This is a genomic window from Micromonospora sp. NPDC049171 (genome assembly GCF_040648275.1).
Lineage (GTDB): Bacteria > Actinomycetota > Actinomycetes > Mycobacteriales > Micromonosporaceae > Micromonospora.
This window is the reverse complement of record NZ_JBEZDJ010000010.1, coordinates 119,460-164,920: the sequence shown is the minus strand read 5'-3', so window position 1 is coordinate 164,920 and position 45,461 is coordinate 119,460. Positions and strand designations below refer to the sequence as shown.

Annotated in this window: 38 protein-coding genes and 1 pseudogene (1 of these 39 only partly in view); 18 read left to right on the top strand and 21 right to left on the bottom strand. The window is 72.5% G+C overall.

Features of this window, described 5'->3' with window-relative positions; translation table 11 throughout:
• Positions 1–701 (top strand): hypothetical protein (locus AB0B14_RS15160; RefSeq protein WP_357522774.1); only part of this gene is annotated, 701 nt, incomplete at its 5' end.
• A gap of 91 nt (positions 702–792) precedes the next feature.
• Complete coding sequence (locus AB0B14_RS15155; protein WP_357073581.1) at positions 793–945, top strand: hypothetical protein; 153 nt, start codon at positions 793–795, stop codon at positions 943–945.
• Positions 946–2,453: 1,508 nt separating this feature from the next.
• On the opposite strand, the gene AB0B14_RS15150 is transcribed toward AB0B14_RS15155, so the two are convergent.
• A complete protein-coding gene (locus tag AB0B14_RS15150) occupies positions 2,454–2,645 on the bottom strand; it encodes a DUF397 domain-containing protein (RefSeq protein WP_357522773.1) in 192 nt (63 codons plus the stop codon).
• Positions 2,636–3,403 (bottom strand): DUF5753 domain-containing protein, encoded by a 768-nt coding sequence (locus tag AB0B14_RS15145; protein ID WP_357522772.1) that lies wholly within the window; start codon positions 3,401–3,403, stop codon positions 2,636–2,638. Before AB0B14_RS15145 ends, AB0B14_RS15150 begins: the two co-directional genes overlap by 10 nt.
• Positions 3,404–3,765: 362 nt before the next feature.
• Here AB0B14_RS15145 and AB0B14_RS15140 point away from each other — a divergent pair, with 362 nt between their 5' ends.
• The gene (locus AB0B14_RS15140; RefSeq protein ID WP_357522771.1) at positions 3,766–4,050 is read left to right on the top strand and encodes a hypothetical protein; all 285 of its coding nucleotides are present in this window, start codon (positions 3,766–3,768) and stop codon (positions 4,048–4,050) included.
• Between the two features lie 307 nt (positions 4,051–4,357).
• Here the strand turns inward: AB0B14_RS15140 and AB0B14_RS15135 are convergent, their stop codons facing one another.
• Genes AB0B14_RS15135 through AB0B14_RS15125 form a run of 3 tightly spaced genes read right to left on the bottom strand, consistent with a single transcriptional unit; the run spans position 4,358 to position 6,086 of the window.
• The gene (locus AB0B14_RS15135; RefSeq protein WP_357522770.1) at positions 4,358–4,618 is read right to left on the bottom strand and encodes a hypothetical protein; all 261 of its coding nucleotides are present in this window, start codon (positions 4,616–4,618) and stop codon (positions 4,358–4,360) included.
• Between the two features lie 5 nt (positions 4,619–4,623).
• Positions 4,624–5,718: a hypothetical protein gene (locus AB0B14_RS15130; RefSeq protein WP_357522769.1), complete on the bottom strand. Its 1,095-nt coding sequence runs from the start codon at positions 5,716–5,718 to the stop codon at positions 4,624–4,626.
• A gap of 8 nt (positions 5,719–5,726) precedes the next feature.
• Positions 5,727–6,086 carry a hypothetical protein gene (locus AB0B14_RS15125; RefSeq protein WP_357522768.1) on the bottom strand — a complete coding sequence of 120 codons (360 nt, stop codon included), beginning with the start codon at positions 6,084–6,086 and terminating at the stop codon, positions 5,727–5,729.
• Between the two features lie 141 nt (positions 6,087–6,227).
• Between AB0B14_RS15125 and AB0B14_RS15120 the strand changes: the two genes are divergently transcribed.
• Positions 6,228–8,978: a CHAT domain-containing protein gene (locus AB0B14_RS15120; RefSeq protein WP_357522767.1), complete on the top strand. Its 2,751-nt coding sequence runs from the start codon at positions 6,228–6,230 to the stop codon at positions 8,976–8,978.
• Between the two features lie 28 nt (positions 8,979–9,006).
• A complete protein-coding gene (locus tag AB0B14_RS15115) occupies positions 9,007–11,085 on the top strand; it encodes a hypothetical protein (RefSeq protein WP_357522766.1) in 2,079 nt (692 codons plus the stop codon).
• Positions 11,086–11,094: 9 nt separating this feature from the next.
• Here the strand turns inward: AB0B14_RS15115 and AB0B14_RS15110 are convergent, their stop codons facing one another.
• From AB0B14_RS15110 to AB0B14_RS15100, 3 genes are read right to left on the bottom strand one after another with little or no spacing between them, the layout of a single operon-like run.
• Positions 11,095–13,074: a caspase family protein gene (locus tag AB0B14_RS15110; RefSeq protein ID WP_357522765.1), complete on the bottom strand. Its 1,980-nt coding sequence runs from the start codon at positions 13,072–13,074 to the stop codon at positions 11,095–11,097.
• Positions 13,071–14,402, bottom strand: a complete 1,332-nt coding sequence (locus tag AB0B14_RS15105) for a hypothetical protein (protein ID WP_357522764.1) — start codon at positions 14,400–14,402, stop codon at positions 13,071–13,073. The genes AB0B14_RS15110 and AB0B14_RS15105 overlap by 4 nt, the downstream gene beginning before the upstream one ends.
• On the bottom strand, positions 14,399–15,934 hold the full coding sequence (locus tag AB0B14_RS15100; protein WP_357522763.1) for a vWA domain-containing protein: 1,536 nt from the start codon (positions 15,932–15,934) through the stop codon (positions 14,399–14,401). Before AB0B14_RS15100 ends, AB0B14_RS15105 begins: the two co-directional genes overlap by 4 nt.
• 120 nt (positions 15,935–16,054) lie before the next feature.
• On the opposite strand from AB0B14_RS15100, the gene grpE reads away from it, so the two are divergent.
• Genes grpE through AB0B14_RS15065 form a run of 7 tightly spaced genes read left to right on the top strand, consistent with a single transcriptional unit; the run spans position 16,055 to position 26,631 of the window.
• Entirely contained in the window at positions 16,055–16,837 is a 783-nt protein-coding gene (gene grpE, locus AB0B14_RS15095) for a nucleotide exchange factor GrpE (protein ID WP_357522762.1), read from the top strand.
• 29 nt (positions 16,838–16,866) lie between these two features.
• Positions 16,867–18,537 (top strand): Hsp70 family protein, encoded by a 1,671-nt coding sequence (locus AB0B14_RS15090; RefSeq protein WP_357522761.1) that lies wholly within the window; start codon positions 16,867–16,869, stop codon positions 18,535–18,537.
• A 5-nt stretch (positions 18,538–18,542) separates the two neighbouring features.
• Positions 18,543–21,203, top strand: a complete 2,661-nt coding sequence (locus AB0B14_RS15085) for a hypothetical protein (RefSeq protein WP_357522760.1) — start codon at positions 18,543–18,545, stop codon at positions 21,201–21,203.
• A gap of 1 nt (position 21,204) precedes the next feature.
• Positions 21,205–22,398 carry a hypothetical protein gene (locus AB0B14_RS15080; RefSeq protein ID WP_357073536.1) on the top strand — a complete coding sequence of 398 codons (1,194 nt, stop codon included), beginning with the start codon at positions 21,205–21,207 and terminating at the stop codon, positions 22,396–22,398.
• The gene (locus AB0B14_RS15075; protein WP_357522759.1) at positions 22,395–24,797 is read left to right on the top strand and encodes a GTPase-associated protein 1-related protein; all 2,403 of its coding nucleotides are present in this window, start codon (positions 22,395–22,397) and stop codon (positions 24,795–24,797) included. The genes AB0B14_RS15080 and AB0B14_RS15075 overlap by 4 nt, the downstream gene beginning before the upstream one ends.
• A 3-nt stretch (positions 24,798–24,800) precedes the next feature.
• Positions 24,801–26,360 carry a hypothetical protein gene (locus AB0B14_RS15070; protein ID WP_357522758.1) on the top strand — a complete coding sequence of 520 codons (1,560 nt, stop codon included), beginning with the start codon at positions 24,801–24,803 and terminating at the stop codon, positions 26,358–26,360.
• Positions 26,353–26,631: a hypothetical protein gene (locus AB0B14_RS15065; protein ID WP_357073527.1), complete on the top strand. Its 279-nt coding sequence runs from the start codon at positions 26,353–26,355 to the stop codon at positions 26,629–26,631. Before AB0B14_RS15070 ends, AB0B14_RS15065 begins: the two co-directional genes overlap by 8 nt.
• A 260-nt stretch (positions 26,632–26,891) precedes the next feature.
• On the opposite strand, the pseudogene AB0B14_RS15060 reads toward AB0B14_RS15065, so the two are convergent.
• The 8 genes and pseudogenes from AB0B14_RS15060 to AB0B14_RS15025 form a co-directional block, all read right to left on the bottom strand.
• A pseudogene (locus tag AB0B14_RS15060) lies at positions 26,892–27,485 on the bottom strand (AAA family ATPase); the annotation flags it as partial.
• 1,022 nt (positions 27,486–28,507) lie between these two features.
• Positions 28,508–29,731, bottom strand: a complete 1,224-nt coding sequence (locus AB0B14_RS15055; protein ID WP_357522757.1) for a hypothetical protein — start codon at positions 29,729–29,731, stop codon at positions 28,508–28,510.
• Positions 29,731–30,387 (bottom strand): 4Fe-4S single cluster domain-containing protein, encoded by a 657-nt coding sequence (locus AB0B14_RS15050; protein WP_357522756.1) that lies wholly within the window; start codon positions 30,385–30,387, stop codon positions 29,731–29,733. Before AB0B14_RS15050 ends, AB0B14_RS15055 begins: the two co-directional genes overlap by 1 nt.
• Positions 30,384–31,430, bottom strand: a complete 1,047-nt coding sequence (locus AB0B14_RS15045; protein WP_357522755.1) for a hypothetical protein — start codon at positions 31,428–31,430, stop codon at positions 30,384–30,386. Before AB0B14_RS15045 ends, AB0B14_RS15050 begins: the two co-directional genes overlap by 4 nt.
• Positions 31,427–32,206 (bottom strand): protein phosphatase 2C domain-containing protein, encoded by a 780-nt coding sequence (locus tag AB0B14_RS15040; protein WP_357522754.1) that lies wholly within the window; start codon positions 32,204–32,206, stop codon positions 31,427–31,429. The genes AB0B14_RS15045 and AB0B14_RS15040 overlap by 4 nt, the downstream gene beginning before the upstream one ends.
• A complete protein-coding gene (locus AB0B14_RS15035) occupies positions 32,203–32,958 on the bottom strand; it encodes a hypothetical protein (RefSeq protein WP_357073512.1) in 756 nt (251 codons plus the stop codon). Before AB0B14_RS15035 ends, AB0B14_RS15040 begins: the two co-directional genes overlap by 4 nt.
• Entirely contained in the window at positions 32,955–33,212 is a 258-nt protein-coding gene (locus AB0B14_RS15030) for a hypothetical protein (protein WP_357522753.1), read from the bottom strand. Before AB0B14_RS15030 ends, AB0B14_RS15035 begins: the two co-directional genes overlap by 4 nt.
• 64 nt (positions 33,213–33,276) lie before the next feature.
• Positions 33,277–34,092 (bottom strand): hypothetical protein, encoded by an 816-nt coding sequence (locus tag AB0B14_RS15025; RefSeq protein WP_357522752.1) that lies wholly within the window; start codon positions 34,090–34,092, stop codon positions 33,277–33,279.
• 679 nt (positions 34,093–34,771) lie between these two features.
• Between AB0B14_RS15025 and AB0B14_RS15020 the strand changes: the two genes are divergently transcribed.
• Positions 34,772–35,830, top strand: a complete 1,059-nt coding sequence (locus tag AB0B14_RS15020) for a hypothetical protein (protein ID WP_357522751.1) — start codon at positions 34,772–34,774, stop codon at positions 35,828–35,830.
• Here the strand turns inward: AB0B14_RS15020 and AB0B14_RS15015 are convergent.
• Entirely contained in the window at positions 35,750–36,007 is a 258-nt protein-coding gene (locus AB0B14_RS15015; protein WP_357522750.1) for a hypothetical protein, read from the bottom strand. The genes AB0B14_RS15020 and AB0B14_RS15015 overlap by 81 nt on opposite strands.
• 326 nt (positions 36,008–36,333) lie before the next feature.
• Between AB0B14_RS15015 and AB0B14_RS15010 the strand changes: the two genes are divergently transcribed.
• Positions 36,334–37,041, top strand: a complete 708-nt coding sequence (locus tag AB0B14_RS15010) for a Crp/Fnr family transcriptional regulator (protein WP_357073497.1) — start codon at positions 36,334–36,336, stop codon at positions 37,039–37,041.
• A gap of 178 nt (positions 37,042–37,219) precedes the next feature.
• On the opposite strand, the gene AB0B14_RS15005 is transcribed toward AB0B14_RS15010, so the two are convergent.
• Positions 37,220–37,792 carry a methyltransferase domain-containing protein gene (locus AB0B14_RS15005; protein ID WP_357073494.1) on the bottom strand — a complete coding sequence of 191 codons (573 nt, stop codon included), beginning with the start codon at positions 37,790–37,792 and terminating at the stop codon, positions 37,220–37,222.
• Positions 37,793–37,794: 2 nt separating this feature from the next.
• Positions 37,795–38,031, bottom strand: coding sequence for a 2TM domain-containing protein (locus AB0B14_RS15000; protein WP_357522749.1), 237 nt, complete (start codon positions 38,029–38,031; stop codon positions 37,795–37,797).
• A gap of 142 nt (positions 38,032–38,173) precedes the next feature.
• Between AB0B14_RS15000 and AB0B14_RS14995 the strand changes: the two genes are divergently transcribed.
• Complete coding sequence (locus AB0B14_RS14995) at positions 38,174–38,971, top strand: alpha/beta hydrolase (protein WP_357522748.1); 798 nt, start codon at positions 38,174–38,176, stop codon at positions 38,969–38,971.
• Positions 38,972–38,990: 19 nt separating this feature from the next.
• Complete coding sequence (locus AB0B14_RS14990; protein ID WP_357522747.1) at positions 38,991–40,289, top strand: MFS transporter; 1,299 nt, start codon at positions 38,991–38,993, stop codon at positions 40,287–40,289.
• A 70-nt stretch (positions 40,290–40,359) separates the two neighbouring features.
• Here the strand turns inward: AB0B14_RS14990 and AB0B14_RS14985 are convergent, their stop codons facing one another.
• On the bottom strand, positions 40,360–41,082 hold the full coding sequence (locus AB0B14_RS14985; protein WP_357073482.1) for an alpha/beta hydrolase: 723 nt from the start codon (positions 41,080–41,082) through the stop codon (positions 40,360–40,362).
• A gap of 239 nt (positions 41,083–41,321) precedes the next feature.
• On the opposite strand from AB0B14_RS14985, the gene AB0B14_RS14980 reads away from it, so the two are divergent.
• Both AB0B14_RS14980 and AB0B14_RS14975 read left to right on the top strand, forming a co-directional pair.
• Positions 41,322–44,525 carry a BTAD domain-containing putative transcriptional regulator gene (locus AB0B14_RS14980; RefSeq protein WP_357522746.1) on the top strand — a complete coding sequence of 1,068 codons (3,204 nt, stop codon included), beginning with the start codon at positions 41,322–41,324 and terminating at the stop codon, positions 44,523–44,525.
• Between the two features lie 124 nt (positions 44,526–44,649).
• Complete coding sequence (locus AB0B14_RS14975) at positions 44,650–45,171, top strand: DUF4188 domain-containing protein (protein WP_357073476.1); 522 nt, start codon at positions 44,650–44,652, stop codon at positions 45,169–45,171.
• Between the two features lies 1 nt (position 45,172).
• On the opposite strand, the gene AB0B14_RS14970 is transcribed toward AB0B14_RS14975, so the two are convergent.
• On the bottom strand, positions 45,173–45,461 hold the final stretch of the coding sequence (locus tag AB0B14_RS14970) for a discoidin domain-containing protein (protein WP_357522745.1). It continues 815 nt past the right edge of the window; only the last 289 of its 1,104 coding nucleotides appear in the window; its start codon lies off the right edge, out of view; its stop codon occupies positions 45,173–45,175.

Below are 45,461 nucleotides of genomic sequence, written 5' to 3'. Positions count from 1 at the left end.
CGGCGAGTTGGCCCCGAAACGACTGGCGATGCAGCGGGCCCCGCCCCGCGTTGATCATGGAGTTATTGCTGCGACACGCCGGCGCGCAGGGCAATAACCTCATGATCGACGAGGCCCGGGGGCACCGAGCGGCGCTTCGCCGGGGTCGGCGCCGTCGATCATGGCCGACCGTCATGATCATGCGGCTGATCGACGGATGGCCCGCGTTGACCTGCTCCGTAGCATCAGCGGCGATCACGGCCCAGACGGAGGACACCATGAACCAGAAGCTTCAGACCCGCGCGTTCGAGCGGGTCGCGCCGATCCTGCGGCCGGGGGAACGGCCGATCACCGCGACCCGAGCGCTGGTCGGGAAATTCTCGGCCAGTCGGCTGGGCACGGTCGTCGCCCAGGGGCTGATCCAGGCGGGGGCCGGAGCGACGGGTGCCGCGCTGGCGCGTACCAAGAAGCAGTTCCTCGTCGTCACCGACCAGCGGCTGATCTTCCTGCCGCAGACCTTCTTCGGCGGGCCCGGCACCGGCGTTCTCGGCGAGGTGCCCCGGGAACACGTCGCGCTCGCCGAGGCGAAGATCGGCATTGTGAGCCTGTTGCGCGTCGCCTTCGGCGGTGCGGGCGACGGCATCACCCTGACCTTTCCCCGGGTGGACAAGAAGAACGCCGAGGCTCTCGCGGCAGCCTTGTCGCCGGTGCCGACGGCCTGATCAGGCCCGGCCCACGTGGGCTCGACCGGGAACCATCGTCCCGGTCGGGCCGCCCTCGCTTCCGCCGACCGAGCGCCGAGTCCTCGGCGACATGCTGACGTCGCGACTGGTGGCGAGCAAATCCACCAGCACGACCTACGGCACCGAGTTGGCAGCGCACTTCCAGAACTTCTGGAACGCCTACCAGAAGATGACCCCGGAAGAGCGCGCCAATCTCGCGTCCCACGCCCGACAACAAGAATGACGTCTCGCTGACAAGCTCTCTGCAGCGCGTCCGTCCGCGTCCGGAATGTTCGTCGCCTCGGAGTAGGGACCTGCGCTGTCCTCGCCTGCCCATCCTTGTCCAGCGCGGTTGCTGTTCGACAGGTCATCACCCAGGGCCCCGGCAAAGTCGGGCCACTAGACTCCGCGCATGCAGCAATGCCGACCTTCCTCCGCCAAACGCACAGCGATCGGGGCGTTACTGCTGGTCTTGGCCGTAGCCGGCTGCAACTCCAAGGCGGAATCGTCCTCCGATGCCACGTGGTCGAGCCCTGACACCGCCGCTACCGCGACAGCCTCCCGCGCTGCTTCTCCTCCCCCAAGTCCCCGTGACGCCGAACCTTCCGCATCTTCCTCCCCCACCGCGGACGAGTCACGGGAGGCCGAAGCTGCACAGAAGCCCAGAGCGGCACAGAAGACGGAGGCGCCGAGCGGGGGCGGCACCAAGTACACGGAGTGTGCCGACGGCGACTGCAAAGTGTCCTTCTCCGGTTCGGTCAAATTCCCACTCGGCAGATGGACGGTGTCGTCCTCCGTGGAGAATGGCGGTGTCCGGGTGCGACTGACCGACGCCAATGGCAGGGGCGGCGGTGGCGGCTTCATGGCGCGCCCCGGGTGCACTGTGGCGATACACGCCGACGGCGGCGGGCAAGTCGGATGCGACCAACCCGGAGCCGAGCCGAAACCGGGCGGGTGGGTCGTACACCTGCTGGAACTGGGCGGGAAAACCGCGGTCATCCGAGCGATCCTGGGCTGACTGTGAGGATCACTGTCGCAGCCTGATTACGCTGGGGTGACCGCTTCCTGTTAGCGGTGGCAGTTACCGAGGCTGAGCAGGGACATGCCTTCGCCTCGCGTGATGCCGGTGACAGAAGACCTCCCGTGCCTGGCCGTAGAGGTCCATAGCCTGGTCCATCTGCCCGAGTTCCTCGTGAATGAGGCCGCCGAGTCCGAGATGCATCGGCGTGTGAGTCGGCACGACGTGCACCTGAACGTGCGGCAGCGTGGCATACGCGGGTACGGCTCACACCGAGTCGCGCTTGCAGCTCCGGTGGCCTGGATGGTCTATTCCAAGGGGCTCGGTGAGCAAAGTTGCTGGTGCGCCTGATGGTCGAAGACAGTGCCGGCGACGGCGTCCGGGGCGCGGGAGGCAGTTGGCAGGGTGAATCTTGGACACTTTCCGTTAGCCGCTAACGGAAAGTGTCCAAGATTGCCAGCGAGCGCGGGTGAAGCGGCCCGAGGTCGTGCCCGCACGGGAGCATCTGGTCCCTGCCGTCCGCGGAGGTTCAACTCGCCGCGACACGTGACCGACCGACGGGCGTTCGGCGGTTAGACCCCCTGGAATAGGTCATCTAGGTAGACGACGGCGAGGCACCGCGGGCCGAGCGTAGGTTGATCGCTGCCTGCCCGAGGTGGCAGTGCCCAGGCGGCAGTGCCCCAGGCACGCAAAAGGCCCCCGACCTGCGCCGAGGGCCTTCGCGGTGTCCTCGGTCAGCCGGCGTCCCGCGCCATCGCGACGAAACCCCGCCACGCGGCGGGGCTGAATGCCAGCGTCCCGCCGTCGCGATCCTTCGTGTCGCGGACAAGGACCACGCCCGGCACGTTGTCGGCAACCTCAACACAGTTGCCGCCGTTGCTGCCGCTCTTCGTGCTCTTGCGCCACTGCGCGCCGGTCATGTCCATGATGCTGCCGCTTTCCTGATGAGGTCGAGTGAGAGCGCCCGAGGTAGGGCTTCGCCAACTATGCGCGCCCACCGCCGCCCCAGGGTAGCAATTTCCGCTGCATCGTCGATGATCTGCGCCCTGACTTGCCCGTCAACATGCGCCAACTGACCGCCGTCGGGCATCTCGGCCATGGTGAACGGGCCGCCGAGGCCGAGATACATCGGCGTGCCAGTCGGCACGACGTGCACCTGAACGTGCGGCAGCGCGGCGCACGCCGCAAGGTGCTCGCACTGCTCGCGCATGACCGTGCCGTCGGCCCCGACCCGGCGCCGAAGTACCGCCTCGTCGAGCACCGCCACCACCAACGGCGGGCGGGCGCGGTGAAGGATCGCTTGCCGCTGCAACCGCGCGTCCACGCGTTCGTCGATCTCGTCCGGCGTCAGCGATTCCATGGCGAGCGTCGCCCGCGCGTATGCCTCGGTTTGTAGGAGCCCCGGCACCCACGCGAGTTCGAACCACCGCAACGCGACCGCCTCACGCTCGATTTCAACCCACCGTCGGAACCACACGGGCGCCCGCCGCTTAAGGACGTCCGGCCATAGATCTTCCACACTCCGCCCGAGAATTTCCGACGCCTCGGCGCGCTGGCGGGGCCTCGGCGTACGTCCGGGGCTGACCCACCGCTGAACGGTCTTCGGATCTACCCCCACCTGCCCCGCAAGGCTCTCGGCGGTCTCTCCCGCCTCACTCATTGCGGCAATTAAGAGGTGGTTCACTACGCCTCCATTACGGACGTCCCGAACATCCCGTCAGCATACGCGCACGGCGTGTGATCGTCCCAGCACAAGGCGGCAGGGTGTCGGGTGAGCGGCACCGCTGGTGGAGGCGCAGCCCGGCGGCGGTGTCAGCCCGGGGCCGCCCCTTGGGCGACCACTCACGGGGCGGCCCCCCAAGCCCACCAAAGGGGAGACATGCCGGACAGCCCGAAGCCTGAGCCGAAGACCGAACCGAAGCCCAGCCCGCCGCCGGTCCCGTGGCCACCGGGGACCATCGTCCCGGTCGGGCCGCCCTCGGTTCCGCCGATCGAGCGCCGAAACGGCGTACCGGAATCCCGCTGGCGCTCGTCGGGGGTGGTCGCATGACGGGGCCGCGCTTGCGCGGAGGCGACCTGGTCCGCCTGACGACCACCGCGAGCGTGCAATTCTTCCGCCCGATCACCGTTCGGGTTATCCGGGAGTTGGCGCACATCACGTACGACGGTTGGCTCTGGCTCGACGGGTACGAGTTGGACGCGAAGGGTGCCGCGGTCGCGCGGCGCGAGCTGTATGTCCGGCGCGAGGGCGTGCAACTGGTGAAGGCCGCCCCGACCGCCGCCCCCGGCATCCGCCAGTCGGTCCGCCGCGCCCCGGTGCGCGTCAGGTGACCCCCCGCCCGCGCTCGCGTGCGCGTCGGACACACCCCCGGCCGCACCACCCCGGATGCCCGCACTGGCGCTGCACGGCATGCGGTGCCCGGTGGCCGTGCTCGCCTGCGCGGCTGTCGCTGTTGCGGGAGTGGGAACGTGACTTCGACGGCCTGGGGCAATTGATGCAACTGCTCGCGGTAGAGGCACTGACGGATGCCTTCAGGCTGGGTCTGGATCCCAAGCCCGCGGCGTACGCCGAACGGTTTCTTGGCTGGGTGCTCGACCGCGCCCGGAAAGACGCCGAGACGTCGATTGTGGGGAGAGGTCAGTAGCGCGCGGCGAGGTCGTCGCGCTCTTGGGTTGTCATGCCCTGGTAGGCCTTCCAGAAGGTCCGGAAGGGCTGTGTCAGCTCGTCGCCGTACGTTGAGATACTTGCTGCCTGCCGGAGAGTGAGTTGTCCGTCCTGGACGGCAGCGGCCATCTCTCGAAGGAGCGGGTTGTTGCTCTTACCGAGCTGCCCGAGGGCGTCTCGTAGAGCGTCGGCTCGTCGTGGGTCTCCGTCGACAATATCGTCCAGGTCGTCCATGGTTGCTATGCCCTTGCTCCGGCGAGAGGGTGGTCGTAGCGGCCCCCGTCGGGCAGCGCGGGTAGGGCCGAGGTGTCGAGGTCGTTGAGTATCCGGACGAGGGCGGTGCGGAAGACGAGGACTGCTGCGGCGATGTGCTGGCACAGTTTGGTCGCTTCGCCCCAGAGGCGGAACATGTTGGCGACCTCGGCGGCGGCGAGACCGTAGCCCACCACGGCGCCAATCCCCGTTGCACTGGTCGCGGTGCCAGCGACGGCGCCGACACCAGCGATGATGGCGGCGTCGATGATGCTCTTCACCACGCCGCCGAGCGATTCACCTGCTGACCAGACAGCGTCTGCCAACGCAAGGTAGGCCTTGCTGATCTCGCCCAGAGGTCCACGAAGGTCAGCAACGGCATTGGCGGTGGTGGTGAAGTATCGGAAGGCCCCGTCGCCGGCGACGCCCTGCCAAAGTGGATGCAGGGTGGTGACGCCGGACTGCACGTTGTAGGCCAGCTCGTACGAGGCTCGTCCGATGTTGTCGACGACCGGCGCCATCTTGGCCAGGGCTTCCCAGTCGCCGGAGACCCGGTTCTGGATCTCGCCGATCGGGTCGAAGCCGAAGACGTCAGCGAGGATCTGGTTGATCCAAGACGATGGGCTGAGGTAGTCCATCCAACCCAGCGCATTCGACGGGTTGTCCGCCTCCCCCGGGGCGTCGAGTTGGCCTCGGACGTCACGGGAGTCGACGAAGTTCGCCGGGGTGCAGGGGTTGCTCGCCAACTCCAGCTCAAGCGGGGTGATGCAACGGTCGAATGTGCCGGGCAGGGTGCGGTCGAGACCGTCTGCGGCGGCGAGGTCGGTGCTGCGGTAGTAGTCGGCGCTGACCCGCAGTTCGGGGGCGGAGTTTTCCAGGAGGCAAGCGAGCCGGATAAGGGTGGCGTTGATGACCTCGACCGCGTGCTCATGTGCCGCCTTGGCGATGTGCAGCGCCTCACCTCCGGTAGCGACCTCGGCGTGCCGGTTGAGGTAGCTGCGGATCTCCCAGACGTCGGCAGCGGCGCGGTCGACCTGACGTGCGAAACCAACCAGCGCATCGGGCTGAACGAACAGCGTCATCTCGCCGCCTACTCCACGAGGAGGACGCCGACCAGGCCGGCGACGGTAAAAGCGACGGCAGCGACGAGCACGTAGAGGCGCGCACGAGCCTCCCGCACGGCGTAGGTGCTCAGTCCGAGTGCCCCGCCCACGATGGAGGCGGCGTACCAGGGCAGACGCGCACCTGTGACGTCACCGATGACGATCATCAGCGCGACCAGGACAGCCCAGATTATCGTCCCGAAGGCGATCGACTGTCGGAGGTTTCGATAGGCCGTCGCCTGCAACCGCGCAACCGAGTCGCGGTAGGCCTCCGCTGCCTCGGCATGTTCCTCCTCCGGGACCTTCCGCCAAACGCTTCGGCTGCCCGGCCTTCGCCCACGACTCATGCCGGCGAAGATATCAACCACAGTCACACCGCCGCCGCCCTGCGTAACATCCAGCGCCGGCAGAGCGGTCGTCGGCACGCCCGCGTCGATCCGCAGTCCGTCAGGTGAGGTAGTCAGCAGACGACAACGGGAGGAACGCGGTTGGACGGGGCAGCAGACATCACCGAACGGTGCGTGGCGATCAGTCGCGCGGCCTTCGGCCGGGGTGACCTGGACGCGGCGGTCGAGGACCTGCACCGGCTGCCGGCCGACCTGACCATCCGGGGTGTCCTGGCGGCCGACCTGCTCGGTGCCCTGGTCCGCGGCGGTCCGACGGCGGATCTCCACCGGCTGCGGCAACTCGACAGCCTTCTCGAGATCGCCGAGAGAAATCCACCCGACACCCCGGAGTGGCCGATGGTGCGCGTCGCGACCCGGGTGACGGCCCTGCTACGCGCCGGGATGGAGGGTGAGGACGCCGACCCTCGGGCCACGCTCGCCGAGGCGGAGTCCCTGCTCGCCCTGGCGCCGAGTGTCGGCGACGACCCGACCGTGGCGCCACTGTGGGAGGTGATGAGGACCATGATCGGTCTCCTGCGGGCAATGGAGGACGGTGACGAGGCCGCGATGGGCCGGCTGCCCGAGGAGGCCCGTCGGGTCCGCGAGACGTTGGCCGGGAACCCGGCGCTGACGACATTCGGTGACGCCTTCGCCAGTCTGACCGACATGGTGACGGTGCACCACAGCGGTGGCGACTTTCGGCCGGCCTTCGGCCTGCTCCGCGAGACGGTGCAGCGGTTGCCGGCCGAGGATCCGCTGCGGGCCTCGGTGCTGTCGCTGGAGCCGATGCTGATGCCGCTGGCCGCGGTCTTCCGCGAGGACGTCGACGAGACGGGGTCGGCCGTCGTCGCCACTGACGAACAGCTCGCCGCCATGACCGCCATGGCGCAACGGCCTGACCTCTCCCCCGGCGACCGTGCGATGCACTACGCCGGGATCGCCGGCACGATGCTCGGCCTCGGCGAGGAGACCGATCAGGCCCGTGTCAAACAGGCCGTCGCGCACTTCCGCACGGCGGTGGACATCGCCCCACCCGAGGACCCCCGCCTCACCTCCCATCTCGTCGGCCTGGCGCTCGGGCTGGTGACCCAGGGCGAGGTGACCGGCAGAATGTCGGACGCGGTCGAGGCCGACGAGGTGCTGGGGCGGGCGAAGCGCCTGGCCGGCGGACCGGCGCACCCCCTGTGGTCGGTCATCAACGAACTGCTGGCACAGGTACGGCGGCGGCACGCCGGGGTGGCGGAACCACACGCGGTCGCCCTGGAGGGCCTGCGCGAACACTCCTGGCGGGTGCTGCTCCAGACCGACCTGCGGGCGGCCAACTCGGCCGCCCGCCGGGCCGCACAGGAGGCCGTCGACGTCGCCCGCCAGTGCCTGGTGTTCCACGATCCGGCCAGCGCGATCCGGGCACTCGACGCGGGCCGGGGCCTGGCCCTCTACGCGGCGACCGAGAACCGGCAGATCCCCGGTCGGCTTGAGGACGCGGGCCGACCCGACCTCGCGTCGCGCTGGCGGACGACCACGGCGACCGGCGCGGCGGAGGAGGCCCCGATCGACCTGCGTCGCGAGGTGCTCACCGTGCTCACCGAACAGAGCAGCACGGGAGCACTGCTCGACGCGCCGACGCTCGGCGAGATCCGGGCCGCGCTGCACACCGTGGACGCGGACATGCTCGTCTACCTGGTGCCGAGCACGGCACCCATACCCGGCTACGCGGTCATCGCGCCGGCGCAGGGCCCACCCGCCTACCTGCCCCTGCCCAACCTGCATCTCTTCGACGACCTGGACGTGGAGCGCTACCTGACGGCCCTGGTCCGACGCGACGCGGTCATCGCCGACCCGGAGCGGGACCTGACCGCGCTCGACGACCCCGACGACCCCGACGACTTCGCCGGCAGCCTCGACGCCATGTGCGACTGGGCGTGGCGGGCGGCGATCGGCCCACTCGTGCAGCAGTATCTGCCGACCCTCCCCCGCCCGAGCACCGGGCGACCGCCCCGGATGATCCTGGTGCCGATGGGCGAACTGGCCCGGATCCCGTGGCAGGCGGCCCGCCGGCCGGACGGCACGTACGCGGTGCGGCTGGTCGCCATCTCGCAGGCCGCCTCGGCCCGGATGCTCTGCCACTCGGCGGCGCTCCCGCCGATCGCGCCGACGCCTGTCGGCCTGGTCGTCGGGGATCCGGACCCGGGCGGTGAGGCACCGGACCTGGCCGCGGCCCGGGCGGAGGCGTACGCCATCCACAGGTCCTTCTATCCCGGCGGCCGGTACGTGGGCCGGCGGCCCGACGGGTCGACGAGCCGGTCCGGTCCCGGCAGCGTCGAGGAGGTGCGAGCCTGGCTGACCGGTGCGCACCCCGGGGCCGGCGGGATGCTGCACCTCGCCTGTCACGGCGTCATCAACACCGATCCGGCGGCGGCCACCTCCTACCTGCTGCTGGCCGGCGGTGGACGGCTGACCGCGGAGGAGTTGGTCGAGCTGACCTCGCGCTCCCCGGAGCGCGCCATCGGGCTGATCGTGCTCGCCGCCTGCCGGACGGGTCAGGCGATCAGCGGCTACGACGAGGCGTACAGCCTGGGCACGGCCTTTCTCGCCGGCGGCGTCCGGTCGGTGCTCTCGACCCAGTGGGCCATCCCCGACCGGGCCACCTCGGTGCTGATGTACATGTTCCACCACCACCTGATCACGAAGGGGTTGCCCGCGTGGGAAGCGCTGCGGCAGGCACAGAGCTGGATGCTCGGCCCGGACTGGCCCATTCCGGAAGGTATGCCGGAGCCGTTGCGCCGGCACCTGGACCAGGACGGGCTCTCCCATGTCACGGCCTGGGCCGGGTTTGTCCACTGGGGGCAGTGATGCGACCACGCGAGGACGAGAGGGGCCGATGGTGAACGACGACAAGGAGAAGCGTCTGCGGGATCAGCTGGCCCGGCTGACCGGGCCCGCCCGCGTCCGCCCCCTGATGGAGCTCTCCCAGATCCTGGCCGACCGCTACTGGCGCATCGGCCCCGGCCAGGCGAGCGGCCGGCCGGCGCTCGACGACGCGATCGCCTGCCTGGTGGAGGCGCACGGCATGTTCGACCCGGGTGACCCGCTGCGCGCGCAGATCGCCGCCCAGTCGGGCTGGCTGCTGAGCGCACGGCACGTTGCCCACGGCAGCCCGAACGAGGACCGGGAGCAGGCCATCAAGCTGCTGGAGGAGGCCGTGGCGGCGGTCGGTCTGCCACCCGTCTTCCCAGTCATCGCCCGCTTCGCCCTCGGTCAGCTCTACGTCACCGGGCTGGCGCGCAGCCTCGCCAGCGGGAACCTGGCGGGACGGCTGAGTGGCGCCCCGGCGGACCCCGCCACGCTGGCCGAGGCCGAGCGGGCGGTGGAGTGCTTCCGCGAGGTGACAAACGCCGAGCAGTTGGGCGCCGAGGTGGCCGAGGCCACGAAGGTCATGCTGGAGTTGGCCGAGGCGATGCGGGACTTCTACGGTGCGCCCAAACGCGGCGCCGCCCCGTTCGATCTCGGGCCGATGATGCGGTTGATGACCAAGATCCAGGAGATGCAGCAGCGGATGCAGGGCGGGGTCGGGCTCCAGATGCCCTCCCTGTTCGACCTGTCCGCCCAGGCCACCGGTGACCCACTGGACCGCCCTCTCGCCGTGGTGACCGTGCCGGACCGCGTCGAGGAGACCTTCGTACCCACGCCCCGGCCGGCCGCGGCACCGCCCGACCCGGCGACGCTGCGCCGCGCGCTCCGGGAACGACTCGGCGGCGGTGAGCTCGACACCGCCCTCGCGGCTCTGCTGCGCCCCGGCGCTGCTGCCCCGCAGGTCGGGCTGGTGGACGACCTGGTGGGGCTGGCCAGCTCGGTCGCCCACGCGGCGGGAGTCGCGGCCACCGCGCAGGACCGGATCACCCTGGCGGTGGCGTTGTACCTGCGCGGCCGGGACGACGCCGACGACGGCTGGGGCGACACCGACGACGATGTCCGGTCGGCCGCCGCGCACCTGCTGGCCGCCACGGACGCCCTGCCCGCCGAGCCGTTCGGCGTCGTCCCACTCGCCGTGGACCTGGCCAGGCTGCTCGACGAGCGCCACCCCGCCGGACGGCTGGGCGAGACCCTGCGCGCCAGCTTCGCCCCGGTGGCCGCGGCGCTGCACGGCGTCCGGGTCGCGGCGCTGGGCTGGCCCGGGGCGGACGGGATGCTGCTGCTGCACACCGAGACCGGCCGATTCGACCGCGTCGGGCCCGGTCGGGCCCTACCCGACCGGCTCGCTGTCGTCGGCGGCCCGTTGCCGGACGACGACCAGGTGGTGGTCTCCGCGGTCACCTCGGCCCACCAGGCGACCGAGTTGGCCCGCCGGGTGCCGATGCGGGTCACCGAGGCACCGGTGCTCGTCAGCGATCCGCGCGGCGACCGCGGCCCGGCCGAGGTGGAACGGCTTCGCCGGCTCTACCCACGGTCGGTCGTCCTCGGCCGGGTCGGCCCGGGCGCCGACGGCGCCGGCACCCCGGACGACGTCCTTACCCACCTCGACGCGTCGATGCTGCACCTCGACTGCGACGTCGACGCTGACGGTGCGCTGGCCCTGGCCGGGCCGGCCACGCTGACACCCGCCGCCATCACCGGGCAGGCGGGCCGGGCCGGAGCCGAGGGCGGGTTGGCCGTCCTGCCACCCGTCGGCACGCGATCCGCACCGCTGGCCGAGGCGTTGCTCACCGCCGGATTCACCGCCGTGGTCGACTGGGTCCGGCCGGTACCCCGCCCGGTTGCCACGCTGATGTTGACCCTCCTGCACACCGAGCTGGTGCGCGGTGGGTTACGCCCCGCCGCGGCCGTCCGGGCGGTGGGCCGACGGCTTCGGGACCCGGGACGAATCGCGCCCGCCCTGCTCCCGGCGACCCTCGCCGGCCGCACCGACCTGGACCTCACCGACCCGGCCTATCGGAGCGCCATGGTGCTGCGAGGGCTCTGACCCGACCGCTCAGCTCCGGGGCACCTCCACCTCGAAGGGAACTGTCACCGTCGTCCAGTCGTACGCGCCGTCCTCGGCGGAGGCCACCAGGTCGCGGTGCTGCACGGCGCGCCCGATCCGGTCGAGGAACCCCCGGACGGCCAGCGGCCCACGGTCGACACCGCGCGGCGCGCCGAGCGCCGGCAGCTCGAAGGGTGCCGGGCTGAACTGTTCCTCGGCCACCACCAGCTTGAGCCAGTCCCGCACCCGGGCACCCGGCTCGACTGCCTCCCCCGGTGGTAGGGCTGCCACGACTCGGCGCCCCCGCAGGGCCGCCGCCCGGGCGCCGGGGGCGACGAAGCCCCCCGGGAAGAGCTCGGCATGCGCCCGGAACCGCTCGGTCAGATCCAGCAGAACGCAGAACAGCATGCGGTCACTGCGGTTGTGCAGGCGGACGAAGATGGTCGGCGGCGTCCAACCGCCCGGCCCCCGCTTGTAGCGCAGGCGCAGCACACCGTCGGCGTCGGCGGCGACGGGCGGCCGGTCGAACGGCGCGATGCGCTCGCCCGGTCGTGCCGCGACCACCTCCACCGTGACCGCGCCGGCCAGGCCGGTCACCGGATTGTTCAGCTCCCGGATCTGTCGCCACCGGGCGATGTGCTCCAGGACGTGGACGGTCTGCCGCGCCCCGTCCCGGTCGATGTCGGTCACCTCCTCGGCGAGCGGTGTGCCGCGGCGGTCCAGCACGATGGCCAGCCCGCGCCGCGGCACCCGCACCATCAGCTCCGGCGAGGTGTCCACGTCCGACGGATCGACCGGGCGCAGGTGCGGGGACGGCCCGCCTCCGGGGCCGGCGGAGCCCAGCGCGGCAAGCACCGTAGCGGCGGTGACCGGATCCTGGCCCGGCCCGCCCACCCGGACGGTGGTGGCCGGCAGCGGCACCCGGCTGAGCACCATCCGGTACTGCCGGTCCCGATCGGGCTGCCAGCCGACCGGCTCGACCAGGCTCCGTTCGGCGAGCACCTGGACCGTACGGACCTCCCGGACCGGGAGCTCGCCCACCACGGCCAGCCGGATCTCCTCAGTGGTGCTGGCGACCAGGCCGTGACAACTGCCGGCGTCGACCTGCCAGCCCTGTCGCACGTAGCGCAGCAGCAGGCCGGAAGCGGGTGGGGCCAACGGGCCGCCGAGGAAGGGCTGGTCGGCGACCCCCAGGTGGGCCGGCGCCAGCTGCGGCACCTGCCGGTAGGCGTTCTGCTCCACCTCGGTCTGAGCCGCGGCCAGCAGATCCCGGTACGTCGCCGCCGGGCCCAACCGGCCGAGGGCGTTGAGCAAGGCCCAGCTGAACAGGCCCCGCCGCCGGCCGCCCAACCTCATCTCCTGAGCCAGCTCGTCGGGCCGGCAGGCGGCCAACGCGACATGCTCCGGAGCGGACGTCTGGCCGGGCACCGCGACCAGCAGTTCCGGAATCAGCAACTCGCGGACCGGCGCGGCGGCCATCGGCACCGCCATCCGGGCGTGGGTGCCCGGCAGCTCGCGGTTGCCCGGCAGCTCCCGGGTGGCGCCCGCCGAGTGGCAGCAGTCGAGGACCGCCGCCACGTGACCGGCCCGCAGGGCGACCTCGTCGAGCAGGATCGACAGCTCCTTGTCCAGCAGGTCGGGCACCTCGCCGTCCCTGCTGTCCGCGCAGACGAGGGTCTGCAGCATGCCCGTCGACTCCTCGAACCACCACTGCGGGGCGGGCGCCTCGGCCCCGTGACCGCTGAACCAGAACAGGACGGAATCCGCCGGGCCGGCCTGACCCAGGTGGGACCGGATCGCCTCGATCACCGCCGCCCGGGTCGCCTGGCCGTCGTACAGCGACAGCGGTGCGAGGGCAACGCCGGGTGCCAGCCGGGTCTCCAGGAAGGCCCGCGCCTCCACCACGTCGGTGCGGCAACCCTCCAGGTCGGCCACCGTCGGCGCACGGTACGAGTCGATGCCGACCAACAGGGCGTAGAGCGTGCTCACACTGACTCCTCGGGTCCGATGTGCAGCCAGCCGTGCTCGACGAACCCCTTCGCCGGCAACTCCACGGTGACCGGGGTGAAGTCCGCCGGCAGTGGCGGCTCGGTGGCCTGCCGGATGACGTCCTGGAACAGCACGTCCGGAACGCCCAGGACGAAGTCGACGGCCGGACGGGCGGTCATCGCGTCGCGCAGGGGCGAACTGTCGAGGATCCGGTGCACCGCGATCGCCGCCACCCCGACCCACCCGTTCGACCCGGGCTTCACCAGGCCCCGGTGCAGTGCCACCCGCATCCGCAGCCGCTCCGCCACCGACCGGCCGGCGTTGAGCGCACGCAACTGCCGACCCAGGCCGGCGACCAGGCGGGAGATCACCACCGATTCGTCGATCCCGGCCGGCAGCACGGTGAACTGGCCGTCGCCCTGCGGCTGGGGCCGGACGGACGACTCCGCCACGCCAGCGCCCTGCCGGACCCGGGACAGCAGCTCGACGAGATCGCGCTGAACCTGCTCGGTGCCGGCGGTGCTGCGCCGGCTGTAACCGGTGACGTCGACGGCCATGCAGAGCCGGACCGCCGCGCCCTCGGCCGCCCCGCCCGCCTCAAGCGCCTCGTCGAAGGTCACCGACTCGCGCAGCCCCGCGCCGTACGGGTCGCGCCCACCCGTCACCCGCACCCGCACGTCGAGCGCCCCGGCGACCCGGGTCACGCCGGGCGGCAGCTCCAACAGAGCGTGCATGCCGTGCGCGCGGGGCACCAGCAGGTCCCCCCGGGGATCCTCGTACACCCAGCCGAACTCGTGGCGGTGGATGCCGAAGACGTGGGCGCGGGGCGACTGCGCCCGACTCGCCAGTCGGGCCAGCCAGCCGGGCCGAGCCCGGGCCGCCGCCACCGCGTGCACCGCCGTCGCCGAGGTCGGCTCGGCGTGCGCTTCCGGCCAGCTCAGGCCGAGCGTCCCGCCGTCGCCGTCGAGGCGTACCGCGAGGGCCGCCGGGTCGGTCAGGATCACCTCGAACCGGGCGGCCGAGTACCGCTGCCGCCGCGGCAGGGTGTCGAGGTCGAAGGCGAACAACGCCCCCACGTACCGCCGGCCGGTGGCCTCGGCGCGGCGGCGCAGGTGCACGGGCAGATCCTCGCCGGGCACCGGATACAGCAACGGCCGCCCGCACCGGACGCGGATCGGCTCGATCGGCCGGTCGTCCCCCTGGCCCCGGCCATCGGCCGGCACCAACTCGCCGAGGGCGAGGAGGTCGCCGTCGCCGAGCGGAACCGCCGCGCCCGGGCCCGGAGCGGATGCTGCCGGGACGCCCTCCTCGGCCGGGCCGCCGATCACCGCGACGGCCCGGTCAGGCCGCGTCTCGCGGCGGCGGCCACCGGTGCCGTGCTGCGCCAGGTGAAGCCGACACCGCCCAGTTCGACTGTCTCGTCCGGGCCGCAGGTGCCGACCTCCCGGGCGGCGGCCGAGCCGTCCCGGGAGTAGCCGATCACCAACCGGACCTCGGACGCCCGGACGGACGGCCGGCGCGCGGTCACCTCGCCGTACCCGGGCAGCCCTGTCGAGTCGGCGGTGATGGCGGTGCGGTGGCCGCTGAGCACCAGGTCACGTTCGGCGCCGGAGGCGTCGCGCAGACGCAGTGTGCCGGCGAGAGCCGGTCGCCGCCGCCTCCCGCGACCCCACCACCCGGCGACTGCCATCGCGGTCAGCAGCGCCGCGCCCAGGGACCACCACCCGATGCTGCCGCGTTGGGCCGAGAGGGTGCCCCGGGTGGGGCCGCCGTCCAGCCGTGGGGCGAAGTCCACGCCCAACTCCTCGGTGAGAACCCCGGCCCACGCGGAGTCGACCTCGCCGTCGAGCGTCAACGCCGCGTCCGCCGTGACCCGGGCCAGCGGCGCCACCCGCCGGGGGCCGGCGTCCCACTCGACCGTCACCGGAACGACAGCGGTGCCGCCCGCCGGCAGTTCCACCGGCCCGTCCGGCACGGACAACCGCACGTCGGGCCGGTCACTGCGGACGACGAGGTGGTCGACGACAAGCGGAACTCTGGTGCTCGTCGACCGAAGCTGGACCTCCAGCCGGGTCCGGCCGGCCCCCAGCCGCCCCGCGTCGGCCGGCCAGACGACCTGGACACCGCGGGACGCGTCGTCACCGAGGACGCTGCGTGCCTTCGCCGCGCGGGCCGACGCCTTCGGCTGTTCGAGTTGGTCGCCCAGCCGGTCGATCGCCGTGGGCGCGAGCAGCCTGGTGCCGGGGTAGACCCGGGCGAGCAGCGGCGCACCCGTCGAGCCGGTCAGCGGCACGGCGTACGCCGTCAGGGAGGTCTTCGTCAGCGACCGGCCGGCACGGGTCAGCTCGTTCCAGGCGTAGCCCTGCTCGAACGGGTACGCGCTGCCGACTGGTGGATCGTGCCGCCCGTCGGTGAGCAGGACGACTGTGGCGATCTGCGGCGCGTCCCCGCGCGCCAGCAGCCGGAGACTGGTCTCGACGGCCGCGCCGATGTCCGTGTACCGCCCGTCCGCGCTTCTGGGCAGCTTCGCCACCAGCTGGTCGGGGGCACGGCCGGCCGGCCCGTCGTGGACCACCCGCGCCGAATCGGCGAAGGTGACGAGCGCGACCCGGTCGTCCGGCGCGAGCGCGGCCAGGAAGGACCGCAGCGCCCGCCGCACCTGCTCGTACCGGCCGCCGTCGCGCATCGACCGGGACACGTCGACCAGCACCACGTAGTCGGCCGCCACCTGGTTGACGCCGAGCGCCGCGTACACCTCGTCACTGTTCGCCGGCGCCCCCGCCGCCGAAGCGGCCGGCAGGCAGACCATCGCCGCCGCCGTCAGTGCCGCCGCGGCGGATGCCGCCGTACGCCGAATCATGCTGATCGCCCTCCGCGTCTGCCGATCGTCGTGTGTCCCTGACGGACGACGCAGCTGTCCGTCAGAGACACACGACGAGACGCCCACCGTGGCGGCGGACGGATCAGGGGAGGAACACCGGTGCACGAGGAAGCGCACGGTCCCGCGCAGGAGGCCACCGAGCCGGTGGCCGAGCCGCCGTCGGAGCCGGTGGCAGCGGCACTCGGGGAGCCGCCGAGCGAAGCTCCCGCAGTGCCGGCGGCCGACGCCCTCGCGGAGCCGACGAGCGAGACCCGCGCGGAGCCGGCGAGCGACGCGCCGGACCGGCTGGACCGGCTGACCGAGCGGCTGGGGGACGAGCTGGCCGGGCTGGCGGATCGGGTCACCGGCGAGTTGGCCGGGCTACGGGCCGAACTCGCCCGCACGCAGGACCGGGCGGCGGCCCGCGAGCAGGTCATCGACCGACTGCACGAGGAGAACCAACGACTACGGGCCGGTGAGCGGCGGCTCCTGCTGCGCCCGCTCCTGACCGACCTCCAGCGGCTACGCCACGACCTGCTGCGCACCGCCACCGGGCTGCCCCCGACGTTCGACGCCACGGCCGCCGCGGAGATGCTGCGCAGCTATGCCGCCAACCTCGAACTGACACTGGAACGGGGCGGCATCAGCGTGCTGGCACCCGCGGTCGGCGCCGTCTTCGACCCGTCGACGCAGCGGGCCACCGCGACCGAGCCGGCGAGCGACCCCGCACAGCACGGCACCGTCGCCGCCGTGGTCCTGGACGGCTACCACGACGTCGAGGCGGGACGCACCGCCGTGCCCGCCGCGGTCCGCGTGCACCGCTGGACCTCCGACCCGGAACCTCCGGCGGGCGAGCCCCATCCGGAGCCGGGGCACGGCAACCAACACGCGCCCACACCGTGACAGCCGATCGATCGGCGGACAGGAGCAGGATGTCGGACGAGGACCTGACCTTCTACGGAATCGACCTGGGTACCACGTACTCGGTCGTGTCGTATGTCGACGAGACCGGACGGCCCGCTGTCGTCCGCAACGTCATCACCAACAACGAGACCACGCCCTCGGCCGTCTACTTCGAGCAGGACACCGGTGAGGTGGTGGTCGGCGAGGCCGCCAAGAACGTGTCCCGGCTCTACCCGTCCCGGGTGGTCGAGCGGGTCAAGCGGAGCATGGGCAAGGAGGCGCAGTGGGAGTTCGACGGGACGACGTACACCCCTGAGTCGATCTCCGCGCTGATCCTCAAGCAGCTGGCCCAGGACGCCGAGTACTACACCAACCGCCCGGTCCGCAAGGTCGTGATCACCGTTCCCGCGTATTTCGGTCTGTTGGAGCGCGACGCCACCCGCAACGCCGGTCGGATCGCCGGCCTGGATGTCGTCGAGGTGGTGCCGGAGCCGGTCGCCGCCGCCCTCCAGTACGACCTCGGTGCCGACACGACCCGGACGGTGCTCGTCTACGACCTCGGTGGCGGCACCTTCGACACCACTGTCATCCGCATCGCGGCGGACGCGGTCGAGGTGCTGTGCACCGACGGTGACCAGCAGCTCGGCGGCACCGACTGGGACGCCCGCCTGGTCCAGTACCTGGTGGACGAGTTCGTCACCCGCGCGCAGCCGCCCGAGGACCCGACGCTGGACGAGGAGTTCATGCAGGATCTCGCGCTGACCGCCGAGGAGGTCAAGCGACAGCTGTCGACGGTGACGTCACGCAAGGTGCCGATGCGGTACGCGGGTGCGTCCGCCTCGGTGGAGGTCAGCCGGGAGACGTTCGAGGAGATCACCGGCGACCTGCTCAACCGGACGCTGGTGTACACCGAACGGACACTGCGCACCCTCGGCGAAAAGCTGGGGGTCGACGACCCGGCCGCCGCCATCGACGACGTGCTGCTCGTCGGCGGTTCCAGCAAGATGCCCGCCGTGGCGCGGCAGCTGACCGAGAAGTGGGGTTGGACGCCACGTCTGCACGACCCGGACCTCGCGGTGGCGAAGGGCGCGGCCCGCTACGCGCTGAGCCGCGCCGTGTGGGCGTGGGACGGCGAGGGTGCCGCACCCACCGCCGAGGAGAAGCGTGAGCGGGTCCAGGCGCTGTCGCTGGCGACCGGGGTGGACGAAGAGGCGCTGTCCGCCAGCGCCAACAAGCGGATCGTCACGGTGCTACCGAAGTCGTTCGGGGTCAGGCTCCAGGACACCACGGCGGCCGACTGGGCGGCCCAGCCGGACCGGCACTACGTCGAGCACCTGGTGCACGCGAACGAGTCGTTGCCGATCAAGCAGCGGGAGCTGCGTGCGAGCACGGTGGTCGAGGGCCAGACCGCGATCGAGATCGAGCTGCACGAGCAGGCCGGCGCCGAGGAGAGCCCCGAGCTGTCGGCGAACAAGCCGGTGGACAACGGTGCACGCCAGATCAGCGGGCTCCCCCCGCTGCCCCGGCACTCGCCGATCAGCATCACCATGGATGTCAGCGAGGGCGGTCAGCTCACGTTGCGCGCCGTCGAGCCGACCAGCGGCAAGGAGCTTCTGATCGAGGTGCAGGTCAGCGTGCTCACCGAGGAGGAAGTGCAGAAGGCTCGGAACATCGTCGCGGGGATCACGGTGCGGGGCTGACCACGATGGCGTTCGACCAGCGCGCATACCTGCGCGAGGTGATCGGTCCGCTGCGGGACCGCCCGGGCGGCCTGTCGCCCACCGACCTCGCCCGGCACTACGGGGTCAACCCGGAGATGTCCGCGGCCGAGCTGCGGGAGCAGCTGATCGCGGTCCGGCGACTGTGGAACCAGCGCTCCAGCGGCGTCGACTCCGCCGCCCGGGTCTGCGCGCAGCTGCACAGCCGGGACGAGCAGCTGCGCAACGAGCACGGCACTGCCATGTTCGAGCCGTCGTGGTGGCGGGATCGGATCGAGGAACACGGTCGCGGAACACGGGCGGAGTCCGAGCGGTTCGCCCGGGACCTGGCCCAGTCGTACGGCGCGCTCGGCCGGATCACCCAGGCGCAACTCACGGAGATCGCCGAGCACTGGCCGGGCCTGGACGCCGAGCAGATCGACACGTCGGTCCGGCGCGCCGGCCTGGCCGTGGTCGACCCGGTGGAACTGCCGACCGGGCCGGGCATGGAGCGCACCGCCTACCGCTCCCTACTCCGGCTACAGGACCTGCTCGGCGCGCCCACAGTGGTCCAGGTGGTGCATCCCGGCGCCGCGCCGTTCCGGCTGCTCGGCGCGGAGGCGGTGCCACTCGACGCCGCCACCGTGCGAGCCCGGACGCAGGAGGCGAACCGGCTCGCCGACGCCGCCGCGGTGCGCAACCGCAAGGAGGCTCTCGGCCTGCTGGAGCGGGCCGCCGCCGACGGTGTGGACCTGCGCCTGTTGGCGCTGTTCCAGGTGGTCGACCGGCTCCGGTCGGGGCGGGCCAGAGGGCTCGCCGACGGGTTGCTGGTGCGGATCGCCACCGACACCGGGCTGGAGCAGTCCGACGCCCGGTCGGTGGTGGCCAACCTGCCGCTCGACGCCGGCCAGGACGCCGGTCCGGCGGGCCGGATCCGTGACCTGGTCGCCGACGGGCAGCTGCTCGCGGCCCGGCAGGCCGTCGCGGTGCTGCCCGTGGACGACCCGCACCGGGATGAGCTGCGCGGCCAGGTCGACACCCTGCTGGGCGAGGTCGAGTCGCTGCGGCGGGCCGCCGAGGAGGCCACCCGGTCGGAGCGCGAGGAGGAGGCCACCCGGCTGCTCCGCTCGGCGCTCCGGATCGCCGCGGACGACGACGACCTCGCCGAACGGCTCGCCGCGCTCGCGCCTGCGCCCCCACGCGGCCTGGCGGCACGGGCGACGGAGACCGGCGTACGGCTGACCTGGACGGCCCCGCCCGGGCAGGTCGCCGAGGTGCGCTACCGGGTCGTCCGGTCCGACCGGCCACCCCGCTCGGCCGCCGAGGGCGAGACGGTCAGCGAGAGCGCGCTGGCCGAGGCGACGGACCCGGCCGCGCCGCCCGCCCGGTCCCTGCACTACGGCGTCTTCGCCAGCGTCGGTGGGGACTGGTCGCGCCCGGCCACCGTGGCGACGCGCATCGTCCCGCCGGTCACGGCCGTGCGGGTGTCGGTCCGCCCCGACGAGCTGTCCTGCTCCTGGCGGACGCACCCGGCCGCGGAGGGCGTCCGGGTGCGTCGCACCCTCGGTCGGCCGCCGTCCTCCGCCCAGGACGGGGAGCCGGTGCCCGCGAGCCGTGCCGGGCTGTCGGACGACACCGGGAACGGCGTCACCGACCGCTACTACGGCATCGTCGCGGTCTACCGCGACGAGCGCGGCGCCGAGGTCGAGGGGCCGTTGGTGGTGGCGCGCGCGGTCCTGCGGGACGCGGCGCCGTCGCACGTGGAGCGGCTGCGCGCCCACGTCACGGCACTCGACGCCCAGACCGCGACGGCGCACTTCGCCTGGCTCACACCGGTCGGCGGGACGGTGTCGATCCGCCGGTCAGAGCTGCGCCCCACCTGGGCGCCGGGCACGCGGATCCGGCGCGAGGAGATGCAGGGGTACGGCGAGGCGCTGGTCAGCGACCGGATCGTGCAGGAGGCGGAGACGCTGCTGGAGGTGACCGTCCCGAGCGGACGCTTCGTGTACGTTCCGTTCACCCTGGACCGGGCGACGGACACCGCCGTGGTGGGCGAACCGCTCGCGCTTGGCGTGACCGAGCCGGTCCGGCAGCTCATCGCCCGCCGCACGGGTGACGAGGTGAACGTGGCCTGGGTGTGGCCGCCCTCGGTCAACCTGGCCGAGGTCACCTTCACCCCACCGCACGGCGTGCCGACGGTCCAGCGACTGACCCGGGGCCAGGTCACCGAGTCGGGCTGTCGCCTGCGGGTGGGTTCCGGCGGTGGCCGGGTCTCGGTCCGGACGGTGGAGCGCGGCCCCGGCGGTGAGGCGTACTCCGCCGCCGAGTCGGTGCCGGTGGACGGGGTCCCCGTCGCGTTCCGCTACCGGATCCGGCGAGACGGCGGCCTGTTCAGCCGCAAGCGGCTGCTGAGCGTCGACGTCGACCAGCCCTGCGAGGGCGTGGAACTGCTCCTGGTGGCCGCGTCCGGGGTGGCGATGCCGGCCCGACCGGAGCGGGGCACGGTGCTGAGCCGGGTGACCGGGCTCTCGCTGCACCCGGACGCGCCGTGGCAGCTGCCCTTCACGCTGCCCACCGGGCTGACCAAGCCGTACTGGCTGCGGTGTTTCGTGATCCGCCCGCCCAACGCGCGAGTCACCGATCCCATCGACGAAATGAAGGTGTCCTGAGATGACGACCCTCTCCTGCCCGTACTGCTACGGGAAGATCGACCCTCGCGGGCCGTGGTTCCGGTGCACCGGGCGGCGGTCGCCGGGCAAGGAACCCTGCAAGCCGCAGTGGGACGAGGCGCGGGAGCAAGGGCTCGGCATCAGGGAGCTGGTGCTGCCGTCGTTCGCCGGGCCCCGGCGCGCCCTGCGCCCGGTGGTCGCCGCCCCCTGTCCGGACTGTGGTAGCGAGTCCGCGGTCAAGGTCTGCCCGCACTGTCACAGCCGACTGCCCGCGGCGTTCGGCGAGGGACGCAGCCCGCTGATCGCCATGGCCGGTGCCCGGCACACCGGCAAGAGCGTCTACCTCAAGGTGCTGTCGCACCAGCTGCGCCGGGGCATGGGGCAGCGGTTCGGCGCCGACGTGCGGCTCGCCGGCGACGGTCAGTTCCGGGCCGAGACTGGTGGCGGCATCGACTTCCTCGATCCGGCCGGTGAGCTGTTCCCGGACGGGACGCTTCTACAGCGCACCAACCAGGCCACGCACGGCCGACGCGCACCGATCGTGTTCGCCTGGCGGCAGAACCGCCGCATCACCGGCTACGACACGACCTACCTGTCCTTCTTCGACACCGCGGGCGAGGATCTGCTCGACCAGGAGACGGTCGACAACCTCGGTTACCTCGGTGCGGCCGACGCGCTCATCCTGCTGCTCGACCCGTTCATGATTCCCCAGGCACGAGACCGGATCCGGCTGCCGGCCTCCGCCGTCGACACCCACGCCAGCACCATCGACGTGGTCAACCGGGTGACCGAGAACCTCCGGATCAGCCATCGCCTCGGTGGTCGCCGCAACATCCCCATTCCGGTGGCTGTCGCCTTCGCGAAGATCGACGCGTTCTTCGACGTGCTCGGCGCCGACCATCCCCTGGTGCGCCGCCCGGAGCCCGGGCCCTACTACGACGAGCAGGCCGGGCGGGAGACCCACGAACACGTCCGCGCGCTGCTGCACGACTGGGGCGCGGACGACATCGACACCCACCTGACCCTCAACTATCGGAACTTCCGCTATTTCACGGTCTCCGCGTTGGGCACCGAGCCCGACTACGACGCCAACAAGGTCGACGCACGCGGGGTCCAGCCGTTCCGGGTGGACGAGCCACTGCTCTGGCTGCTCAGCGAGTTCAACGTGGTGCCGCGCCGCCAGGCGGCCCGATGAGCGGTCGCTTCGAGACGTTGGTCTACACCGACTGCCGGCCGGGGCAGGGGCTCAACGGCAACGCGGGCCTACAGTTCCAGGCCCGGTCGGCGGACTCCGCCGCGGCGGCGGAGACCCTCGTCCGGGACCATCTGCTCTACGAGCCGCCGTCCCGGTGGATGGCCGACCGGCGACCGGTCGAGCAGTACCCACCGTCGTTCGCGCACATCAGCTCCGATGGCATCCTGGCCACGGCGAGCGGGCTCTACCTCGGCCGGGAGGCCAACGGCACCCGGGAGGGCAACCAGCTGACCCACGCCGTCGTCACCACTGACCCGGCCAGTTACGCCGACCTGCGTCCGGCCCAGTTGTTCCAGGCCGGGTTCTGGTCGGGCGTGCCGGCACCGACCACCCGCTCGGACCCGGTGCGGCTCGGCGACGCGGTGGGGACCGACCATTCTCCGACGCACGCCCAGGCCTTCGTGCTCGGCCAACCGCACGGCCGGGAGACGTTGCTGGCGCTGGTGTCCGCGCTCGCCGACGCCGGTCGGCCCGGACGGTCGCGGGTGCTCTTCGTCGGTGACGACATCGCCACGGTCGTGGGGTGGCTCGTCGCCGGCACCCTCCTGCTGCCCCGCGGGCGGGCGCTGGAGCTGGGCTTCAAGATCTTCTCGACCGACCCAGCACGCTCGGCCCTACCGGTCGTCGCGGTCCTGCCGGAGTTCGCGGGCCCGGCCGGCCGGATCGACAACCCGCTCGGCTACGCCGTGTTCGACCTGCTCCGGCACCAGCACACACCGATCGAACCGACCCCGTCGGCCAGCCGATGGGTCGATCTCTTCCTGACCGAGGACCCGCGGGACGTCGTGGACGCCCTGGGTGTCGCGACGGCGTCCGGGCTGGCCGGCGACGACGGTCGCGAGGAGGCCGCCGCCGCGCTCGGGTTGGCCGCCATCCTGCACCGCCGTCCCGATCCCCGGCACGCCGAGGCCATCGTGGGGTGGTTGCGCACCGGGCCGGAGGGGATGCGCCACGCGTACGGCCCGGACGTGGCGGACCTCTTCGCCGAGACACCCGAGCGTTGGCCGCAGCGGGTGCTGGTGCTGCTCGACGAGGTCGGCTGTGACGGCCTGGTGCCCGGCCGGGCGGCCGATGTCCGGCTCGCCCTGATCATCAGCGAGTTGGAGGACGCCCGCGTCCGCGGCGCGGTGACCGACCGTCGGCTGCCCCCGCTGCCGGCCGGCGAGTGGCACCCCGACCACAGCGACCACGTACGGCAGCTCCTCACCGAGGCCCTCACCTCGGGCGTGCCGCCGCAGCGGTTCGAGGCGCTACTGCGGGTGGCGACCCGGTTCGAGGTGGACGTGCGGTGGCCCGACATCGCCGGGGCCGCCGAGAGTTTCGTCAGGTACTGGGCGGACCATCCCCGGGATGTGCGGCCCGCCGGGCTCGCCTGCCACGACCGGTTGGAGGAGCAGCTGCTGTCGGTGTTGGAGGACCGCGCCCGGCTCGGTTCGAAGGAGCAGGCGGAGGTCGGTGACGGTTGGTGGCAGTCGCTGCTGCCCCGGCTCGAGACGCTGAACTCCCCGTTGGCGGAGGCGGTGCTCGGCGCGGCGGTGCGGCACCGCGACGAACGGGACACCGTGGTCGAGCGGCACCTGACCGCCCACCGGCACGATCCCGGTGGCTTCTCCTGGGTGGCGGGGGCGCTGTGGAGCCAGTCCGCGCCGACGACGGCGGAGCTGGAGCTGCTGCTCGACATCGCTCCGAAGGGCGCCCGCCTGACCCGCCAGGTCTTCTGGAAGGTCACCGACGAGGTGACCCGCGCGGCGGTGGCGGACCTGCGTCTCTTCGACCTCTGTCGCCGGCTGGTCGCCTCCGGCCTGATGACACCCACCACTCGGGTCGCCGCCACGCTGGCCGAGGACGAGGAGCTGACCGACATCCTCACCGAGCTGCGGCACCGCCCCGACGGGGGTCGCAGTTCGGTGCTGCTGCGCCGGCTGCGCGACTGCCCCGCACGGTTGCTCCAGATGCGGCAGGCCGAGGTGGTCACGGCGCTGAGCCGGGTGGTGGCCCTGCTCAGTCTCGACGGTGTCCTCGACCAGCATCCGGCCCTGCTGGACCCCTTGGTCGACCGGCTCGTCGACGCGTTGACGACGGAGGACGGGGAGGCACCCGCGGTGCTCGCCTACTACCTGACCGCCGGCTCCGGCGCGCCACCCGCGCCGCAGGTCAAGCGCCTCGACCAGGCGCTCGGGCGGTGGCTGACCCGGGTCCCGGACGTTCAGCTCGAACGGGCCGCCCAGCACTTCGCCCGGCACAGCAGTGACTGGCGCAAGGGTTGGCAGCGGCTCGCCGACACCTACAGCGGTCGGCGCCGCAGGTACCGTCTCGCCCACCCGTTCCGGGACCGGTGAACCGTGCGATTCCTCGGGCGTCTCCTGCACTTCGCCGTCAGCGTCACTCTGCTGTTCGTCGTCGCCCTGCCGTTGGCCAACCTCGCCGCCCTCGCTGGCCTGGCCGCCGGGGCCGCCGTGGTGCTCGGCGTCGCCGGTGTCGTCCTGCTCGGACGCGCCTCCTGGGTTCGGGTACGCACACCCGACGACGTGCACGGCGGCGCGCTGGCGGGGCGGGTGGCACCGGCGTTCGTCCGGCGGGACCGGGCCTGGCCGCAGTACTTCGCCGCCCAGGTGCTGCTCGACGCCCGGGCGCTCGTGGAACGCGTACGGCTGATCACCCGTGCGGTCTGGGTCCGGCCCCACCGGTGGGCCCGCACCCACCGGTGGCGGTTGTGGTGGCCGTTCTACGTGCCGGTCCTCGCCGTACAGGCCGGCCTGACGGTGGGCGTGGTGGCCGGGGTGCTGGGCGCCGGGCTGGTCACCGCCGGCGTCTCGGCGGCCGCCTGGCTGGTCGGCGTACCCGTGGTTCTGCTGCTCCGGGGGTTGGACGCGGGCTGGCAGGCGGTGTTCGGCGCGCGGGCGAGCTGCCGGCACTGCCACCAGCTCGCGGCGGTCCCGGCGTACCGCTGCCGTGGACCGCATCCCCCCGGCCACCGGCTGACCGGCGCGGACCTGCACCGGGATCTGCGTCCCGGGCGCCTCGGCGTGCTGTGGCGGCGCTGCGGCTGCGGCGACCTGCTGCCCACGACCGTGCTGCGCGCGGCGTTCAGCCGCCGGCTGGAGGCCTGCTGCCCCAGCTGCACCGAAGCGCTGCTGCCGGGCGCCGGGGTGGTCACCGACGTACGGATGCCGGTGTTCGGGGCCGCGTCGGCGGGCAAGACCCAGCTGATCATGTCGGCCCTGGCGGGCCTGGAGCAGGCCGCGAAGCGGGTCGGCGTGACGGTGGCCCTGCCCGACGAGCACAGCCGGCAACAACACGAGGTGTACGCGCGGCTGATGCGCGAAAAGGCGTCGCCGGCCAAGACCGAGGCGTCCGGCCCGCCGGTGGCCGTCACCCTCCGGTTGGCCCGGGGGCCACGGGTGGCGCTTGTGCACCTCTTCGACGCGGCCGGCGAGAATCTGGTGGACCGCGAGCAGAATGCCCGCCTCGCGTACCTCGACCACGCGCGTTCCCTGATCTACGTACTCGACCCGTTCTCGGTCCGTCGGGTACGCGACGAGTTCGCCGCCGGGGCGCCGGAGGTCTTCGCCGCGGCGAACCCGGCGAGCTACGACCCGGAGGACGCCTACAACGCGACGGTGCAGCGGTTGCAGGAGTTCGGCGTCCCCACCGGCCGTCGGCGGCTCGCCTTCGTGGTGTCCAAGGCGGACCTGCTCGCGAAGATGTCCGCCGGTCCCGACGGTTCCGCCGGGGTGCGGACCTGGTTGCGGGAGAACGGGCTGGGCAACCTCGTGCTGGCGGTCGAACGTGACTTCCGGGAGGTGCGTTTCTTCTTGGTGTCCGGGCGCAAAGCCGGCCGGGACGGCGGGTTCGGGCCGGCGAACTGGATCCTCACCAGAGAGTGGAGCGGTCTTGACTGAGCAGGGGCAGGGAGGGTTGCCGCCCGGTCACCGGGCAGCACGGCTGGTGCTCCTCGGCGCGCTGGTGGCCGCGTTGGCCGCCGGTGTCGTGTCGCCGGCGGCGGACGGGTTCACCAGGGGCGCCTGGGACCAGGTCGGGCAGGTCGTCGCGTACTTCCTGGCGCCGCTGCGGGACCGGGCCACACCGCCGCCCACGCCCACGCCGTCGCCGTCGCCCACCCCCGTCAAACCGAAACCGAAGCCCAAGCCGACCAAGAGCCCGGCCGGCTGAACTCAGCCGGCGCGGATCACCGTGCCGTGCGGCTGCACCGACAGCCGCAGCGCCGCCTGCCCGGGACTGGCGAAAACGTGCTCGACCAGGGGCTCTCGTACCAGGCGGTCCAGGACGTCCCGGATGCTGCGCACCCCCAGCCGCAGCGCCTCTGGCCGGCGCATCACCTCCTGCACCCGGGTGACGACGCTCTGCTCGTCGAGGGTCAGTCGGATCCCCTGCCGGTGGGCGCTGGCCACCAGTTGCGCGAGCAACTTGCCGACGATCTGATCGACGAACTCCGGTCGCAGGATGTCGAAGACGGTGATGCCGCCGCCGAGGCGGCCGAGCAGCTCCGGCCGGCCGAGGGTGGTGGTGAAGTGGTCGCGCACGGCGCGTTCGAAATGGGCGGTGACCTTCTCGTAGTCGGGCAGTTCACCGCCGTCGAGCCAGCCGTACGTCTCGGCGGCCCCCAGGTTCGAGGTGAAGATGATGACGGTCTCGGAGAAGTACGCGGTGTTGCCGAGCGCGTCGGTGAGCCGACCATCGTCGAGCACCTGGAGGAACTTGTCGAACACCGACGCGTGCGCCTTCTCGATCTCGTCGAAGAGCAGCACGCTGAACGGGCGCTGGCTCACCCGGTTGGTCAGTTCACCACCGCGTTCGTGGCCGACGTACCCGGGCGGCGCACCGGTGAGCCGCTCCGCGGAATGCGCCTCGGCGAAGGTGGACATGTCGAAGCGGGCCAGCGCGGTCTCGTCGTCGAAGACGAACTCGCTGAGCGTCCGGGCCAGCTCCGTCTTGCCCACCCCGGTCGGCCCCACGAAGAAGAAGATCCCCTTGGGCCGGGACTCCGCGTTGTGCGGGTCGGCGACGAAGTCGATGCCGACGGTGGCCGAGGTCAGCGCCCGGCGGACCCGGTCGACCGCGACGGGCTGGCCGATGACCCGTTCACCGGCCATCGGCCCGAACCGGGCGAGCCGGTCACGCACGCGGCGCCACGGGTCCTGGCGCGGGCCGAACAGGGTGCGCTTCATCAGCGTCCGAGGTTCGTCGAGCGGGATCTCCTGGAGGTTGCTCATCCGCCACAGCCCGTCCAACTCGCTGATCGCCATACCCTCGCTCAGGTTGGCCAGCACCCGCAGATCCTCCGGTGCCTTCTTGGCGGTGGCCGCCTGGTGGAAGTGGCGGGCCTGCTGGTGCAGGTAGACGTGCCGCTCGTCGAAGGTCGGCAGGGCCGCCTCGACCACCTGGACGTACGGGCGGTCCCGGTAGAGCCAGGCCGGCAGGGCGGCGAGGTCGTCCGCGACCAGCACGAGGAGGTTGCGCAGCTTGCCGGTCTGGGCCGCCTCGGTCATCGCCTTGGCCATCGTGCCGAGCAGCCGTCGCTCGGCGTCGCCGCCCCGCTCGGGTGGGGAGAGCATGAGGTCGGCCTGGTCGATGAGGAACGCCGACGACGTGCCGGTCTGCCGCAGCACCCGCCGGATCGCCGCCACCGAGTCGTACGGGTTGGTCAGGGTCGGCGCGGGCGCGTCCCGCAACGCGGTGGAGAACCGGCTGCGCGTCGTCGCGGCCCGGTCGTTGGCGGCGGACGGCTCGGCCGCGGCGGGCCGGCCGACGTCCGGTACGACGAGCAGCCGGTGGAACTCCCGCTGGTCGTCCGGATTGCCGAAGCTGAGCCCGTCGATCGGATCGAAGTAGCCGGTCAGCTGGTAGCCGAAGATCGACAGTAGGCCGGAGACGGCGGTACGCAGCGGGTGGAACGAGCGGTCCCAGCGGACCAGGTCACGCACGTTGCCGTGGATGACGACGTGCCGGCCACGGGCGATCTCCGCGGTGACCCGTTCCAGCCAGGCCGCCGCCGGTGGCGCGGTGGGCCGGCCCGGCTGCGCGGTGGTCACGACCGGCTCTGGTCGTCGTGCGCCGGCCGGCGCAGCGCCTCCACGGCCGGTGGCCGGGGCTGGCCGGGCTTGCCCTCCCAGTGCAGGCCGTCGGCCGCCACCCCCTGGTCGGCGAGCTCGGCGTGGAAGCGCTCGAGCAGGTCCTCGGTCAGGTCACAGCGGGAGACCACCCCGTCGACGGCGTTCTCCACGACGATGTCGGAGCCGGCCGTCCGGTACTCCAGCCGGGTGCCGTCGGTGTCGCCCGCGTAGACGGTCATCTCGACGGGTGAACCGTCGGCGCGTTCGGCGACGAAGACCACGGCGTCGGCGCGCTCCGCCAGGCTGCTCGGTACGACCCGCAGGCCGGCCGCCGGCAGCGCCGCGCTGGCCGCCTCCACGATCAGGGCCATCCGGTCGAGCTGGTCGAGTCGCTCGTCGGTCGCCGCGGTCACCGCCTCGACCCGGTCACGCAGGCCGGCGACGTGCTGCTCCCACCTGTCGACGTTGCCGCTGGCCGCCTCGTGGCGCAGACCGGTCAGCTCGGCGCGCAGCGCGGATTCCTCGGTCACCTGGACGCCCGCAGCCGCGGCGTCGGCCAGCGCGTCGACCAGGTGGGAGGAGAGCTCGTCGGTCTCCGTGGCGAGGCGCCGCAGCTGCGCCTGCCGGTCGCGGACCGTCTCCAGGTGCGCGCCGACCGCCTCGCCGAGCCGCCGGTGCAGGTCGGCGAAGCCACGCGCATCCCCCGCGCGCCGCCTGGTCTCGTCCACCAGCGCCGCGATGCCCCGGTGGCCCACCGGGTCGAACTGTTGCCCGTCGGCCAGCCCGCGCAGCGGCGCCACGGCCAGGTCCACCGCCCGGCTCTGCTCCTGCCGGGTCAGCTCCCGGGACACCGCGACGGTGAGCTCGTCGACGCGCCGTTCGGCGCCCCGCAACTCCCGGCCGAGCCGGCTCAGCCCGGCCTCGTCGGTGGGCCGGCGCAGGCCGACGACCTGGTTGTTCGCCGCGGTCACCTCGGCATGCTGGGGCAACCCCCGCGAGGAGTCCACCAGCTCGCCCAGTCGCGCGGTCAACGCGTCGCGGCGTACGTCGGCGGCCCGGATGCCTTCGGCGAGACGTCGCTGGCGGTGCTCCTCCCGACGCCGCCGGCGTTCCTCCTCACGCCGCCGCCGGGCGGCCTCCAACTGCGCACGGCGGGCGGCGTCCAGGGCGACTGTCGTGTACTTCGGACTGCCGGACATCATCGGCCTCTCTCGTCGGCGGGGTCGGTGGGCGGGTGCGGTGCGATCTCGACGCCCTGGGAGCGCATGGCGGTCTCGAACCCGGTGCGGAAGTCCGGCACCGGAGGGACCCCGATCCACTGGACGCCGTCCTGCGCCAGGCGCAGCTCGATGCCGGCGGACGTGTCCTGCGCCGACGGCGCGTGCCGGTCGGTGAGGAAGTGCAGCCGCTGGTTCGTCGACCCGCGCCACAGCAGGTCGGCGTGGCGGGCCGCCACGTACGGGCCGTCCACCAGGATGTCGAGCTGGCCCAGCAGCCGGAGCTGGTCGGCGTCGTGCTGCCGGCGCAGGTGTTCCAGGGTCCACCCGGTGAACGACAACACCGACCAGTCGCGGTCGGCGCGAATCCGGTCGACGAGCGCGCTGAGCCCGGCCGCCTGGGCCATCGGCTCGCCGCCGGAAAAGGTCACCCCGGTGATGTCGGACGGCAGACCGCCGAGCCATTCGGCCAGGTCGTCGACGGTGCGGGTGGTCCCTCCGCTGAAGGGCAGGTCCTCCGGCGCGACGCAGCCGGGACAGCGCAACGGACACCCCCGTACCCAGATCACCGCGCGCAGACCTGGCCCGAGCACGGCGGTCCGGTCGGCGACCCGGCTGATCTCGATGGTCGTGGTCATCGTCCACCCTCGGGAAACGGATCGGGTGCGCCGGCGGCCACCATCGCGCACCAGGGGCAGTGGCGGTGCTCGCGCGAGAACACATGGGTCGGCCTGGTGGAACAGCCGACCAGTTGGTCCCGCAGGTACGCCAGCGCGGCGGCCCAGGACTGCGGGCCGGGCCGCACGCCCGGCGCGTCGTACCCGAGGTCGAGAGCCTCGGTGAGGCGGCGACGCAGCACGGCCGGCAGCGCCTGCGGCGGTACCGCGGCGATCGGTGCCCGGACGTCCGCCCCGAGCAGCCGGCAACAGCGCAGCCGGACGTTGTCGACCTCCTCCACCGGGCCGGTCGCCTCGGGCCGCACCCCGCCGTACGGATGGAAGCCGAGGCAGACCAGTTGGGCGGTCAGCACGGCCAACGCCCAGTTGTCACTGGCCACCTCCCGTCGCCGACCCGAACGACCGAGCTCCTCGGGCGCCGTGTACTCCGGGCGCGAGAACTCGCACGGCAGGTCCTCGCCGGTCTCCCGGTCGTGCAACTGCCAACCGTCGACGTCGATCAGGCAGACGCCGCCGCCGGCCGAGACGAAGATGTTGGCCGGCGCCAGGTCGCCGATCACGTGCCCGCGCGCGTGCACGGACTGCACGAGCCGGGCCAGATCCTCCGCCAGGGTCAACCACCAGGCCCAGGTGGCGCCGGGCAGCATCCGGGCCCGTACGGCGGGGTTGAACAGCAGCGGCAGGGGCGCGAACCGGGGCGGCGCGAGCCGCGGGGCGGCGTAGCCGAGGAGCCTCCCGTCGTCGCGGCGGTGCACCGCGGCGGTGGGCCAGGCCACCATGGGTCGTCCCGACCGCACGGTCCACCCGGTCGGCTCGGCGAGCATGACCCGGGTACGGGCGGCCAACTCCTCCGGGTCCGCGCGGTGCAGGATCTTCGCCACGGTGTCCGGCCGTTGTCGCAGCCGGAAGACCTGCCCCTGGGAGCCGACCGAGCCGATCGGCGTGTCGAGGGTGTCGGCCGCCCGGTGGCCGTCCGGGCCGGTCAGCCACACGTCGACGCTCATCGGGGCACCGCCAGCAGGAGGGTCCGGTCGTCGTCGGTGAGGGCGCCGACCCGCCTGCCGTTGAGCAGCCGGACGAGCGCCGACGGGTCGGTGTCGGCGGCCTCGACGAGCGTGAACAGCTGCGCGAAGGCCGCCGCGCCAGGCTCGCGGGGTCGGCTGCCGTCGTACTCGACGAGCAGGCTGTCGAGGCCGTCGGTGCACACGGCGAGCCCGGTGAGATCGGGCAGTCGGGCGACGAGCCGACGGGCCTGCCTCCCGGCGCGGGCGTTGGGCAGGAGCGTCGTCGCGCCGGGCTGCCGGTCGGCGCCGCCCGGCGGGGCCAGCAGCAGGTCGAGGGTGCCGTCGGCGGCCCGGACCACCACGACGCCGTCGCCCACCGCGAGCACGGCGACCCACGGCGGGCGCGCCACCACGACTGTCACCGTGGTGGCCAGGTCCTCCGGCTCGATCCCACCGACGGCTCGGGCCACCGCTCGCGCCGCACGGCGGAACCGGCGGAACAGCCGGTCCCCCACCACGTCGAGCCACCCGGACCAGGCGGCGGCGGAGGTCGGTGGCCGGTCGCGCAGGAGCGGGACGAGCATCTCCACGGCAAGGGTGACGACGAGGGACGCGCCGGTCGCGGCGCAGCGGCGGCTGCCCGCACCGTCGGCCGTCACCAGCAGCAGGGAGCCGTCGACCTCGTGGACCGCGTAGGCGTCCTGGCCACTGACCCCGGCCCGGACGTGCGCCCCGCCCGCCGCGCTGCCGCCGAGGACCGACCATCGCGCCGTCATGAGAGGTCGTACCCGTACACCTGGCTCCGCACCCGCTCGAAGTCGACGTGGTCGGAGGTGGCCACCAGGATCAGGTCGAGCAGCTTGCGCAGGTCGAGGTCGTCCAGGGGGAAGTAGCCGCTCGGGGTGGCGAGGGCCCGCATCACCTCGTCGTCCACCCCGGGCACGCCGAACGCGAACAGTTGCAACCGCCCCGTCGACCGCCACTGCTCCAACCGTCGGGCGAGCGGCCGCCAGTCGTCGCTGGGGTTGCCCTCCTCGTCGGTGGGGGTGCCGTCGCTGACCAGGATCAGTCGGGGCCCGCCGGTCTGCTGGGCGTGCGCCGTCTGGACGTGCTGGCGACGCTGCTCGACGAGGGTGAGCGCCAGGTCCACCGCCGCCACCATCGGCGTGGCGCCGCCCGCGACCAGGGTCGGCAGCTCCAGCCGCGCCGCCGGCACGAACGCGCCGTCGTCCTCGGCCGATGGCGTCCCGTTGCCGGAGACCACGCTCACCCCGCCCGCGCCGAACGTGACCACCAGGAACTCGACGTCGCGCAGGGAGCCGCGCCCTTCCGCGCGCACGGCGGGCAGCCACCGCGCCAGTTCCTGGTTGAGCGCGTCGATCGCGCGTACGCCGTTGCTCTGGGTGGCCGCCATCGACCAGGAGGTGTCGATCAGGAGCGCCACGAAGCGACGCCGGTGGGTGTCGGTGATGAAGGCGACCTCGTCCGGCTCGTCGGTGTCCTCCTCGAACAGGGCAAAGGGGTTCATGCTCCGACCACCGCCTCGGCCAGCCAGCGCTCGCCCGGGTCGGGCCGCCGTCGGACGCGCGCGCCGGCCGCCGGCGGTGGCCCGTCGCCGACCCACCAGGCCGCGACGATGACCCCGTCGGCCTCGACGAGCCCCCGCGGCCGCAACGTCGCATGCACAGTGCCCAGTTCCGGACCGGGTCGCGGCGGATCACGCCGGACCAGGTGCCGGGCCCCGAACTCGCCGGCCCGAAGCCGGGCGGAGAAACTCGCCACGTTCTGATCTGACGGACGGCCTCCGAACGGGCCCGCCGCGACGCGCGAGCCACGGCCGTACGAGTCAGGTGCGCGGGTCATCGGCGAAGGTCCACGCGATCCCGTACGCGTAGCCCTGCTGCAACCCGTCGAAGACCGCCGTCACCTCGCCGACGGTGTCCGGGTGCAGCCGGTCCGGGCCCGGCGTCCGGTCGTCCACCGCGCGGGGCGGGACACCGTCGAGCCGCCAGGCCGTCGCCGGCCCGGAGTCGGCCGGGAACCGCAGTCGGACGGTGCAGTGCGCGCACGGCGTCAGCGGTTGGAAGACGTAGTGCTCGCGCATCGGTTGCCCCTCGGGCAACCGGTAGTGCAGGCAGAGGTCGTGCCGCTCGCCCGGCTCCAGCGTCCTCGGCAGGGCGAGGGTGAGCCGGAAGCACTGGTCCGAGATGTGCCGGGTCAGCGCCCGGATCCGGGCGCCGAACAGCACGTCGGCGTGCACGCCGTGCTCCGGACCGTCGTCGTCGGGTTGGCGCGGCAGGCTGAACTGCACGGTCAGCTCGTCGATCGGGCGGGTGGCCACGACGCTGCGCGCCTCGTAGAGCTCCGGTGTTGGCGTGTCGAGCCGGAGCAGCGCGTTCACCGCGCGCAGGTGCCAGCCGGGGCCGGTGTCGGTCGCGCTGGCCGGGGTCTCCGGTACGGCGGCGCGGACCAGCCGGGCCACCGCCTCGTCGATCCGGCGACGGGCCGTGCGTTGTTGGACCGACAGCTCACGGGCGAGTTGGTCGGTGCGGCGGTCCAGCCGGAGATAGGCATGGGTGGGATCGAGGGCGTACGCGAGCACGACGGCCCGGCGCAGGTCACCGGGCATGTCGGCGGAGAGGGCGAGCAGAGTGCCGCGCACCTTCGCCCGTACCGCCGATTCCGACTCGGCCGGCGAGACGCCGCAGAGGTCGGCCAGCCGCGGCCCCAGCCGACGGTGCAGCGGGCTGCTCTGCAGGCCGGGACCCCGGCGAAGGCTCAGCAGCTCCTGCCGGAGCCCGTCGGAGGGATCGGTGTCGTTCCCGGGAGACAGGGCCCTCTCCTCTTCTGTGGATGGTCCGTCAGGACCGTGCGGAGGTTACCGGCACTCCAGCGGGCCCGTGGTCCTGTCGTGCGCCGAGTATCCCGTCCACGGCCATTATCTGGCCAGGAAAAGGGCCATTTTCTGGCCAGTGTCGATGCCCCCTGCCCACGAGGATGGACGCGTCACGTCGCCGTCTCAGCGAACGAGGGATCGATCCGCGCCATGCGGGTGAAGACAGTGGATGGTCATAGCACACTTCGGCCCAGGTGCCGAGCCGCCGATCGGCCGGGCTGCGAACGGGGGTCGGTCGCCCTGACGGCCGTGCCGGGGTCGACGGGAGGGCCGGCACGGCTCGCCGGATTCGCCAGCGATGCACGACGAACCGCTTCTTCGACGAGCGAGGGCTCGCCATCGCCGCCTACTCGCCACATTGTGGTTGGTAAGTGCCGGATTCTTTTCCGGCGCAATGTGCAAGTCGCCGGCGACGTGACTCATTTCGCATTCTGGAGGGGGCGTCATGACGATCGCGGATGATCCGACCGTACGACGCTCTCCGGTTCGCACGGCTGGGGAGCACTGCGCCCGTGCCGCCGTGGACGACCTGCGCGACCTGGCCCGTCGCGGCGAGTTGTCGGCGGTGGTCGCGTCCGCGACGCCCGAGGTCCACGCCCGGCTCAGCGGAGCCGCGTACGCGATCGTCTGGCCGATCGTCTTCGCCCGGGTGACCCGTCCGATGGAACGCCGGCGGGGGCACTGGGTCTGCGCCACCTCGGTGCAGCGACTCGCCGACGACTGCCTCGACCGACACCACGACGACGTCGAGGCAGTCGTGTCCGACCTGCTCACCAACGCCAAGGTGCCGATCGTCGACGTCGAGCGGTGGCTGTCGGCGCGGCTCACCGCGGCCACCGTGGACGGTCACCGCCGTCGGCGCGGCAGTCGGGGCGCGTTGCAACGCCCCCGGGTACCGGCCTGGCTCGCCGCGGAACTCGACGGTGATCCCTGGCTGACCGAGCTGGCCGTGCACATCCTCACCTGGGTCGGCGTTCCCACCACCGCCGGGACGCAGCTGTGGCCGCTGGACAGCTGGGCGCAGCGGCGGGAGGCCGCCACCGGGGACCTGGCCGGCAGCGACAGCCCGCTGCTGTCGCTGGACATCGAGCGGGTGCTCGCCGCGATGCGGCGGCGGCCCCGGTGGTACGCGGACTACGTGGAGCGGCCGCTCGGCCACAAGTGCGCCCCCGTGCTCGCCGTCTCCGACGACGGGTTGGCCGGCCCCCGACCACTTGTCGTGATCGATGCACACGAGCGGGACGAGGGGCGGCTCGCCGATCTCGCCGCCGCCGCCGTCGAGCTGATCGGTCATCGTCTTCGCGACGGCGCGGACCCGGCCGACGCGGTGGTGGAGGTGCTCGGCGTGGTCTTCGGCGCCGGCACCGGAAGTGAGCGGATGGACCGTACGCCGGACGATGTGCCGGCCCCGGAGGAGCGGCTGTCAGTCCTGCTCGCCGACGACCGGACGGTTCGCCGGATCGTCGACGAGGTGCTGCGGATCGTCGCCGACGGCGGCGCGTGACCACATCTCTCGCACCTGGTCAGCGGTGGTGTCCGCGAGGGTGGCCGGGTTCGCTCCGGCCGCGAGGGTGGCCCGCCACGCCGCGCCGAACTCTCGTTCGAAGAGCCGCAGGAGGCGGGCCCGTTGCTCGGACGAGAGTTCCCCGGGCGGCTCTCCGGCCGGCGGCGGCGTGCTCATGGCCCGGCCACCACCCAGTGGGTGTCGGTCGACGGGTGACAGGTAGCCATATCCCCTCCGATCCGTGCCGCACCGCCCTGCGGGTCATCTGTCACACATCTGACGGACCGGCGGGCGGATCGCCGGCCCAGCGGGGTGCGTGCCCGCTGGGCCGGCGATTCACCATTCGAAGGGAGCGGTACGACTGTCAGCGATGGGATTCCACGGCAACTCCCCTCGTCAGGTAACGCATCCGGTCCTCTGCGGGTATTGCATCCCGGCCCGACGAGCGGTATTCCGGGGAAGGACGGGTTCTCGCCCGGTTCCACCCCCAAGGAGGCCCGGTCATGTCTGCCGTACCGCTGGACGTCGACGCGGTCTGGGCGGAGGGGTCGTTCCTGGACCGGATCACTCCCGCCGACCGCACGGAGCTGCTGGCGCTCGGCGTGACCCGTACGGTCTCGCCCGGCCGACGCCTGCTGACCGAAGGAGCGCGGGACACCCACGTCGAGGTGATCCGGCGCGGCTTTGTCAAGATCACGACGAGCGCGGACGGCGCGGACCGGCTGCTGGCGATCCGCCTGCCTGGCGATCTCGTGGGAGAGTTCGCCGCGATCAGCGGTCAGGGTCGCTCCGCGACCGTGACGACCTGCGGGGAGGTGGTCTGCACCGTCATCCGGCAGGCCGATTTCCTCCGCTTCCTCGACCGCCGCTCGGCGGTGGCCGCGCAGGTCGCCGCGACGGTCGGCCAGCGCCTGCGCTGGGCCAACGATCGCCGAGCCGACTTCGCCGCCTTTCCGGTGCACGTACGGTTGGCCCGGGTGCTCGCCGAGATCGCGGCGAGCTGCGGCTGGACCAACGACGACGAGCTGGTCATCGGTGTCGAGCTCAACCAGGCGGAGCTTGCCACCCTGGTCGGCGCGGCGACGGACACCACCCAGCGGGCGCTGCGCACGCTCCGCGCGCAACGGCTGATCCGCACCGGGTACCGCCGGATCGCGGTGCTCGACCTGGCCGGTCTGCGCGCGCTCGCCGCCCACGGCGAGCCGCGGTGACGCCGACCGGTCGCCCGAGGCGTGTCGCGGCCGTCGACAGCGTCGACGCGACGACCCGACCCCACCCGCGGCGCGGTGCGACCGCGGGCAGGCCGGCCGCGCCCTACCGGCCGCGGTCCGGACGCGGTCGACGCCAGCACGGCCTCAGGTGGGCGGTAGGGCTCCCTTCAGCAAGCCGTCACTGCGGGCGACGGCAGTAGTACACGAGCGCGGGCGGCAGGTTCGCCCACTCCGTCCGGCTGATGACGACCTCGTCGAACATCGCCCGCGCGGATCGCAGTAGACGCCGCGCGGGCGCCGTCCACCGGGTGTGCACGTACGCGAACGTGGTGAACACGCCGTGCGGTGGCAGCGTGGCGACCACCGAGTCCAGCACGTCGCGCTGGTGGTGCTCCGCGAAGGCCGCCCACGGAAGGCCGCTGACCACGACATCGGCCTGACTGAGCCCGCGCCCCGCGAGCACCCCGGCGAGGTCTGTCGCGTCCGCCCGCACCACGTCGACCGCCGGGTGCAAAGCGGCAAGTCGCCGCGCGAACCGTGGGTTGACCTCGACCGCGATGTGCCGGCCGCGTCCTGCGAGGCGCTGCTGGATGGCGGCGGTGAAGGCACCCGTGCCGGGCCCGAGTTCCACGACGACCGGGGACCCGGTTCGAGGGACCGCCGCCGTGGCCACCCGGGCCAGCGCCGTGCTGCTGGGCGCGATCGCGCCGACCGTACGGGGATCGCGGACGAACTCCAGGAGGAACGACACCGTCAGCGCCCCGGGTGGGGCTGCCCCGCGCGGTGCGATCCGGCCAGGAATCTTCTTGTCGCCCAGACGTGGAATGCCAGCCCGACACCCCAGCCAAGGATCGACCACACCGGCCAGAAGAAATGGTCGGGCGTGGCGAACCACCACACCACGATCTGGGCCGGATTGGCGATTACGTAACTGAGAACGTGGAGCCGCAGGCCCAACGTCATGGCCGCTTCGCTCTTCATCGACGTCATGATCGCAGATTAGGTCGACGGACTTGACGAAGACGGAATTGGTCGATGACCGGCCGGCGGCATCGTTCAGTGCTCGTCAAGTAATGCGATCTAGGTTGAGCCGGAATCACGACCGAGAACGATTATCGAAAGGTCTACTTCAATGACGACAACTCGTCGATCGTTGCTTGCCGGTTCCGTTGCCGCCGCGACCGGCGCCGTGCTCGGGGCGCCCGCCGCGCAGGCCCACCCCCGGCCCGGTAACCAGCCCAAGCCCACTGTGGTCCTCGTGCACGGTGCCTTCGCCGACGCGTCCGGCTGGAACGACGTCGCCACCCGACTCATCCGCGAGGGCTACCCGGTCCTCGCACCGGCGAACCCGCTGCGCGGCGTCGCCGCCGACTCCGCCTACCTGGCCAGCGTCCTCGCCACCCTGGGTGGCCCGATCGTCCTCGCCGCGCACTCCTACGGCGGAATCGTCACCACGAACGCCGCGGCCGGCAACCCCAACGTGAAGGCCCTGGTCTACGTGGCCGCGTTCGCGCCCGATCAGGGCGAGACGCTGCTGGGTCTCCAGACGACATACCCGGGGAGCAGGCTCAGCGAGGCGGCACTCGACTTCCGGCCGTACGCGGAGGGCCTCGTCGACGGCTACATCAAGCGGGAGTTCTTCCGGGAGGTGTTCGCGGGTGACGTGCCGAAGACGACCACCGAGCTGATGTGGGCCGGGCAGCGGCCGGCCGACCTACGCGCCCTCGGGGAGCCCTCCGGCGCCCCCGCGTGGAAGACCATCCCGTCCTGGTATCTCGTCGCGCGCAACGACCAGGTGCTGCCGGCCGCGGCACAGCGGTTCATGGCGCGGCGGGCCGGTGCGCAGGTCCGGGAGGTTGGCGCGTCGCACGTCGCCATGATCTCGCAACCCGCCGTCACGGCCGACCTCATCAAGCGCGCCGCGCGCTGACGCGACGCGGTCCGACACCATGCACCAGCACGCGTACGAAGGCCAGTGCGCCGCCGAGGAGAGTCGGCGCGCATCCACGAAGCCACCGATCAGATATCCGAAGCTGACGTTGCTCGCGTTGGCACTGGGCACCTTCGCGATCGGCACCGGCGAGTTCGGCAGCAACGGCATCATCCAGCTCTTCGCGTCCGATCTGGACGTGTCCATTCCCGTCGCGACGTACGCGATCACCGCGTACGCCATCGGGGTGGTGCTCGGCTCCCCGGCGATCATCCTGCTCGCCGCCCGGGCCAACCGGCGCACCCTGCTGATCGGCCTGATCGTGCTGTTCCTGGTCGGCAACGGGCTCTCAGCGCTGGCACCGAACATCACGCTGCTCGTCCTCTTCCGATTCGTCGCCGGCAGCGTGCAGGGCGCCTTCTTCGGTGCGGGAGCCGTCGTCGCCGCCTACGTGTACGGGCCGGGCCGGGGCGGCAAGGCATTCGCCACCGTGATGGGCGGCCTCACCGTCGCCACCATCGCCGGGTCCCCGCTGGGCACCCTCATCGGTCAGAGCGCGGGCTGGCGCGTCATGTACTGGACGGTCGTCGCCGTCGGTGCGCTCGCCGGTGTCGCCCTGGTCGCCTGGCTACCGCGAACCGACGACCTACGCGGCAGTTCGGTCGCGAACGAGCTGAGAGCGCTGCGTCGGGGCAACGTCTGGCTGATGGTCGCCGTCGCGGCGCTCGGCATCGCCAGCATTTTCGCCGTCTACACGTTCATCGGCCCGTTCGTCACTGACGCCGCACGGCGGGACGCCTCGCTCATCCCGCTCGCGCTCGCCGTCTTCGGCCTCGGCATGGCGGTCGGCAACCACCTCGGTGGCCGGGTCGCCGACCGGCACGAAAACCGCGGTCTGATCTGGGGTTACGGCGCCGTGCTGGGGCTCCTCGTGCTGATCGGGTTGGCCGGCGGCAACCTGGCGGTTCTGCTGCCGTGCCTGTTCGGCGTCGGCGCGACAATGATGTACGCGATCCCCACCATCCAGGTGCGACTGACCGGCTTCGCACCCGACGCCCCGACGCTGATGGGTGCCCTCAACCTGGCGGCCCTCAACCTGGCCAACTCTCTCGGCGCGATCGGCGGAGCGGTCACCCTCGACGCCGGCTGGGGAACCCTGTCCACCGTGTGGGCCGGTTTCGTCCTCACCACCGCCGGCCTGCTCCTGTACGTCGTGGCCGTCGTCCGACGCGCGCCGGATCCCCCGATCGACCCGGCTCGGCCACGACCTCGGCAGACGATCGGGTCCGGCTCGACGGGACCTGGCGGATCCGGGTGAGCGACGGCGCGGCCCGGGGCAGTTCGTGGAGAGACTGTCCCGGGCCGTCGCCCCGGCGGGGCCGCTGTGGTCAGCGTGCGGTCTCGTGCGCCGCCTGCTCGATCAGGGCCACCGCGGTCTCCGGGTGCGAGACGAACACCAGGTGCGAGGCGCCGTCGACCACTCGCACCGTGGCCCCCGCCCGCTTGGCCATGAACTCCTGCGTCTCCGGCGGGATGATCAGATCGGCGCCACTGATCAGGGTGAAGGCCGGGATCGTGGCCCACGCCTGCGGTCCGGCCGCGGGCTCGCCGAATGCCGCCGCGGCGGCCGGGCGCTGTGCGATCGCGTACACCGCCGCGTCCTCGGCGGGCACGTCGGCCGCGAAGCGGGAATGGTAGACCGCCGGGTCGATGTACAGGTCGACCTGGCCGTCCGTCAGCGGCACCGCCTTCAGCGACTCGTTCACCGTGCTCCCCGGGAACCTGACGACCAACTCCCCGACCGCCTCACCGGTGTCCGGGACGAACGCCGCCAGGTAGACGAGCGCCCGCACCTGGTCGCTGCCGGCCGCGGCGGTGGAGATGACGGCGCCGCCATAGGAGTGGCCCACCAACACGACCGGCCCCTCGACGCTGCCCAGCAACGCCCGGACGGTGGCCGCGTCGGAGGCGACGCCGCGCAGCGGGTTCGGGGCGGCGAGCACCGGGTACCCGTCGGCCAGCAGCCGCCGGACGACCGCGTCGAAGCCGCTGCTGTCCGCGAACGCGCCGTGTACGAGAACGATCGTCGGCTTGTCTTCCCCACCCACCATGGCATTCCCCTTCGTTGATCCCTCGTGCTGTCGCGTTCGACCGTAGGCACCGGGCGTGGACAGCGACTGAACGCGCCGATCATGGGGGCCGCCGGGCCGTCCAGCGCCCGTCAAGTCGACCCCGGCGAATGGCGGGGACGACGTGTGGGCACGGTAGAATCCGCGTGGTCCACGTACGTCGTGCAGGTGGGCGCAGGCGACGGTCGAGTCATGTCCATTCGGGGTCGGGAAGCGTGGCGGTGTCAGTCCATTCCATCCCGCCCGGCGGCGCGGAGGTGCCGACTCGCGGGTCCTCGGTGCGTCTGCAGATCCTCGGCCCGCTCCGGTTCTGGCGCGACGGCTTCGAGCTGAATGCCGGGCCCCGGCAACAGGCCTACCTCCTGGCTCTGCTGCTGGCCCGCGCCGGCAGGCTGACCAGCACGAACGAGCTGATCGACCTGGTCTGGGGCGATGACGCCCCCGCCAGCGCCCTCAACGTCATCCAGAAGTACGTGGGCGCGCTACGACGCCTCCTCGAACCCCAGCTTCCCGCTCGTGGCACCGGTTCGTTCCTGCACCGTCGCGGCAATGGCTATCTGTTCGCCCCTGCTCCCGGCACCTTGGACCTGGCCGATTTTCGTCAGCTCGTCGACGCGGGCAGGGCCGCGCTGGCGCAGCACCACCACCAGGCCGCTCTCGATCACTACGTCGCGGCGCTCGACCTCTGGCGTGGTCCCGCCGGCGGCGGCATCGTCGCCGGGACAGGCGCGACGGCGGTCTTCGCCGCACTCGACGACGAGTTCCACGACGCGTGCGCGGCAGCGGCCGAACACGCGGTGGCGCTGGGCCAACCGGAGCGGGTGCTTCCCGCGCTGCGACTCGCGGCATCGATGGCACCGTTCCACGAGCCCGTGCAGGCCGCGCTCATCGCAGTCCTCGGTGCCGCCGGACGCCAGGCGGAGGCGCTGACGATCTTCCAGACCGTCCGCGGACGACTCGCCGACGAACTCGGCATCGACCCGGGCCAGGCACTGGACGACGCACACCGGCGGGTCCTGACGCAGCTACCGGCACCGCGGCCCCCCGTCGGCACCGGCGGCGAGGCGGGGGCGACCACGGCACCCGACCTGGTCGGCCGGACCGAGGAGCTCGCCGTGCTGCGGCGCACCGTCGACGGTGCGGTCACCGGCGGCACGGCGATCGGCATCATCGAGGGAGAACCGGGCGTCGGCAAGACCCGCCTGTTGGAAGAGGCCGCGGCCATGGCGGACCAGCTCGGCGTCCTTGTCGTCTGGGGCCGCTGCCTGGAGGGCGACGGCACACCGTCGATGTGGCCCTGGGAACAGGCGCTGGGCACTCTCGTCGACCAGCTACCCGCACCGGACCGGAGTCAGTGGCTCGCCAGCGAGTTGGGCGGCCTTCTCGGGCGCGGGGACGGCGCCAGCCGGGCGGTTCCCGACAGCTTTGCCCAGTTCCGACTCTTCGAACAGGTCGTCGCCCTCGTCCGAGAGGCCTCGGCGGCACGCCCGACGCTGCTGATACTCGACGACCTCCAGTGGGCCGACGGCGCCTCCCGGCAGTTGTTCGGTCATCTGACCAGCCGGCTGCCGCACCGCACCGCCATCATCGGCGCTCTTCGTGACCGGGCGCCGGTGCTCGACTCGGGCCTCTCCCAGGTTCTCGCCGCGGTCAGCCGGCTACCCGGGCACCGCAGGTTCCGGCTCGGCCCGCTCGGTCTGGCCGACGTCGCCGCACTCGTCCGCCACGAGGCCGGCCACCGCCTCGACGACGCCGTCGCCCGTACCATCCACGCCCGTACCGCCGGTAACCCGTTCTTCGTCCGGGAGCTGTCCCGGCTGCTCAGCGAGGGCGGCGCGCTCGACGACGGCGCCGCACCCGCCGGGGTTCCGTCCACCGTGCGCGACGTCGTCCGGGACCGGATGGCCGGGCTCGACGACCGCGCCCGTGACCTGCTGCACGTCGCCGCGCTCATCGGCCGCGACATCGACGTGCGACTGCTCTCCCGCGCCGCCGACGTGGACATCGCGGACTGTCTCGAACGCCTCGAGCCGCTGCACGCCCTCGGGCTGCTCGAACCGGGGCCGGACGATCCGTCGTCGCTGCGCTTCGCCCACGACCTGGTGCGGGAGTCGGTCTCCGAGACCACGACGAAACAACAGATCATCCGGTTGCACCTGCGCGTCGCGGACGCGCTCGAACGGACCCACGGCGACGACGAGGACGTCGCCGAACGGCTCGCGTTCCACCTGTGGGCCGCCGGTCCCCTCGCCGAGCCGGTCCGCACCGCGCAGGCGTTGACGCGCGCCGGGCGCCGCGCGGCGTCCAAGCTCGCCTTCGAGTCCGCCAACCGGCAACTGCGCTTCGCCGTCCAGGTCACCCGGGCCGCTGGCCTGATGGAGCTGGAGTTGTCCGCGCTCACGCTGCTCGCCATCGTCGTGCGGCGGCAGTCGGGGTATGACGCGTCGACGTTCGACCTGCTGGAGCGTGGCGAGTACCTCGCCCGTGTCCTGGGCCGGGAGGCGGAGGCCGCGGACTTCCTCTTCATCCGCCTGATGGGCGCGTACACCTGCATCGAGAAGGGCCGCGACAGGTTGGCCCGCCGCATGCACGAGCACGGTCAGGCCTCCTCCGATCCGATCATCCGCCGCTACGGGCGGCAGGCCTGGGGCCTGCACCAGTGGGACATCGGCCACATCGACGCGGCCTACCGGGCGTTCACCACCGAGGAGCGCACCTCTCCCGGCGGTGCCGTCGCACCGGACGAGGAGACGCCGCTTCGGCGGGACGGCAGCATCCCGGGGGAAGGGCCCGGATGGCGGGCCGTGATGACCGCGCTGCGCGGCGACGTCGACACCGCGCTGGCGTTCGTCGACACCTGGGACGTGCCGGGTGATCCGTACGCGGCCTCGGTGTGGGTCTACTACACCACCATGATCGCGTCCATGGCCGGAGACGCGGCCCTGGCACGACGAGCTGGTGAACGGTGGGTCTCTGCCGGCCTCGGCCGCCTCGGTTCCCAGATCGACCACTACATCCGGCAAAGTTGGTGCTGGGCCCGCGCCCTCACCGGCGACGACCCGGCCGGGGCCGCGGCCGAGGCCGAGGAGCTACTGGTCGCCCACCTGCTCGACCCACCACAGTGGGGTGTCGCCTTCCACCACGCGCTGATCGCCGAGATGTGGCTGGCGGCCGACATGCCCGAGCAAGCCGACGCCGCCCTCGACCGGGCGGACCAGGCCATCTGGGACTACGGCCAGCGTTACGCCGAAGGGCTGCTCCTGCTGCTCAGGGCGCGACTGCTACAGGCACGCGGGGAGCACCTCGCCGCGGTCCGGGCGGCAGACGAGGCACACGCCCGATGCACCGCGTCCGGAGCCCATCTCTTCGCGCGCCGCGCCGAACGATTCCTCGCCGAACGCGGCGAGGGTCTGCCCGGGCGCTGACGCCGCCCCACACGCCGCCGCCGGACGGCTCGGCAGACGGTGGCGTCCAGTCCCTGTTCCGTGCCTGTTCCGTGCCTCTGCCTAGCGTTGGCCCCGTCACATTCCCATCCGAGGGGAGCCCGCGGTGCACACCAGCGTCAATCGGCAGACTGTCGACCTGTCGTCGTATCCGGACCTCGTGGTCGTCTATCTGGGCATGCGCGTCAACCGGCTCTACGGCCTGCGGACGCTGCTGGGCTACGGCCCGCAGATCGGCCGATCCGCGGTCGACAAGCCCGAGGGCCTGCTCCAGCACGAGTCGCTGCTGTGGTCGCTCTTTCCCATGCACGTCGGCATCCGCCAGTACTGGCGGGACCTGCCCGCACTCCTGTCCTGGGCACGCTCGGAGCCGCACCGACTCTGGTGGCGTAACTTCCTGCGCGACAGCGGCGGCACCGGCTTCTGGCACGAGACCTACCTGCTGCGCGGCGGGATGGAGGCGGTCTACGACGACATTCCGAAGCGGCAGGGCTTCGCCGCCTTCGCCCCCGTGCAACCGGCACGTGGGCCGCTGTTCGGTTCGGCCGCGCGGGTCGGGCGACCGGAGGACACCATCGCACCTGTCGTCACCGAGGAGGAGCTTTACACCCACGAAGCCGGCGGCTGAGTCAGGAGACCCCGAACTCCCAGAGTGAGTAGCCGTACTGGCTGACACGCTTGGTGCCCGTGACACGGACGAACCGCGCGGGCACCTTGTCCCCCGGGATGAGCACGGGGCCGGGCGCTCCCGACGTCGTGGTGAAGATCCTCTTCCAGGAGGCGCCGTCGGCTGAGACGTCGACGTGGTAGGCGGTGGCGTACGCGTGCTCCCAGTTGAGGGTCACCGTGGTGATCGCGTACACCTCGCCGAGATCGACGGAGATCCACTGTGGGTCCGAGAAGACGCTTCCCCAACGG

Bases quoted from the DNA above. Each gene is read 5' to 3' on its own strand.
- AB0B14_RS15140 (WP_357522771.1), top strand. From the start codon at position 3,766: ATGACGGGGCCGCGCTTGCGCGGAGGCGACCTGGTCCGCCTGACGACC.
- AB0B14_RS15080 (WP_357073536.1), top strand. From the start codon at position 21,205: ATGACGACCCTCTCCTGCCCGTACTGCTACGGGAAGATCGACCCTCGC.
- AB0B14_RS15020 (WP_357522751.1), top strand. From the start codon at position 34,772: ATGACGATCGCGGATGATCCGACCGTACGACGCTCTCCGGTTCGCACG.
- AB0B14_RS15125 (WP_357522768.1), bottom strand. From the start codon at position 6,086: ATGAGTCGTGGGCGAAGGCCGGGCAGCCGAAGCGTTTGGCGGAAGGTC.
- AB0B14_RS15050 (WP_357522756.1), bottom strand. From the start codon at position 30,387: ATGACCACGACCATCGAGATCAGCCGGGTCGCCGACCGGACCGCCGTG.
- AB0B14_RS14990 (WP_357522747.1), top strand. From the start codon at position 38,991: ATGCACCAGCACGCGTACGAAGGCCAGTGCGCCGCCGAGGAGAGTCGG.
- AB0B14_RS15000 (WP_357522749.1), bottom strand. From the start codon at position 38,031: ATGACGTCGATGAAGAGCGAAGCGGCCATGACGTTGGGCCTGCGGCTC.
- AB0B14_RS15035 (WP_357073512.1), bottom strand. From the start codon at position 32,958: ATGAACCCCTTTGCCCTGTTCGAGGAGGACACCGACGAGCCGGACGAG.
- AB0B14_RS15015 (WP_357522750.1), bottom strand. From the start codon at position 36,007: ATGAGCACGCCGCCGCCGGCCGGAGAGCCGCCCGGGGAACTCTCGTCC.
- AB0B14_RS15130 (WP_357522769.1), bottom strand. From the start codon at position 5,718: ATGACGCTGTTCGTTCAGCCCGATGCGCTGGTTGGTTTCGCACGTCAG.
- AB0B14_RS15075 (WP_357522759.1), top strand. From the start codon at position 22,395: ATGAGCGGTCGCTTCGAGACGTTGGTCTACACCGACTGCCGGCCGGGG.
- AB0B14_RS14995 (WP_357522748.1), top strand. From the start codon at position 38,174: ATGACGACAACTCGTCGATCGTTGCTTGCCGGTTCCGTTGCCGCCGCG.
- AB0B14_RS15010 (WP_357073497.1), top strand. From the start codon at position 36,334: ATGTCTGCCGTACCGCTGGACGTCGACGCGGTCTGGGCGGAGGGGTCG.
- AB0B14_RS15085 (WP_357522760.1), top strand. From the start codon at position 18,543: ATGGCGTTCGACCAGCGCGCATACCTGCGCGAGGTGATCGGTCCGCTG.
- AB0B14_RS15045 (WP_357522755.1), bottom strand. From the start codon at position 31,430: ATGAGCGTCGACGTGTGGCTGACCGGCCCGGACGGCCACCGGGCGGCC.
- AB0B14_RS15090 (WP_357522761.1), top strand. From the start codon at position 16,867: ATGTCGGACGAGGACCTGACCTTCTACGGAATCGACCTGGGTACCACG.
- AB0B14_RS15115 (WP_357522766.1), top strand. From the start codon at position 9,007: ATGGTGAACGACGACAAGGAGAAGCGTCTGCGGGATCAGCTGGCCCGG.
- AB0B14_RS15100 (WP_357522763.1), bottom strand. From the start codon at position 15,934: ATGATTCGGCGTACGGCGGCATCCGCCGCGGCGGCACTGACGGCGGCG.
- AB0B14_RS15135 (WP_357522770.1), bottom strand. From the start codon at position 4,618: ATGGACGACCTGGACGATATTGTCGACGGAGACCCACGACGAGCCGAC.
- AB0B14_RS14985 (WP_357073482.1), bottom strand. From the start codon at position 41,082: ATGGTGGGTGGGGAAGACAAGCCGACGATCGTTCTCGTACACGGCGCG.
- AB0B14_RS15040 (WP_357522754.1), bottom strand. From the start codon at position 32,206: ATGACGGCGCGATGGTCGGTCCTCGGCGGCAGCGCGGCGGGCGGGGCG.
- AB0B14_RS15055 (WP_357522757.1), bottom strand. From the start codon at position 29,731: ATGTCCGGCAGTCCGAAGTACACGACAGTCGCCCTGGACGCCGCCCGC.
- AB0B14_RS15150 (WP_357522773.1), bottom strand. From the start codon at position 2,645: ATGGACATGACCGGCGCGCAGTGGCGCAAGAGCACGAAGAGCGGCAGC.
- AB0B14_RS15155 (WP_357073581.1), top strand. From the start codon at position 793: ATGCTGACGTCGCGACTGGTGGCGAGCAAATCCACCAGCACGACCTAC.